31 protein-coding genes and 3 pseudogenes (1 of these 34 running past the window's edge) are annotated in these 57,671 nt (G+C 44.8%); 26 read left to right on the forward strand and 8 right to left on the reverse strand.

Annotation, left to right across the window (positions count from 1 at the left end; translation table 11 throughout):
* The first annotated feature begins 17 nt into the window (after positions 1 to 17).
* The 9 genes and pseudogenes from ABIA61_RS20320 to ABIA61_RS20365 form a co-directional block, all read left to right on the forward strand.
* On the forward strand, positions 18 to 5,252 hold the full coding sequence (locus ABIA61_RS20320; RefSeq protein WP_404581179.1) for an amino acid adenylation domain-containing protein: 5,235 nt from the start codon (positions 18 to 20) through the stop codon (positions 5,250 to 5,252).
* 11 nt (positions 5,253 to 5,263) lie between these two features.
* Positions 5,264 to 13,795 (forward strand): annotated as a pseudogene (locus ABIA61_RS20330) (amino acid adenylation domain-containing protein); the annotation flags it as partial.
* Between the two features lie 92 nt (positions 13,796 to 13,887).
* Positions 13,888 to 23,445, forward strand: a complete 9,558-nt coding sequence (locus ABIA61_RS20335; protein ID WP_404581180.1) for an amino acid adenylation domain-containing protein — start codon at positions 13,888 to 13,890, stop codon at positions 23,443 to 23,445.
* Positions 23,446 to 23,546: 101 nt separating this feature from the next.
* On the forward strand, positions 23,547 to 24,281 hold the full coding sequence (locus ABIA61_RS20340; RefSeq protein ID WP_283653423.1) for a response regulator transcription factor: 735 nt from the start codon (positions 23,547 to 23,549) through the stop codon (positions 24,279 to 24,281).
* Positions 24,278 to 25,354 carry a sensor histidine kinase gene (locus tag ABIA61_RS20345; RefSeq protein ID WP_283653422.1) on the forward strand — a complete coding sequence of 359 codons (1,077 nt, stop codon included), beginning with the start codon at positions 24,278 to 24,280 and terminating at the stop codon, positions 25,352 to 25,354. Before ABIA61_RS20340 ends, ABIA61_RS20345 begins: the two co-directional genes overlap by 4 nt.
* Positions 25,355 to 25,493: 139 nt before the next feature.
* Positions 25,494 to 26,270, forward strand: a complete 777-nt coding sequence (locus ABIA61_RS20350; protein WP_137060489.1) for an ABC transporter ATP-binding protein — start codon at positions 25,494 to 25,496, stop codon at positions 26,268 to 26,270.
* Positions 26,245 to 27,600: an FtsX-like permease family protein gene (locus ABIA61_RS20355; protein ID WP_283653421.1), complete on the forward strand. Its 1,356-nt coding sequence runs from the start codon at positions 26,245 to 26,247 to the stop codon at positions 27,598 to 27,600. Before ABIA61_RS20350 ends, ABIA61_RS20355 begins: the two co-directional genes overlap by 26 nt.
* Positions 27,601 to 27,658: 58 nt before the next feature.
* Positions 27,659 to 29,122 carry a serine hydrolase domain-containing protein gene (locus ABIA61_RS20360; protein ID WP_404581181.1) on the forward strand — a complete coding sequence of 488 codons (1,464 nt, stop codon included), beginning with the start codon at positions 27,659 to 27,661 and terminating at the stop codon, positions 29,120 to 29,122.
* 439 nt (positions 29,123 to 29,561) lie between these two features.
* Positions 29,562 to 29,873 (forward strand): annotated as a pseudogene (locus ABIA61_RS20365) (SDR family oxidoreductase); the annotation flags it as partial.
* Positions 29,874 to 29,930: 57 nt separating this feature from the next.
* Here the strand turns inward: ABIA61_RS20365 and ABIA61_RS20370 are convergent.
* Positions 29,931 to 30,314 (reverse strand): winged helix-turn-helix transcriptional regulator, encoded by a 384-nt coding sequence (locus tag ABIA61_RS20370; protein WP_283656332.1) that lies wholly within the window; start codon positions 30,312 to 30,314, stop codon positions 29,931 to 29,933.
* 149 nt (positions 30,315 to 30,463) lie between these two features.
* Here ABIA61_RS20370 and ABIA61_RS20375 point away from each other — a divergent pair.
* Positions 30,464 to 31,335: pseudogene (locus ABIA61_RS20375) on the forward strand (SDR family oxidoreductase).
* Positions 31,336 to 31,622: 287 nt separating this feature from the next.
* Here the strand turns inward: ABIA61_RS20375 and ABIA61_RS20380 are convergent.
* The gene (locus tag ABIA61_RS20380; RefSeq protein ID WP_283653417.1) at positions 31,623 to 32,975 is read right to left on the reverse strand and encodes an alkaline phosphatase; all 1,353 of its coding nucleotides are present in this window, start codon (positions 32,973 to 32,975) and stop codon (positions 31,623 to 31,625) included.
* Positions 32,976 to 33,490: 515 nt separating this feature from the next.
* Here ABIA61_RS20380 and ABIA61_RS20385 point away from each other — a divergent pair.
* From ABIA61_RS20385 to ABIA61_RS20440, 12 genes are all read left to right on the forward strand, one after another.
* Positions 33,491 to 33,886 carry a hypothetical protein gene (locus tag ABIA61_RS20385; protein ID WP_404581182.1) on the forward strand — a complete coding sequence of 132 codons (396 nt, stop codon included), beginning with the start codon at positions 33,491 to 33,493 and terminating at the stop codon, positions 33,884 to 33,886.
* A 269-nt stretch (positions 33,887 to 34,155) separates the two neighbouring features.
* Positions 34,156 to 34,881: a FadR/GntR family transcriptional regulator gene (locus ABIA61_RS20390; protein WP_283653415.1), complete on the forward strand. Its 726-nt coding sequence runs from the start codon at positions 34,156 to 34,158 to the stop codon at positions 34,879 to 34,881.
* A gap of 48 nt (positions 34,882 to 34,929) precedes the next feature.
* Complete coding sequence (locus ABIA61_RS20395) at positions 34,930 to 36,126, forward strand: M20 metallopeptidase family protein (RefSeq protein ID WP_404581183.1); 1,197 nt, start codon at positions 34,930 to 34,932, stop codon at positions 36,124 to 36,126.
* Between the two features lie 57 nt (positions 36,127 to 36,183).
* Entirely contained in the window at positions 36,184 to 37,737 is a 1,554-nt protein-coding gene (locus ABIA61_RS20400) for an ABC transporter substrate-binding protein (protein WP_404581184.1), read from the forward strand.
* Positions 37,738 to 37,822: 85 nt separating this feature from the next.
* Positions 37,823 to 38,740, forward strand: coding sequence for an ABC transporter permease (locus ABIA61_RS20405; RefSeq protein WP_044644592.1), 918 nt, complete (start codon positions 37,823 to 37,825; stop codon positions 38,738 to 38,740).
* 17 nt (positions 38,741 to 38,757) lie between these two features.
* A complete protein-coding gene (locus tag ABIA61_RS20410; RefSeq protein ID WP_283653413.1) occupies positions 38,758 to 39,690 on the forward strand; it encodes an ABC transporter permease in 933 nt (310 codons plus the stop codon).
* Between the two features lie 23 nt (positions 39,691 to 39,713).
* Positions 39,714 to 40,691 carry an ABC transporter ATP-binding protein gene (locus ABIA61_RS20415; RefSeq protein ID WP_044644590.1) on the forward strand — a complete coding sequence of 326 codons (978 nt, stop codon included), beginning with the start codon at positions 39,714 to 39,716 and terminating at the stop codon, positions 40,689 to 40,691.
* A complete protein-coding gene (locus tag ABIA61_RS20420) occupies positions 40,688 to 41,692 on the forward strand; it encodes an ABC transporter ATP-binding protein (protein ID WP_283653412.1) in 1,005 nt (334 codons plus the stop codon). The genes ABIA61_RS20415 and ABIA61_RS20420 overlap by 4 nt, the downstream gene beginning before the upstream one ends.
* A gap of 45 nt (positions 41,693 to 41,737) precedes the next feature.
* Entirely contained in the window at positions 41,738 to 43,762 is a 2,025-nt protein-coding gene (locus ABIA61_RS20425; RefSeq protein ID WP_404581185.1) for a S9 family peptidase, read from the forward strand.
* Positions 43,755 to 44,219, forward strand: coding sequence for a hypothetical protein (locus ABIA61_RS20430; protein WP_283653410.1), 465 nt, complete (start codon positions 43,755 to 43,757; stop codon positions 44,217 to 44,219). Before ABIA61_RS20425 ends, ABIA61_RS20430 begins: the two co-directional genes overlap by 8 nt.
* 207 nt (positions 44,220 to 44,426) lie before the next feature.
* Positions 44,427 to 44,849 (forward strand): MarR family winged helix-turn-helix transcriptional regulator, encoded by a 423-nt coding sequence (locus ABIA61_RS20435; protein WP_044644586.1) that lies wholly within the window; start codon positions 44,427 to 44,429, stop codon positions 44,847 to 44,849.
* The gene (locus ABIA61_RS20440; RefSeq protein ID WP_283653409.1) at positions 44,842 to 45,879 is read left to right on the forward strand and encodes a threonine aldolase family protein; all 1,038 of its coding nucleotides are present in this window, start codon (positions 44,842 to 44,844) and stop codon (positions 45,877 to 45,879) included. The genes ABIA61_RS20435 and ABIA61_RS20440 overlap by 8 nt, the downstream gene beginning before the upstream one ends.
* Positions 45,880 to 46,107: 228 nt before the next feature.
* Here ABIA61_RS20440 and ABIA61_RS20445 read toward each other — a convergent pair whose 3' ends face one another.
* Positions 46,108 to 46,947 carry a helix-turn-helix domain-containing protein gene (locus ABIA61_RS20445; RefSeq protein WP_404520736.1) on the reverse strand — a complete coding sequence of 280 codons (840 nt, stop codon included), beginning with the start codon at positions 46,945 to 46,947 and terminating at the stop codon, positions 46,108 to 46,110.
* A gap of 231 nt (positions 46,948 to 47,178) precedes the next feature.
* On the opposite strand from ABIA61_RS20445, the gene ABIA61_RS20450 reads away from it, so the two are divergent.
* Positions 47,179 to 50,544: a pectinesterase family protein gene (locus ABIA61_RS20450; protein WP_404581186.1), complete on the forward strand. Its 3,366-nt coding sequence runs from the start codon at positions 47,179 to 47,181 to the stop codon at positions 50,542 to 50,544.
* 275 nt (positions 50,545 to 50,819) lie between these two features.
* On the forward strand, positions 50,820 to 52,037 hold the full coding sequence (locus ABIA61_RS20455) for a macrolide family glycosyltransferase (RefSeq protein ID WP_404581187.1): 1,218 nt from the start codon (positions 50,820 to 50,822) through the stop codon (positions 52,035 to 52,037).
* Positions 52,038 to 52,213: 176 nt separating this feature from the next.
* On the opposite strand, the gene ABIA61_RS20460 is transcribed toward ABIA61_RS20455, so the two are convergent.
* The gene (locus tag ABIA61_RS20460) at positions 52,214 to 53,440 is read right to left on the reverse strand and encodes a sugar efflux transporter (RefSeq protein ID WP_404520807.1); all 1,227 of its coding nucleotides are present in this window, start codon (positions 53,438 to 53,440) and stop codon (positions 52,214 to 52,216) included.
* Positions 53,441 to 53,457: 17 nt separating this feature from the next.
* Positions 53,458 to 54,012, reverse strand: coding sequence for a helix-turn-helix domain-containing protein (locus tag ABIA61_RS20465; RefSeq protein ID WP_404581188.1), 555 nt, complete (start codon positions 54,010 to 54,012; stop codon positions 53,458 to 53,460).
* Positions 54,013 to 54,124: 112 nt separating this feature from the next.
* On the opposite strand from ABIA61_RS20465, the gene ABIA61_RS20470 reads away from it, so the two are divergent.
* Positions 54,125 to 54,709 (forward strand): LysE family transporter, encoded by a 585-nt coding sequence (locus ABIA61_RS20470; RefSeq protein WP_283653403.1) that lies wholly within the window; start codon positions 54,125 to 54,127, stop codon positions 54,707 to 54,709.
* 108 nt (positions 54,710 to 54,817) lie between these two features.
* Here ABIA61_RS20470 and ABIA61_RS20475 read toward each other — a convergent pair whose 3' ends face one another.
* A complete protein-coding gene (locus tag ABIA61_RS20475) occupies positions 54,818 to 55,204 on the reverse strand; it encodes a winged helix-turn-helix transcriptional regulator (protein WP_283653402.1) in 387 nt (128 codons plus the stop codon).
* A 164-nt stretch (positions 55,205 to 55,368) separates the two neighbouring features.
* Between ABIA61_RS20475 and ABIA61_RS20480 the strand changes: the two genes are divergently transcribed.
* Positions 55,369 to 55,929 (forward strand): NAD(P)H oxidoreductase, encoded by a 561-nt coding sequence (locus ABIA61_RS20480; protein WP_044644578.1) that lies wholly within the window; start codon positions 55,369 to 55,371, stop codon positions 55,927 to 55,929.
* Between the two features lie 89 nt (positions 55,930 to 56,018).
* On the opposite strand, the gene ABIA61_RS20485 is transcribed toward ABIA61_RS20480, so the two are convergent.
* Together ABIA61_RS20485 and ABIA61_RS20490 are read right to left on the reverse strand one after the other, a co-directional pair.
* Positions 56,019 to 57,269 carry an ABC transporter permease gene (locus ABIA61_RS20485; protein ID WP_283653401.1) on the reverse strand — a complete coding sequence of 417 codons (1,251 nt, stop codon included), beginning with the start codon at positions 57,267 to 57,269 and terminating at the stop codon, positions 56,019 to 56,021.
* On the reverse strand, positions 57,253 to 57,671 hold the end of the coding sequence (locus ABIA61_RS20490; RefSeq protein WP_404581189.1) for an HlyD family secretion protein. 901 nt of this gene lie beyond the right edge of the window; 419 of the gene's 1,320 nt are visible here — the last part of the coding sequence; its start codon lies off the right edge, out of view; the stop codon is at positions 57,253 to 57,255. The genes ABIA61_RS20485 and ABIA61_RS20490 overlap by 17 nt, the downstream gene beginning before the upstream one ends.

Here is a 57,671-nt window from a genome sequence, read left to right on the forward strand (position 1 = left end):
ACAGTGAAGAAGTGACGGTGCAGTGGACAGCGGGAGAGACGGAGCAGTTGCTCAAGCAAAGTCACCGGGCATATACGACAGAGATGAATGATCTGCTGCTGACCGCACTGGGACGGGCCATACAGGCATGGACGGGCATCACGGAAGTAGCGATCAGCCTGGAGGGGCATGGAAGAGAGGCAATCGTGCCGGAACTGGATGTGACACGGACGGTAGGATGGTTCACCAGTCGCTATCCGGTACGGCTGTCCTTTCCGGCAGGGCAGGCATTATCCGTGCAAATCAAGACGGTGAAGGAGGAGCTGCGGCGGGTTCCCAACAAAGGTATAGGGTATGGGCTGCTGCGCTACACCTCGGATCAGACCGAGGATGGACCGGCTGGTCAAACACCGGAAATCAGCTTTAACTATCTGGGGCAATATGATTTGAAACCGGATGGTCATATGCGACCATCACCGTATCATGGCGGCCTAACTGTAAGCGAGCGTCATGTTCGTACGTACCTTCTTGAGATACACGGAATGGTTTATGAGGGGAAATTGTCGCTGACTATTTCCTATAGCCACACCCAGTACAAGAAGGAGTCCATAGAACAGCTTGGCAACTGCCTGAGAACGAGTCTGCAGGAAATTATACTTCATTGTATTTCTAAAGAAGGAACAGAACTCACACCTAGTGATGTATCGTTTTCTGAAATGGAAATCTCCGAGTTGGACCGTTTGATCCAATCTACACAACAGCTGGGTGAATTGGAGAGCTTATATCCGATGACACCGATGCAAAAAGGCATGTTGTTTCACAGTTTGCTCGATTCCCAATCGGAGGCCTATTTTGAACAGATGATCATTCATTTGGAGGGTCATCTGGATATGGATATTCTTGCTCAAAGTCTCAACAGATTAGGACAGCGACATGCTGTGTTCAGAACCAGCTTTTATAGTGGCTGGAACAAGGAAGCTCTGCAAGTGGTATTTCAAAAAAGCCGAATTGATCTGGTTTATCAGGACATCAATTGCATTGATAAATCAGAACGAAACGATAGGGTGTTCAATTTGGCGGCTGAAGACCGAAGAAGAGGCTTTGATCTAGAGCAAGACCCGCTAACGAGGTTTACGGTTTTGCAATCAGGTCCTGATGAATACGATTTGATCTGGAGTTTTCATCATATGTTAATGGATGGCTGGTGCATTCCGATGGTTACACAAGAACTGTTTGAGCTTTATGATGCCATCAGCCAGCGTCGTCCTCCCCGGCTGAAAGAAGTTTTTCCGTACAGCAGCTATGTGAACTGGCTTGGAGCGCAGAATCAGAAGGAGGCATCCGATTACTGGAAACATTACTTGGCAGGTTATGAAGGGCATACCAGCCTATCATCCGTTTTACCAGCGTCTCCTGTTGGAGCGCCATATCAAGCGAAGCTGGCTTGGAGCTTGGGAGAAGACCTGACAACTAAATTAAAAAACACAGCCATCCGTCAGCATGTTACTGTCAATACCTTGATGCAAACGGTGTGGGGCCTGCTGCTGCAGCGATATAATAACACCACTGATGTCGTGTTCGGCAGTGTTGTATCTGGTAGACCGCCTCATTTGCCCGGAATTCAGGACATGATCGGTTTGTTTATCAATACCGTGCCTGTTCGTATTCAGTGCAGTCCAGATCAGACTTTTTCTGAAATCATCCGTATCGTACAACAACAAGCTGTTGCTTCACACAGCTATGAGACGTTCCCGCTATATGAAATTCAGGCACAAACAGAGCAAAAACAAAAGTTAATCAGCCATATTATGGTTTTTGAAAATTACCCGATTGAACAGGCTCTGATACAAGGCAGTGATCCGGAAGCAACATCATTGCAGATTTTGGACGTCAAGACATCTGAGCAAACCAATTATGATTTCATGATAAGTGTCGTTCCTGGTGAAAATATGCAAATCGAATTTCAATACAACACAGAGACATACAGCCATGCACATGTGGCAAGGATGAAGGGACATCTAGAGCGTATAATTACCCAAGTTACCAATTTACCAGACCTTGTAATCCGCAAGCTGGATATACTGACACGCGAGGAATCCCAAAATATTCTTGAACACTTTAACAATACAGCGGCAGTTATCCCGGAACATATTCTTATTCATCAATTTTTTGAAGCACAAGCAGCCCGAACACCAGAGCGCATCGCACTGGTATATGGTGAGGTACAAATGACTTACGCAGAATTAAACGCGCAAGCCAACAGGTTGGCTCGCACATTAAGAAAAGCAGGCGTTCGTGAGGATCACCCTGTAGCTATGCTATTTGAGCGTTCACCCCAGGTCATTCTCAGTATGCTGGCCATTTGGAAAGCGGGCGGGGCATATGTACCCATTGATCCAGAATATCCGGCGAGCAGAATCGAGTACATGCTAGAGGATTCGGGGGCAGCGGTTTTGCTGACGGACTATCATACGCAGCACCATATAAACTTTGCTGGAGAGAGCATAATAGTTGATCACACGCCATGCGGTGATGAGGATTCCCACAATTTGGTATGCAATTGTTCCATTTCTAATTTGGCTTATATCATTTATACATCGGGGTCAACCGGCCAGCCTAAAGGCGTGGCGGTAGAGCATCGTTCCGTCTTGAATTTTCTTCATACATTAGAACAACGGGGTCCACTTGAACCGGAAGATGTACTTTTGCAAAAAACTTCTGTCTCTTTCGACGCATCTGTGTGGGAATTGTGCTGGTGGATGCTAAAGGGCGCTTGTCTCAGTATACTGGAGCCCGGAGAAGAGAAAGACCCGGCAGCTATCACAGCCGCCGTCCAACGATACGGGGTGTCACATCTCGAATTCGCACCCTCCATGCTTCAAGCTTTTGTAGATTATGTTCGCGAGTACAGCGCAGCAGATCAGCTTGCAACATTAAAATATATATCGGTTGGGGGCGAAATGCTGTCGTCGTCATTAGCCCGGCAATTTTATGATGTGCTGACAATCCCGAATGGATCGCAGTTGTATAACACCTATGGGCCTACTGAAGCAACCGTTGAAGTTGCCAGTTACTTGTGTCATGATCAGCACTTTGAAAATAGCATCCCTATCGGTACGCCCAATCTCAATACTCGTCTATACATTTTAAATGAATTTTTACAGCCGCAGCCTATTGGAATCGCAGGCGAACTTTACATTGCGGGAGCTGGTGTGGCAAGAGGATACGTGAATCAACCGGAAGCAACCGCTTCCCGTTTTGTGCCGGACCCGTTCCAGACCGAACCGAACGCGAAAATGTATCGCACCGGAGACTTGGCGGTCTTTGGGCCAGAAGGATATGTGTACTGTCTTGGCCGTCTGGACGATCAGGTTAAGATCCGGGGATTCCGTATTGAAATGGGTGAGATCGAAAACATACTGCTTAAGCTGGAATCTGTTCAGGAAGCGATCGTGCTGGCAAGAGATGATGGCGACGGGGACAAGGTTTTATGCGCTTATATTACAGCAGGGAAACACCTCTCCACCAAAGATGTACGTACAGCAGTTGCACGTTATCTGCCTGCATACATGGTTCCTTCCTATGTAATACAACTAGATCGTATGCCGTGGACAACCAGCGGGAAAATCAATCGCCAGGCATTGCCTGTACCAGCCGCAGATCAGCAGTCAGCTGAAGTCTACATTCCGCCACGCACACATACGGAACAGCTGCTTGCAGCGATATGGGCTGACATATTGAAAAGAGAACGAGTGAGCATCACGGATCATTTCTTTGATATCGGCGGTCATTCACTTAAAGCAACTCAACTTGTAGCCAAAATTCATAAGGAACTGAATGCGAAAGTTACACTCAAGGATATTTTCACATACCCGACAATTGAAGACATGGCGGGGTATGTAGACCGGATGGAGAACCGTACATCGTATACTCCTATACCGAAAGCCCCGGAGAGTGTGTATTACCCTGTTTCTTCCGCACAGAAGCGGCTGTTTATAGCAAGCCAGTCTACAGGTGGAGAAATGGCCTACAATATGCCTGCTGTGCTGATTGTGGAAGGGGCTTTGGATGTAGATCGACTGGAATATTCGTTGAGGCAATTGATTCAACGGCACGAGCCTTTGCGAACGGGCTTTGAGGCAATTGAAGGGGAACCTGTGCAATATGTGCATGCAGAAGCAGTGTTTGACCTTGAGCAAATAACTGCTGGCGAAACAGCGGTTGACGTCATAATAAGTAACTTTATCCGGCCCTTTGAGCTTCATCGGCCTCCTTTAATGCGTGCCGGGATTGTCCCGCTTGGCAACAGTCGGCATTTGCTGTTGTTTGACATGCATCATCTGATTTCGGACGGCATTTCTATAAATATTTTCATGAAAGAATTCATTGAATTATATGAGGGTAAATCGATGCCTCCTCTTACTATTCAATACAAGGATTATGCCGTTTGGCAGCAACAGCAGCTTGAAAATGAAGAGATGAACAAGCATGCAAAATACTGGCTTAATATGTTTAATGGTGATTTACCTAAGCTTGAATTACCAACAGATTATGAACGGTTACCTGTGCAAAGTCATGAAGGCGAAGAGTTTCAATTTGAGGCGGATATTACGGTTAGCCAAGGCATTATGAACCTGGAGAAACATACAGGTGCAACCCTCCACATGATATTATTGGCAGCTTATACGGTATTGCTTGCGAAATACAGTGGGCAGGAGGATGTGATTGTGGGTACACCGATGGCGGGCAGGACGCATGTAGATACGGAGCCGTTAATTGGTATGTTCGTAAATACACTCGCTATTCGGAATTATCCCTCAGCAGAGAAATCATTCCTCACGCTTCTCCAAGAGGTCAAGGATACGATGACAAGTGCCTTCGAGCATCAAAGCTATCCATTTGAGGAATTAGTGGACAAGCTCCATTTAAAAAGGGACATTAGCCGGACTCCATTATTTGATACGATGCTTGTACTTCAAAATACAGAGGAGACGACCTTGGCAATAGAGTCACTGACATTTACGCCATACACTAATGCCTATAATACCGCAAAATTTGATCTAACCTTATATGCGACGGCTGATGAACAGGGCTTACGATTCAGTTTTGAATATGGTACTCGTCTCTTCAAGGCCAAAACGATGGAGCGCATGTCCAATGATCTGCTTCTTATACTGATTGCCATATCTACTGACCCGAGAAGGAAATTAATGGACATTTCATTGAGTGAAATGGATGAAAATGAGCTTGGACTGATTGAAATCTCGATTTAAGACATCTTTACCAAAACGGTATGGGTAGACTGATTTCACTGTACTTCCAACAATTTTCCAAGGAGAGGGCCGCAATGAACGGATTTGAAAAAGAAGGCATATTTTGGAGCGGACGTTTTGATTCTGGCAGTCGGATGACAACATTTCCCTACAGTCACCCGGAAAACGGAGGGCAGCCAGCATGGGCAACAATTCAGACTGATTTGCCTTCCGAAATATCCAGCCGTGTATTGTCTATGGCTAAGGATTCGGATATGGCAGTGTATCTGATTGTTTTAACTGGCTTGAGCGGGCTGCTGTTCAAATACACTAATGAAAAGGACCTCATTTTAGGAATTCCGACTACACAGGCTCATCAGCAAATGTATCCATATATTGAGGAAATGCTGCCTTTAAAAGTAGAAATAAGCGATTCTTCTACTTTCCGATCGCTGTTAAGGGAGGTTAACCTGTCGGTTAATGAGTCCATTAAGCATCAGAATTTCCCTTTTCACAAAATGACGGAGCATCTGCATCTACCGACTGCTGAGAACGGTATGCCTAGTGTGCATACCGTTGTGTCACTTCGTGAATTACATGCTTCCGAGTTCCGTGATATGGCAATAACCGATAGTATCTTCACGTTCAGCCAGAACATGGGGACGCTAGAGATGTCCCTCCAATACAATAGCAGGCTGTATGACGAATCTTATATGCGCAAAGTGATGGAGCACTTTATCGGCATATTTACATTGATGATGGATCAGCCTGGACTGGAATTAGGCCAAATGGACATACTGTCTGCCGCAGAGCAGCAAGAACTTTTGACCTATTTAAACGATACCACACAAGCAGATTACCCACGTGAAGAGACCATTCACGGCTTGTTTGAGAAACAAGCCTGTCTCAGACCAGATCATCCTGCTGTTGTATATCAAGATCAATGCTTAACCTACAGACAACTAAATGAGCAGGCTAATCGGCTGGCAAGAACATTAAGAGCGGAGGGAGTAGTTACCGATCACTTAGTTGGTATACTGGTTGATCGTTCTCCGGCCATGATCGTTGCAATCTTGGCCGTCTTGAAAGCTGGAGGCGCCTATGTTCCTATAGACCCTGAATACCCGCAGGAACGGATTGAGTATATGATGAATGATTCCTGCGTTCAGGTTATTTTGACACAAAGCCATCTTCAAGCGAAGGTTGGTACTTCTGCCAATGTAAAGGTTCTGCTGCTGGACGATGCACATTCGTATGCTGAGATTCACTCTAATCCTCAATATCCCGTGCATTCGCAAGCACTTGCTTATGTAATCTACACATCTGGAACTACGGGCCAACCTAAAGGGACTCTAATTGAACACAAAAATGTTGTACGGCTGTTGTTTAACAGTCAAAACCGGTTTGACTTTGGAGCGGAAGACACCTGGACGATGTTTCATTCCTATTGTTTTGACTTCTCTGTTTGGGAGATGTACGGGGCACTGCTGAACGGGGGTAAATTGGTCATCGTACCGACTTTAACGGCTAAAAATCCGCAGGAGCTCAGAAAACTGATTCTGTCTGAAAGGGTTACAGTTCTGAATCAGACGCCCACTTATTTTGCACAGCTCATTCAGGAGGAGTTCTTGTACAGTCCGACTATGCTGCATTTACGGAAAATCATTTTTGGCGGGGAAGCACTCCGTCCTGCGATACTCAAGGAATGGCGAGAAAGATATCCAGCGATACAATTAATCAATATGTACGGCATTACAGAGACGACCGTGCATGTCACGTACAAGGAAATTGGAGAGCAAGAGATAGAGTCTGGTAAAAGCAATATCGGACAACCCCTCCCGACACTGCAAGCTTACGTATTAAATAACCGGAAGCAGCTAATGCCTGTAGGCGTGCCCGGCGAATTGTATGTAGCTGGCGACGGATTAGCCAGGGGTTATTTACAAAAACCAGAGCTAACAGCAGGAAAATTTGTGGAGCATCCATTCGTGTCCGGTGCAAAAATGTATAAAACCGGAGACTTGGCCCGTCTGCTTCCAGACGGCGATCTGGAATATTTGGGACGCGCAGATCATCAGGTGAAGATCAGAGGATACCGCATTGAGCTGGGTGAAGTGGAATTACAGCTTATGAAAATCCCTTCAGTCCAGGAAACAATAGTTATTGCCAGAGAAAATGGAGCAGGGCAACAGCAGCTTTGCGCTTATGTGGTGGCAGAACAACGTGTGACGGCAGCCGGCTTGAGAGAGCAGCTTGCCCTGCATTTGCCCACATATATGATACCATCCCATTTTATTCAGTTAGAACGAATGCCGCTCACACCAAATGGGAAAATTGACCGCAAAGCTCTGCCTTCTCCCGAGACTATGGTGCATACCGATAAAGCTTATGTACCACCGAGTACGCCAGCGGAAGCTGCTTTGGCTGTCATTTGGGAAAATGTTCTTGGTGCCTCGAGAGTGGGCATTACCGATAATTTTTTTGATCTGGGAGGAGACTCCATTAAATCCATTCAGGTATCTTCCAGATTGTATCAAGCAGGATACAAGGTTGGTATGAAGGAGCTGTTCAAGTATCCGACTATTGCGGAATTAAGTCCTTACATCCAGTTAATAAGCCGGACGGTTGATCAAGGGGAAGTACAGGGGAAGATGAAATTATCCCCGATTCAACACTGGTTCTTTGAACAGATGACTACGGATGTTCATCACTTTAATCAGTCTGTCATGCTCTACCGTGCGGAATCGTTTGAGGAAACTGCGCTACGTAAAGTCATGTCGCAGCTGGTATGTCATCATGATGCGCTGCGCACGGTATTCCGGGAGAGCGGGCAAGGCTATAAAGCTTGGAATCGGGGAAGCAATGAGGGAGAAACGTTTTGCCTTTATACCTACGATTTCACCCGCGAAAAGAACCCTGCTCGTTCAATAGAGCAAAAGGTGTGGCAGATACAGGAGAGCATGGATTTGTGCAACGGTCCTCTTATAAAACTTGCTCTTTTCCGATGCGCAGAAGGCGATCACTTGTTCATCACCATTCATCATTTAGTGGTGGACGGGGTTTCATGGCGTATTTTGCTGGAAGACATAGGAACAGGATATGACCAGGCGCTTAAAGGGGAGAGTATCCAATTCCCATATAAGACAAGCTCGTACCGGGAGTGGACGGAGTGGCTTAGCGTGCATGCCAATGATTCGCATTTACAGGAAGAACGCGAGTATTGGGAACGCATGGAAGCCTTGTCTGTATCTTCTTTACCTAAGGACAGACAGGCGGATAATGGACGAATGGCTGACAACGCGGTGGTAACTGTACAGTGGACCGAAGAAGAGACACAGATGCTATTAAAGAAAACGCATCAAGCATACAATACTGAAATTAATGATCTGTTATTAACTGCACTCGGATTAGCGGTCCAGCGTTGGACCGGCTTTGAGCAGGTTATAGTTAATTTGGAGGGCCATGGACGTGAAGCCATTTCTCCGGATCTGGATATGACGCGGACGGTTGGCTGGTTCACGAGCCAATATCCGGTTCTGCTGGATATCAGCCGGAACCATACACTATCGGACCATATTAAACATGTGAAAGAAGGGCTTCGCCAGATTCCACGTAAAGGGATTGGCTATGGTCTGTTCAAATATTTGTACGCCCGACAGACGGAACGCAATGTCCTGTGCAAACCGGAAATCAGCTTTAACTATCTTGGTCAATTTGATCAGGATTTGAATAAGCAATCGCTTCGTCCATCATCTTATAGCGTCGGTCCGTTGGAAAGTGAAAATCATCCGCGACATTATGCTTTGGATTTAAACAGCATTATTTCCGGCGGTGCCTTAACCCTGTCCATAGGATACAGTGATCACCAGTATGACGAACAGACTGTGCGCCTGTTTGGTGAATATGTGCGGACGGAGCTTTGTAGAGTCATACAACACTGTGCGGCCCATACACGTACAGAGATAACACCAAGTGATGTCTCATTCCGTGGATTGACGATTCCTGTGCTTGATGAACTGGTGAAGTATACAGCGGATACTGGAGAGATCGAAAATGTATGCTCGTTAACTCCCATGCAAAAAGGCATGTTATACCACAGCCAGCTTCATACGCAGTCCGGGGCTTATTTTGAACAAGCAAATTTTAATATCCAGGGGAATTTGGATATCTCTTTAATGAAGCAAAGTTTACAGCAGCTTACGCAACGACATGCTATTTTCCGTACTAACTTTTACAGTGGCTGGAGCGATATGCCTTTTCAAGTTATTTATCGGCAAAGGAACTTTGAGTTTCATGAACAAGACATCCGGGGGATGAACAAAGAGCATCGTGAAGGCTATATAGATGCTTACACAAGGGATGATGCGTCTAGGGGCTTTGATTTGTCACAGCATGCACTTGTTAGGATGTCGGTCTTGCGTACTGATAACGCTGCTTATCGTTTTATTTGGAGTTTTCATCATATCCTCATGGACGGATGGTGTGTACCGCTGGTCCTCCGCGAACTGCTGGAAATCTACACTGCGGCACAGGAAGGACGGGAACCCCGTTTGCCTGAGGCAGTGCCCTACACGACGTATATTGAATGGCTGGAACAGCAAGATGAGGAGGCAGCAAAAACTTACTGGAAAACTTACTTGCATCAATATGAAGGGGAGACACTTCTTCCAGGAAGCAAGCTGACAGCAACCGAAGCGTTTGAAGCGAATGCCTATGATCCGCAGCAATGGACCCTCTCAGTCGATTCACAATTAACTGCCCGTTTAAGGCAGATTGCCGCTGAGCATAAGGTAACTTTAAACACACTGCTTCAAACGGCGTGGGGAATACTGCTTCAAAAGTGGAATCGTCATCAGGATGCGGTATTTGGAAGCGTTGTGTCCGGCAGACCCGCTGAAATCCCGGGAGTTGAACATATAGTTGGCTTGTTCATTAATACGGTCCCTGTGCGTGTTCGCTGTGAACCTACAGATACTTTCGATCAAGTAATGGCTCGGACTCAGCAGATGGCTATAGCCTCTCATGCTTACGACACATATCCATTGTATGAAATACAGGCCCAGTCCGGCGTATCTCGTAGTGTAATTACACACCTGCTGGTGTTTGAAAACTATCCAGTAGAGCAGGAGATGGAAGAAGTAAATGCTGGTCATCATAATTCCGGTACATTGACGGTAACAGATGCTTCACTTGATGAATATACAGGCTATGATTTTAATCTCATAATCGTTCCCGGAGAAACGCTTACCTTCCGTTTTCAGTATAACGAGCTGGCTTATGCGGAAGAAGATGTGCAACGATTGGGTGGTCATCTGCTGCAATTATTATTTCAGGTCGCACAGTGCCCGACTTTTCTTGTACAAGCATTGACCTGTATTACAGAAGATGAGCAGACACAGATATTAGATGAGTTCAATCATACGGATAGAGCATATCCGTCCAATCTGACCCTTCATCAATGGTTTGAAGAACAGGTGGTGCAGACACCGGACCAGGTTGCTGCGATAGCGGGGGATCGGCAATTCACGTACCGGGAACTTAACGGACAGGCCAATCGGTTGGCAAGGACGTTGAGATTAAACGGAACTGGACCCAACCAAATCGTCGGGCTGATGACGGATAGATCGCTGGAAATGATGGTTGGGCTGCTTGCCATACTTAAAGCTGGCGGGGCCTACATGCCGATTGACCCGCTGCTGCCTGAGGAACGCATAGCCTACATGCTGCACGATGCAGACGTAACTGTAATGCTGTTGCAGGCTCATCTTCAGCCACAAACTTCCTTTACAGGCTGCTGTCTTGTTTTGGAAGATCCGGGCTGTTACCAGGAGGATGACAGCAATTTGACTCCTGTTGCCGGTCCTGAAGATTTGGCGTATGTCATCTATACTTCAGGTACGACCGGTCATCCAAAAGGGGTTATGATTGAGCATCGTTCTGTCATAAACCGGATCCATTGGATGCAATTCAGTTATCCTCTGAACGATAAGGACGTTATTTTGCAGAAGACTACCTTTAGCTTCGATGTGTCTGTATGGGAGTTGTTCTGGTGGGGAACTCAAGGGGCAAGTGTTGTTTTTCTGGAGCCGGGAGCGGAAAAGGACCCATTTACGATCGCTCAGGTCATAGATCGCTATCAGATTTCGGTGCTACATTTTGTTCCTTCCATGCTGTCCGTTTTTCTGGATGGTGTGGCAAGTAGTATCCAGGACATATCGTTACACAGCTTGCGCTGGATATTTGCCAGTGGAGAGGCGCTGAAACCACAGCATGTTAGCCGCTTCAATTCACTGCTGCGAGAACCTAACGGGACACGGCTGGTGAATTTGTACGGTCCGACGGAAGCAGCCATTGATGTATCTTACTATGATTGTCCGGAAGGCGTGGCTCCAGGGAAAATACCTATAGGAAAACCGATTCATAACATCAAGCTGTATGTCGTAGATGCGGATCATCATTTGCAGCCAATAGGAGTTCCAGGAGAGCTATGCATCAGCGGAATCGGATTGGCTCGTGGCTACATCAACCGTCCTGAGCTGACGGCAGACAAATTTGTTGCTTGCCCGTATGCTTCCGGAGAGCGCATGTACAAAACCGGTGATTTGGCTCGCTGGTTGCCCGATGGAAATCTGGAGTATTTAGGGCGTATCGATCATCAAGTGAAAATCCGGGGTTACCGGATTGAACCTGGTGAAATCGAAGCGATGTGGCTAAAAGTACCGCATGTACATGAAGCTGTCGTCATGGCGAGGAAGGACCATACAGGTGAACCTTTCCTGTGCGGATACTTTACAGCAGCTGTTCCCATATCCGCTTCCGAGATTATGGAAACCCTGTCCCAACAGCTTCCAGCTTACATGATACCTTCTTTTGTCATGCAGCTTGACCATCTGCCTGTCACATCCAATGGAAAGCTGGATCGCAAGGCTCTCCCGGAGCCTGATAAAGTGGACTTTATGCAGGATCGGTATACTGCCCCACAAACAACACTGGAAATACAGCTATGTGGAATATGGGAGGAAGTTCTTGGTTTGTCACCGATTGGGTTGGAGGGCCATTTTTTTGAGCTTGGAGGCCATTCTCTGAAAGCAACTACACTGGTTTCCAAAATTCAAAAGAGCATGAATATACCGTTAAAAATCAGGGATGTATTCCAGCATCCGATTCTGGGACAAATGGCGCAATACATCTCGGCTCTGGAGCAGCAAATCTATATCCCGATTCCGGTGGCGGCAAGCAAAGAGCACTATCCGCTTTCTCCAGCGCAAACACGGCTATACTTGGCAGCCCAATCCCAAAGCGGCGGAACTGGATATAACATGCCAAGTGGTATGGTCATTGAGGGAGAGCTGGATATCGCTCGTCTGGAAGAAGCATTTCGACTGCTTATAGCAAGACATGAGTCGCTCCGCACGGGATTTGAGTTCATTCAGGGGCTGCCAAGACAGCGGGTGCACGCTGAGGTTCCTTTTTCCATCGACATTGTCGGGGAGGAAAAAAAGGTGGATTATGTTCGTCATTTCGTTCGGCCGTTTGAGCTGAGGCAAGCACCGCTGCTTCGAGCATCTATCATCGTGCTTGAACGGGAACGCCATATTTTGTTATTTGACATGCATCATTTGATATCTGATGGAGTATCCATGAACCTTCTCGTGCGTGAGCTGGTCAGCCTGTATGAAGGGGAGATGTTGCCGCCGCTTCGTATTCAATACAAAGATTATGCGGTGTGGGAAACGGAACATTTCCGCCGGGATCAACTCGCGAAAAAAGAAGCTTATTGGCTGAACAGGTTTAGCGAAATTCCACCGCAACTGGAACTTCCTACGGATTTTAACCGTCCGACTGTATGGAATCCAGAGGGAGCAGTCGTGTCCTTCGAGCTGGATGAAGCTTTAACAAGGTCGATAAGCAAAATGGAAGAGGACGAAAAAGTAACCCTGTATATGATCTTGCTGTCTGCTTATACGATACTTCTGTCCAAATACAGCGGTCAGGAAGATATTATTGTAGGAACTCCTGTTGCGGGTAGAACCCACGTGGATATGGAGCCGCTCATTGGCATGTTTGTAAATACTTTGGCAATCCGCACAGATCCTCAAGGTGAACTGACATTCACCAATTATTTGGGCCATGTTAAAGAAACTATGCTGTCAGCCTATGAAAACCAGGAGTACCCTTTTGAGCAGCTGATTCACCGTCTGGGCATTTCGGCACCAGCCAATCGACATCCTTTGTTTAATACGTTTTTTGTCCTGCAAAACATGAATGCTGAAGCAATTCACAGCAGTTCTCTAAGAATGGAGCCGTATGATCTAGGTGACACCACCGTGGCTAAATTTGATTTGACGCTGTACATGCATGAGGATGGAAACAGGATTTACGGAAACTTTGAATATAGCACCAGCCTTTTCAAAAAACAGATGATTGACAAGCTTGTCGCTGATTATACACATATTCTTTCAGTGGTTGCCCAACACGTCTCCATTAAAATCAATGAAATTCAATTGCAACAAGCAGAGGCCCAACCTATCGTAGACATGGACGCGATAGAGCTTAACTTTTGACGATGACAGCGGAAAGAGTGCGCTTTTGCGTGCTTTTTCCGTTCATTCTGTGCCAATTGAAGATTTGTGCTACCTGCTCGCAGCTTGATGTCATGTACACACAATGGGAGGTATATAAATTGTCTATTTTCAAGGAACATGAACTGTATTGGGAACAAATGCTCAGTCCCGAGGATCGGATGAACATGTTACCATATTCCAGTCTGAATTCAAAAGAAGCTGACGCTGGCTCTATTCCCCGTTTGCATCACATGTCTTTTTTGTTATCCGCGCAAGTTTCTGAGCGTATCCTGTCTATGTCCAAGGGTACTCCTATGGCTATTTATTTAATTTTGCTGGCTGGCGTGGAGTGCCTGATATATAAATATACCGGGGAAGAGCAGATCATTGTAGGCATGCCGGCTTTACAGCAACAAGCTACTACAGAGCTTCCAATGAACGAATGCCTTCCTGTCAAAACGAGGCTGAGCCGATCCAGTACGTTTAGATCCGCTTTTTCCGGGCTTAAAAAGACGGTAACAGAAGCGCTTGAGCATCAAAATCTTCCATTTCGAAAAATGGTGAAAAATCTGAGCCTCACATATACACCGGATCATACTCCTGTTTTTCATACCGTTGTTTCCTTACGCCATCTTCATGTGGAGTCATGTGACGAACGGATTTCTTCTGATGCATGGTTTCAGTTTGAGCATGTAGAGAATAGCATTCAATTAACATTGTCCTGTAACGCGGATTTGTACGATCCCGCGTATATGAATCAGCTCGTACAGCATTTGGAGCACATACTGTCTCTTATTTTATTTGAGCCGGATTTGCACTACGGCAGTGCGGGATTGTTGTCCTCCAGTGAAGCGGAACAATGGTTAGCATTATTTAATAACACTGCTATCGAATATCCTGAGGGAAAAACGATACACCAACTGTTCCGAGAACAAGCAGAGCGCACACCGTACCATCTAGCCATTGTCATGGAAAGTGTACAGATTACATATCGTGAGTTACATGAACGCTCTAACCGTCTGGCGCGCACTCTAAAGTCCAGAGGAGTTGGAAAAGAACAATTCATCGCTCTGATTACAGACCGTTCTATTGAGATGGTTGTAGGTATTTTAGGTATCCTGAAGGCAGGAGGCGCGTATGTTCCTATTGATCCTGCATACCCGGAGCAGCGCGTGAAGTATATGTTGACTGATTCGGCAGCAGACATGGTTTTAATTCAAAAGCATGTTTCCGTCCCGTCAGACTACAGCGGAGAAGTTGTTTATCTCGATGAATTAGCTGCATATGATGAAAATACTGCTGATCTGGATGATACAGGTAATACGCATTTGGCCTATTTAATTTATACCTCAGGCACAACTGGCACTCCTAAGGGAGTGATGATTGAGCACCATAGCATCACCAATACCCTGCAATGGAAAGCACAGTCGTATGCATTCACGGAAGAACATCGTGTTTTGATGATGAGCAACTTTGTGTTTGACTCCTTTATTACACATCTGTTCGGTCCGCTTATTTCAGGGTCTACCATCTATTTGCTTGATGGACAGCAGAGTGCAGATGCTTTTGCAATTAAGGAGGCGGTTGGACGCTGGAAAATCACTCATTTGCAGAGCACTCCGCAATTTTTGTACCGTATTTTGGACATGATGGATGTCCGGGACGTATCTTCATTAAAAAATGTAGTAGTCGGTGGTGAAAATATCACCCCAGCGCTTATCCGTCATTTAACTGGACTTAACGAGCAGATCGAGATTTGCAATGAGTACGGGCCAACTGAAAATAGCGTCATCACTACTATGCGGAGAATGGGTGCTACAGACCAAGTCATTTCCATCGGGAAACCTATTGCCAATACTACAGTTTATATTTTAAATAGGGAGAATCAGCTTCAACCTGTCTATGCTCCAGGCGAACTGTGTATTAAAGGGCCGGGTCTTTCAAGAGGTTACCTCCATTTACCGAAGGAAACAGCGGAGAGATTTACGGAGGACCCTTTTGTTCCTGACGGCCGTATATACAGAACAGGTGATTTGGCACGCTGGCTACCTGACGGCAGCATTGAGTACCTTGGACGAATAGACGACCAGGTCAAAATCCGCGGTTATCGGGTCGAACCAGGCGAGATCGAAGAAGCTCTATTAAGCATGCCCTTTATTCGGGAAGCCGTGGTAGTTACACACGTAAATGGGGAAGGTATTCCTCATTTGTGTGCTTATGTTGCAGGCAGTGGAGAATTCCGTACGTCAGATATCCGGAGCGCCCTGTCGGAGAAAATCCCGGAATATATGATTCCTGCTTTTATTGTGAAGCTGGAGCAGATGCCTCTGACACCTAACGGAAAAGTGGATCGTAAAGCGCTCCCTGCTCCCGAAGAACAAATTCAGCGTGGAAACGAGGACTATATGGCTCCTCGGACCGCTGTAGAGGAGACGCTTGTTACGATTTGGCAAGCCGTGCTTGGCGTATCTCCCGTCGGCATCCAGCATCATTTTTTGGATCTCGGCGGTGATTCTATTAAAGCGATACAAGTATCCTCCCGGTTATACCAGGCTGGCTACAAAGTAGATGTAAAGGATTTATTCAAATATACAACCATTGAATTGTTAAGCCCACATGTCCAAAAGGTTAGCCAGACAGCAGACCAAGGAGAAATCAGCGGACCTGTCATGTCTACACCTATTCAGAGATGGTTTCTGGAGCGCCAGACCGAAGACTCTCATCATTTCAATCAATCCTTTATGCTGTATAGAAAAGATGCTTTTCAGGAAGAAGCACTGCATGCAACGTTAAAAGAATTAGTAATACACCACGATGCACTGCGGATTGTTTTTCATGAAGCCGACCCCGGCTATGAGGCCTGGAACCGTGCGGTTGGAGATGGAGAGCTTTACGGTCTGGACGTATTTGACTTTCGTGAACATACCGATGCAGGTGAGGCTGTTGAGCGAGCGTCCAGCCGGATTCAGTCCAGTTTTCAGTTAAATAAGGGGCCTCTTGTCAAAGCGGGATTGTTCCGCTGTATGGATGGCGATCATTTACTAATCACCATTCATCATCTAGTCGTGGATGGCGTCTCTTGGCGTATTTTGCTGGAAGATTTACAGAAGGCTTACGAGCAGGCCGTGAAAGGAGAACGTATTCAGCTTCCACTCAAAACCGACTCTTTCCAGCTATGGTCAAAGCAACTGCAAGAGTATGCGAACAGTCCCGAAATAGAGAAAGAACGTAATTACTGGAGGGACATCAGTACAATTCCGGTATTACCGCTGCCAACAGATTTGGATAGGGGAGTTTCCAGAGTGATGGACAGTGAGGCGGTTGCTGTGCGTTGGACTGCAACCGAAACCGGACAATTGCTAAAATACGCTCATAAAGCGTACTCGACGGAAATAAACGATTTGCTGCTGACAGCACTCGGGATAGCGATTAATAAGTGGAAAGGATTGGGGAAGGTTGCTGTTCATTTGGAAGGGCATGGCCGTGAGTCGATGATTCCCGGTCTGGATATTACACGCACGGTAGGGTGGTTTACGAGTCAATACCCTGTGGTGCTTCAAATAGATGCAGGCGATGAACTATCCAGACAAATCAAACAGACCAAAGAAATGCTGCGGCAAATGACGAACAAGGGCATGGGTTATGGCTTGCTCCGTTATTTAGCTGCTTCGAATACACATGACATTTGCGAAATCCGACCCGATATCAGCTTCAACTATCTTGGACAGTTTGACCAAGACATGGAGAACAGCAGCATCCAACTGTCGCCTTATTCCAGTGGACCGGATATGAGCTCCCTTCAGGAAAGACCTTACACCCTGGACATCAATGGAATGATTACAGGAGGAGTATTGTCGATGGGGATTGGGTTCAGTAGAAAAGACTACAGGAAAGAAACAATGGAGCAGCTCGCTGAATTGATGCATGACAGCTTGCTGGACATTATTACCCATTGCACACAGAAAGCGACATCTCCTGAGCTTACGCCAAGCGATATTATGTTGACCGGGATCACAATGGCTGAGCTGGAGCAACTGACCCGAGATACGGCAGAAACAGGTACAATTGAAAATATATATCCGTTGACCGCTATGCAAAAGGGGATGCTTTTTCACAGCTTGGCTGCTCCTGATTCGGGCTCATATTTTGAGCAAATTACGTTTGATATGCAGGGTGAGCTAGATGTGCGTGTTTTCAGGGAAAGTCTTCGTCAAATCATAGACAGGTACGACATCCTGAGGACCAACTTTTATTTTGGCTGGAGGGATACCCCGCTGCAAGTGGTGTACCGTGAGAAAGAACCGGCCCTTCATGTTGCAGATATTCGGTATATGACGAACGAGGATGCCAAACAGTGGACGGAAATGTATGCAGCCAATGATAAAAAGCGCGGTATGGATCTTGCATCCGATGCACTCATGCGGATTTCCGTATTTCAAAAAGATGACACCATTTACCACGTTGTCTGGAGCTTCCACCATGTACTTATGGACGGATGGTGCGCACCGATTTTGTTTAACGAATTGCTTGAAATATATTATGCCAAGCTTCATCATACTCAACTTGAATTGCCTCCAACAGCTCCTTACAGTGAATATATTACTTGGCTGGAAAGACAAGATCGTGCCAAGGCTTCCCTGTACTGGAAGCAATATTTGGAATATTATGAAGGACAGGCCATACTTCCAGGGGCAGATACAAGTATACATCAAGAATACGAGCTTGCCGAAACCGCAATCGAATTGAGCACAGCACTGACTAACAGTCTGAAACAGCTGGCTAAAGAAAATCATGTAACCCTGAATACACTTCTGCAAACGGTCTGGGGGATTGTGCTGCACAAATATAATGGGGCCCGAGATACTGTATTTGGTAGCGTTGTTTCGGGCAGACCAGCTGAAATCCCCGGCATTGAACGAATGATCGGCTTGTTTATTAATACGATTCCGGTTCGTATTCGCTGGGAGGAAGGAGAGGTTTTCACTCAGCTGCTGCAACGCAATCAGCAGCAGGCTGTGGCATCAGGAGCCTTTGATACGTATCCGCTTTATGAAATTCAATCCCAGCTGGTGCAGAAACAACTTATTACTCATATTATGATCTTTGAAAATTATCCTGTAGAACAACAACTTGAAGACAGCGGCTTGCCAAGCGCGGGTCGTCTTGACATTCTTCACGCTGAAGTTCAGGAGCAAACGAACTATAATTTTAATATCATTGTAGTTCCGGGTGAGAAAATCAGCATCCGCTTCAACTATAATGCGCGTGTCTTTCTTGCGGAAAATGTGAAGCGCATAGGTGAGCATGTGCATCATCTCTTGCAACAGATTGTGGGCAAGCCGGATAGCAAGCTGGCAGAATTGCAGCTTTTGACCGTGGAGGAGACAAGGCAGACACTGGAACAGTGCTATCAGGCAGCCGGGCCTGAATGTACCGAGAAAACGATTCATCAGCTATTTGAGGAACAAGCAGAGCGTTACCCTGATCATATTGCACTAGTGCATGGCGATGTTCAGTTAACGTACCGTGAGCTGAATGAACAGGCAGACAGACTTGCCCAAAAGCTCATTGCTTACGGAGTCGAGCCTGAGCGAATCGTCTGTCTGATGGCTGATCGCAGCCCTGACATGATCATCGGCATGATAGCAATTCTCAAGGCGGGTGGAGCCTACATGCCAGTAGATCCGACGTATCCGCAGGAGCGAATCCGTTATATGTTAGAGGACTCAGGCGTCGATATTTTGCTGCTGCAAAGCCATTTGCAGGAAAAGGTAGCCGCGTTCTTTAGCGGTACGTTCATCGTTTTTAATGATGAAACCTGCCCTCTAAATGATCAGAAGGAGAAATTATCCAGGCAAACAAAACCACGGCTGGCCCATTCGGACTCGCTGGCCTGCGTCATTTATACTTCAGGCACAACAGGCAAGCCCAAAGGAATATTGACAACTCATCGTAACATTATCCGAGTGGTGTATGAGAGTAATTATATTACAATTGAACCAGAAGATCGGATATTACAGTTGTCCAACTATGCATTTGACGGCTCCACCTTTGACATTTATTCAGCTTTGCTTAATGGAGCTGGCTTGGTGCTGATTTCAAAAGAAGCATTGCTGGATATGGATAAGCTGACGAAACATATGGCTGCGCATAATGTCAGCGTTATGTTTGTTACAACCGCTTTATTTAACGTTATGTTTGATGCATATCCGGACCGCTTAGTTTCACTCCGTAAAATTCTTTTCGGGGGAGAGCGTGTGTCTGTAGATCATGTTAGGAAAGCATTGAGTTACCTTGGACCAGACAGGCTTATCCATGTCTATGGGCCGACAGAAAGTACAGTCTTTGCAACCGCCTATCACGTCAATGATATCACAGAACACAAAGCAATCATTCCTATTGGATATCCGGTAAGTCATACGAGCACTTACATTGTGAATGAAGCAGGACAGCTTCAGCCACCGGGTGTACCAGGCGAATTATGGGTGGGTGGAAGCGGACTTGCCCGCGGGTACCTCAACCGGCCGGAACTGACTTCCGAAAAATTTATTCCCAATCCTTTCTCCCATGGAGAGAGAGTCTATCGAACCGGAGATTGGGTAAAATGGCTCCCGGACGGTGCGATTGAATATCTGGGCAGAATAGATCATCAAGTTAAAATAAGAGGTCACCGCGTGGAGCTTGGAGAGATTGAAACTCGACTCTTAAGTATTGAGCAGATTCAGGAAACCATTGTCATTGCCAGAGAACAGGAAGGCGGGACCAAGCAGCTGTGTGCTTACTACACAGGTAGTTCTACCCTGACACCGGAACGTGTAAGAACGATATTGAAACAGGACATGCCTGCGTATATGATTCCGGCCTTTATCATTAAGCTTCCAGCCATGCCACTGACTTTGAATGGAAAAATTGACCGTAATGCACTCCCTGCTCCTGAAAATAGTGTGAAAACACCTGGAAATGGATATGCAGCACCACGAACGGAAATAGAGAGCTTGTTGGTTGAAATCTGGCAGCAGATTCTGGGAGTGCCACAGGTAGGTATCCATGATGATTTTTTTGATCTGGGAGGGGATTCGATTCAATCGATTCAGGTATCTTCCAGACTGTCTCAGGCCGGATTCCAGCTGGAAATGAGACATTGGTATACGAGTCAGACGATTGCAGAGTTAAGCGTACATGTGGAGCAAGTGAATGATAAGGTAGATCAAGGTCCAGTGAGCGGCACGGTTCGATTAACCCCCATTCAGCGGTGGTTTCTGGAGAGCCCGGATAGTGTAAATCCTCATCATTTTAATCAATCCATGCTCTTTGCCGGGGTTGATCGTCTGGATCTGGAAGCCATTCATCGGGTCATGCGGCGTATAGCGGAACATCATGATGGACTGCGGACCGTATTCCGCCGGAGCGGTGAACAATACATTCCTTATATTCGGCAAGTCGATGAAGGAGAGCTCTATACGCTGGAAGTCAGGGATTGTATCCAGTTAACCAATCCAGCTACTGCTATTGAGGAAGCGTCCAACCGGGTACAAAGCAGCATTCAATTGGACATTGGCCCATTAGTTAAGCTGGTTCTGTTCCGTTGTAATCCTAGCGACCATTTGCTGATTGTAGTCCACCATCTTGTTATGGACATGGTATCCTGGAGGATTTTACTGGAGGACATTACATCAGGGTATGAGCAAGCGGTCAACGGGCAAGTCATAACTTTCCCTCCCAAAACTGGATCCTTCCAAAACTGGGCGGAGGCGCTCCATGCTTATGCATACCAGCCGCAGTTGCAGCACGAGCGTGCGTATTGGCAGGAGGTTGCGTCCCAGGGAAGTCAGCCGATTCCTAAGGATTACACGGAGCAGACTTCCCTTGTCAAAGACACAGTGACCATCACTATAGAGTGGTCGAACGAAGAAACGCGGCAACTGCTTACACAGGTTCATCAAGCATATGATACAGACATTCAAGATTTGCTGCTCGCTGCATGGAGCCAGGCACTGTACCAATGGAAAAATCTTTATCAGACGATAATACATTTGGAAGGTCATGGCAGGGAGGCAATCATTCCCGGAATTGATATCACACGCACAGTTGGCTGGTTTACGAGCCAATATCCGGTCAGACTCGTGGCAGATGCGAACGATGATATCTCACAGCATATATTGAAAACAAAGGATCATTTACGCCAGATTCCGAATAAGGGTATCGGCTTTGGAATACTGCGCTATATATCCGATTGGGCGCAAGAGTTCAAAGACGCCATACAGCCGGAAGTCAGTTTTAATTATCTTGGACAGTTTGACCAGGAGCTGCAGTACAGTGCGATTGGTATTTCACCATATTCCAAAGGAAATGATGTAAGTGAGATGCAACAAAGACGCTATGTACTGGATATTGTCGGCAGTATCACCTCCGGCAAGCTCACACTGGCTATCAGTTATAGCACAAAACAGTTCCAGAATGTATCCATTCAACGGCTTGGAGACCTTATGAAGGACAATCTGCGAACGATCATTAAGCACTGTGTTCGTCAAGGTGATAACCTTCGTATACCTTCTTCTGAGGATATAAAGTATACAGGCTATATGGAAAAACCAAACGAATTTGCTGACAGATTGCTTCATTCTCCTTGGATGGATGGTGTGACAGGAGCTGTTTTGGTTTTGGTTCAAGATAACAAAATTGTTGTGAATCAGGGGTGCGGTTATACCGATCTGACACGTTCTACTAAGGTAGATCCGGCTACTACGCTGATGAGGGTCGGCTCCATCAATAAAATATTTACATCGGTTGTTATCCGGCAATTGGCAGAGCAGGGGAAATTAGATATAAATGCAAAGGTCCGTTCTCTCATCGAGGACATTGACATTCCTGGACCGTTTAACGAGTCGTTAACTTTGAAGCATCTACTGAATTATGAATCCGGTTTGGATCATCCGGATTCGGGGATGGATGACCTGATCAGGGGTGAAGTCCCTTTGACTATGACATTGAAGCAGTTTATCCATAAGTATATGCCTGCCGTTGTTCATATTCCTGGGGAACAATATCAATATAGCAACTTTGCTTACATTATTCTGGGGTACATCATTGAACAAATTACAGGCATGTCATGCGGGCAATATGCCCATAGCCACATCCTTCAGCCGCTCGGGATGAACAGCAGTAGTTTCACATTGCCAGCAGAATGGTCAAATAGATTAGCGAAAGGTTACCATCCTGACCAGCAGCTTGTTCCGGCTTACCTGTATAGCCCAATAGACACGGCCACAGGAAGTATGGTGTCCACTGGGGACGATATGGCCCGTTTCATGCTTGCGATGCTGGGGGAGGGGGCTTATGGTGGTAGTCGTATCTTAAGCCGAGAGTCGGCTCAAGCTTTAATGTCCGTAAAACCGGACATTGAAGCAGGCAAGCCTTACGGACGAAACGGATTCGAGATGAACATCCATCCAGAATACGGAAGCGAACGTATTTTGGTTAAGAGCGGCAACTTTCCCGGCTTTAGTGCGTTGATGTGGCTGCTTCCGGACCAGAAGACCGGAGCCTTCCTGATGTGCAATCAAAGTATAGTAAATAAATTTGAACTGTTCGAAGCATTTGCAAATTATTTTTGTTCGTCTGCTAGTAATAGAAAGAAATTATATGTGTAGTGATAAATAACGGGATTTAATGGGTATAACATTCATTTTAGCCGCCATCCTATGGCGGCCTTTTTGTACGAAAGAGAAAGCATTGAAAAGGAGGAAAAGCTTTGTACCGAATTTTTATCGTAGAGGATGACGACAAAATCAGTCGTATTTTACAGAAGAATATGGAAAAGTATGGATTTGAGTCTGTTTGTGCAGAGCATTTCCGGGAGCTCTTGCCGGAGTTGGAGGCTTTTGCTCCACATCTTGTATTACTGGATATTAACCTGCCCTATTACGATGGTTATTACTGGTGTCGTCAAATTCGTTCCCGTTCCAGTATTCCTATTATATTCATATCGGCGAGAGCTGGAGAAATGGATCAGGTTATGGCCATCGAACATGGTGGTGACGATTATATTACTAAGCCAATCCACCTGGACCTGTTGATGGCAAAGGTGAAAAGTGTATTTCGGCGGGTCTATGGGGAATATGCGATTGGCGGCCAAGTACATCTTGCACAGCAAGGGGCACCGCAACCTGACTGGAATGTGAACGGTCTTCAGCTTTACAGCAGCCGTAATGAGCTGGTATGGGGGGAGAGACGGATGCAACTGACCAAAAATGAACAATTGCTTTCGGAATGTTTTCTCCAACATTCGGGTCAGGTTGTTACCCGTGAGCAATTGCTTGAAGCGTTATGGGATGATGTACAGTTTGTTGACGACAACACTTTGACGGTAAATGTGACACGATTACGGAAAAAGCTAGAGGAGTTGGGCCTGCCCAAAGCCATTGAAACGGTTCGCGGACAAGGGTACAAGCTGGATGTAGCTGCTGAAATGCGGGAGGAATTATGAGGAAAGGGCCTAAAATTAATTTTATTCGGGACCGTTTCATATATATCGGTCTGTATTTGATTGTTATTGCATTGGGAGTAGGCTTTATGCTACTGGAAAAGGCACATCAGCCTGGGCGTGATGACATGGGTTCAATTCCTTATTTTATTATTTTATCTTCATTTTTGCTGATCAGCTGCTTAATATTTGATTACATACGCCAACGTCGTTACTATGCGCAGCTGCGAGGTGCTCTTGAACGCTCTGATGAATTGCAGGCGACAATCATCGTTCAATCCTCGATTACCAGTGAACAACGGATGATTACATTCCTGCTGGAACAACAATACAACGCTTATATGAACGAGCTTCACAATTACCGTCGTCAGCAAGAGATGCACAATCATTTTGTCATGCAATGGGTGCATCAGATGAAAACACCATTATCCGTAATCGACTTGCTAGCTCAAGAGATGATACGGCAAAAATACTCGAAACCAGTGGACATGAAGCAGCTCTCGCTGAGTGTCCAAGAGGAAACCGAGCGTATGACCAGCGGACTGGAAATGATGCTGTATACAGCCCGCCTGAACAAGTTTGAAATCGATTTGCATCTTCGTACCACGGCTCTCCACGAGTTAATCCGCTCGGTGATAAACGCACACAAGCGTCTTTGTATAAGGAATTCCATTTTTCCCAGTATTGATGGTGAAATGTGGATTGAGACGGATGAGAAGTGGATGACTTTCGTGCTAAACCAGTTTGTCAGCAACGCGATTAAGTACAGTAAAAGTAAATCAGGGAACAAGACGCTCAAGTTTTGGCTTAAAGATAATGGAATGGGGGGAGGAATCCTTAGGGTCACAGATGAAGGGATTGGTATAGCAGACTACGATCTTCCCAGAATTTTTGACGCTTTTTTCACCGGCGAGAACGGACGGATGGCGGGTGAGTCAACGGGCATGGGCTTGTATTTGGCTAAAGAGGTATGTACCCGGCTTGGACATGGTTTGTCAGTTACGTCTGTGTTAGGCAAAGGGACAACGTTCACGATCACTTTTGAGAACAGTGGAATTCATATGATTCACAATTAGATTACTGAGCAAAGTGACAATAATGTAAGGTAGCTTTATGCAAATTGTAAGAGAAATCGATGGGGCCACACGTGAGTGTACAGCTATACTAAAGCTACAAATGACATTTAATATTTTTTTAAAGCGGGAGGATAACTGAATGAGTGTACTACGTGCTGAAGGGCTTGGGAAAACCTATAGTTCTAAAGGAAATATAGCTTATAAAGCACTGGAAGATATTAATTTGCATATTGAATCCGGAGAATTCGTCGGCGTTATGGGACCCTCAGGCAGCGGAAAGACAACTCTGCTCAATCTACTGGCTACGATAGACAGTCCTACGTCAGGACAAATTGAAATTGGAGGTATTAATCCGAATCGACTGAGTGACCGGAAATTGGCTTTATTCCGTCGCCGCAAGCTCGGTTTTGTCTTTCAGGATTTTAACCTTTTGGATACTTTGTCTTTAAAGGAAAATATTATTTTGCCCTTGGTGCTGGACGGCACTTCTACGCAACTTATTGAACAGCGTCTCAAGCCACTCGCGGAATGGCTGCAAATCGACAGTATTTTGTCCAAACGTACACATGAAGTGTCTGGTGGTCAAAAGCAAAGAGCAGCCATTGCACGGGCCTTCATTCATGAGCCCTCACTGGTGTTGGCTGATGAATTGACAGGTAATCTGGATTCTAAAGCAGCCAAAGACGTCATGGATGCTCTCAAAGATATGAACGAGCGATTGCACGCTACAGTACTTATGGTTACACATGATCCTTTTTCTGCAAGCTATTGCCAGCGAATTGTCTTTATTAAAGACGGAAGGCTGTTTTCCGAAATACGCCGCGGTGCGAACCGTCAGGCTTTCTTTCAACAAATTTTGGATGCGCTCAGCGTCTTGGGAGGGAATTTTGATGACGTTCCGTTCGCTCGCATTTAGTGGCATTCGGGGAAACTGGCGCTCTTACAGTGCATTTTTTATGAGCAGTGTATTTTCTGTTATGATTTTTTACATTTACGCTTCATTTCTTGCTCATCCCGACGTCGTCAACGGTCATATTATTGCAGCAGATAAGGTAAGGCAGGGCATGATTTTTTGTGAGTATATTATCGTTGGTTTTTCCTTCCTGTTTGTGTTGTATGCCAACTCAGCCTATCTGAAAACAAGAAAGCAGGAGTTTGGTCTTTATTCGCTGTTCGGAATGACACGTATGCAACTTCGCAAAATGGTCATTTATGAAAATATGATGATTTCCGTTTTGGCCATCGGGTGCGGAATCGTACTTGGTATGCTGTTCAGCAAACTATTTTTTATGGCTCTCGCTGCGTTGCTCGATATGAAGGAGCCGATTAAGTTCGCTGTACCTTTGGAGGCGGTGTGGTTCACAGTTGGGGGATTTCTAATTTTATTCACTATAACATCTTTGAGCACAGTGTTCAGAATAGGAAGAACCGAGATTGTTGATTTATTCAAAGCCTCACGCCGCTCTACGGGCGAACTGATCTATTCTCCGTGGCTGGTGGCGCTCTCAATTGTTTGCCTGGCAACTGGATATGGTATCGCTATGACGTTCAACGGATCCAATTTTTATTTGTTGGATGCTCAAGCATTCATCTTGATGACACTGCTAATTTTGATTCCTGTCACATTAGGAACGTATTTATTTTTTTCCCAGTTTAGTGTTTTGCTGCTTAGCTTTATTCGAAAACGCCATCAGATTTATTATCATCGAACGAATATGGTCATTGTTGCACAGCTTGGTTACAAGATCAAAGACAATGCACGGATGCTGTTTATGGTGTCAATTCTCAGTGCAGTCATTTTAACGGCTTCCGGTGCTTTCTACATTCTGGTCAAATCCGTTCAATATGAATATTTAAAGGAAATCGCTTCACTGACTATGTTTATCGGTATGTTTATCAGTCTACTGTTTTTTATCGCCTCAGGAAGTATGATTTACTTCAAGCTTTTCACAGAACTTCAGGAAGATCAGGCTCAATTCAGAGCATTGTTGCGTATCGGAATGACAGAGCAGGAAATTCGTAAAATCGTGGTGACACAATTAGCGATTATCTTTTTTGTCCCTTGTATTGTGGGTATTTTTCATGCTCTGTTCGCTATGAAAGCTTTAGAAAACATTTTGACATACTCCAATTGGAGTTATTCCTTTGTTGTTATTGGTGTATACCTTATTATGCAAACCATCTATTTTCTGCTTACCTGCCACGATTACATGAAAAGTATGATGCAAGGAGCTACATTGCAGTAGCATGATCATAAAATTAAACAGTAAGGACGTTACCATGAAAACTTTGGTGCTTTTACACTTGTGGAAAGCTGTAATTATAATTCCATTTACGATTGTCTGCTTGCTTATTCCGCTTTCGGTACATGCTCAACCTGCAGAGGACAGTGTGGATACCGCTCAGATTGATCAATTTGTGAATTCGGCGATGAATGAATTAAATATTCCAGGGGCTTCACTCGCAATCGTCAAAGAGGGTCGCATTGTTTATATGGAAGGATATGGGGTATCAGGGCCGGATAGCTCTCCGGTGACGCCGCAGACACCTTTCGTCCTCGGTTCAACGAGCAAATCCATTACAGCCATGGCTGTAATACAGCTAGTAGAAAAGGGTAAAATTCGACTTGATGACCCAGTTCAATATTATTTGCCATGGTTTCGCGTAGCAGATCTAGAAGCTTCCAGAAAGATTACAATCCGGGAACTGCTAAATCAAACCAGTGGATTGTCTACTTATGCAGGGGAGAGTACATTAACAACGGGCGATGAATCCATCGAGCAGCATATCCGGAGTCTAAAGCATGTCCAGTTGACCGCGCCGGTGGGTTCTGTATTTCAATACTCGAATTTGAACTATAACATTTTGAGCGGTGTCATTCAGGCTGCTTCCGGTCAATCGTATACGGAATATGTACAACAACACATTTTCAAGCCGCTCCATATGAAACATAGCTATACTTCGCCTGACGAAGCCCAAAAAGACGGACTGGCAACCGGGTATCAGCCTGTATTTGGTTTTATGCTCCCGACAAAGCAGCTTAATCATGAAGGTACTGTAGCCTCAGGGTATTTAATCTCTAGTGCCGAAGATATGGCACATTATTTGACGGCACAGATGAATGAAGGGCAGAATGGGAATCCCCCCGTTTTGTCGGTAAAAGGCATTAGAACTTTACACAAACCCGTTGCTTATATGGGTGGAGGAAGCTATTATGCTATGGGCTGGGTCGTGGATAAGAATGGTATTTCTCATAATGGCGCTACCGAAAATACGTACTCAAAAATGATAATTAATGAAAACTATGGAGTCATCCTGCTTGTCAATTCACTGGATTATTTGGACTTACAATCGTATGACAAGATCATGACCGGCATCAACGCCATATTGAATGGAGGAGAAACACCTCAAATTGGGATGTCAGACTTAGAGAGAACTATTTTTTTGCTTGTAAATTGGGTATGTCTTACAATTCTCGCCATTCTTGCTCAGTCTGTATTCGGTTTGTTTAATTGGAAAACCCGTTCCCGAACGACTTTAGGGCGTTTGCTTCACATTGTAAGTATCCTTTTCTTCCATGTGCTGATTCCATTTCTGTTATTAATGACACTCCCCAAATTGCTGGTTCCTTGGCCTGTTATTAAACTGTTCTTACCTGGTCTGGGACATGTCATTTACTTTATTCTTATTTTATTGTTAGGTGTCGGTGTTGTAAAAACGGCACTTGTGATGCGAACTATTCTAAAGAAAAAACATCATTTAGTATAATGGAAGCCCTCAATGAAGAATCCAGCATGAGCTCAATCTTACCAGCTTGGAGAGAAGGTTGACATCACAATTGAAATGTGGCCGACGGCTTGGCATACAAAACTGCCCAGCAAACGTTATTTGTAGGCGTAGGGCACAACAGTTATATTGAAATACATTATTAAAAATGATTTAAATTAGGTCATCAGGCTAATTGATGGCCTTTTTACATAAGTTACTGACCAAAACTTAGATAAAAAAGAAATGGATTCACACCGTCTGGAAACACTTCTTCCTGAATTTTCGTCTGAAGTTAAAACCGGAGATATTATAGTAGTCGGAAAAAATTTTTGGATACGGTTCTTCAAGGGGAATGGCCGTAACAGCGATTAGCGTGCATGAAGTGGAATGTATCATTACAAAGCGAGGGTATCCCTAAGGAGACTCAGGGGCCGCATACGGTCTTTCTAAACTGGGGGTTCTACTCATGGTTGAAGATCAAGCATGGGAGTGGGAACAAAAAGGCGCACGTATTGTTTCTCTCTCGCCAGGCATAATTAATACCCCTATGGGGCGACAAGAAGCCGATCAGCAGGAGATGATGAAGCTGATGATCGCTAATAATCCGATTGGCAGAGAAGGCGAAGTAGATGAGATCGCCTCAGCTGTTAATTTCTTGTGCAGCAGTGAAAGCTCATACATTACTGGTACTGATCTATTGGTATATAGTGGTTCAAATGCAAGTATTTCTCGACTCAAGAAAATAAACTAACAGTAATAAGTAGCATTACTTAGTGGATACTTAACAGGGCTTTACATCACACTACAACTAATCATTTTGTGAGAAATAGTTGTGTTCCTCTATTTTTTTCTTCATAAATTCTTTTCCCCACTCTTTCATAGTATCCAGTACCGTAATAAATCTTATTCCCTGCTCTGTTAGCGAGTACTCTACTTTAGGAGGAACCTCTTTATACACTTCGCGGTGTACCATACCATCCTCCTCCAGTTCTCTCAATTGTCTTGTTAATATTCCTTTTGATATCCCCGTTAACAACTTTTGAAGCTCGCTAAATCTTCTTGTTCGCTGGCTTAGGTGCCATAAAATAATAATTTTCCATCTTCCGGCGATTACGTTTTGTGTAAGTGTCAAATGACACAGTACTTCTTGATCTTCAGGAGGCGGTTCTCCTTGGAAATTAAAACGAGCTATCGTAATTTCCCCTCTCATTTCATAACGGTATTATTTTTGTGACTAAGTCATTAAATTGTGCCTACTTCTATTATGCTGACTATGATTATATTATATACCCAAGCAACACGAATGATAATTAACAAGACAAATTACACGGAGGAAAATCCATGAAAATTCTAGTTACAGGTGCAACGGGAAATTTAGGATCTAAAGTTGTGGAATCCTTAATAGAAACTGTACCAGCAAACAATATAGTGGTTAGTATTCGAAATGCAGAAAAGGCAGAATGGTTCCAATCTCGTGGAATTGAGGTTCGATACGGGGATTTTGATAAGTCCGAGACATTAAAATCTGCATTTGCAGGATTGATCGCCTCCTCATTATTTCTACCTTTGGTGATCACGAAACAATCATGAGACAACATACCAATGCTATAGAGGGGGCTCAACGTGCTCAAGTTAAATTTATCGTCTATACCAGTGTAAGCAAAGCAAGTGAAAGTGACTTTTTCTTAGCCATACCACACTACGCTAGAGAAGAAGTTATATTGAAAACAGGTATCCCCTACTCATTTTTGCGAAATAATTGGTATTTTGAAAATGAAGTTGGAAGTATTCAAGGTGCTATGGCAGGAGCACCTTGGGTCACATCTGCTGGAAAAGGGAAAGTGGGCTGGGTACTTCGAAAAGATTTAGGAGAGGCGGCAGCAAAAGTATTGGTTGGTGAAGGGCATGAAAATACCGTTTACGAGCTGTCAGGTAGATTAATGACTCAAGAGGAATTTGCTACCGTTCTCAGTGATGTATTAGGTAAAGATATACCTGTACAACAAGTAGATGACGCTACTTTTGCAGAAATGATGAAAGGAGCTGGAGTACCCGAAGCCTATATTCCGATGCTTGTAAACACCCAAAAGGGCTTTCGTAATGGTGCATTAGAAGTTGAGAGCAACGACTTAGAAAAACTTCTCGGTCGTCCAGTTACTCCCGCTAAAGAAGCTCTAACTCAAATCATCGATGAAATTCGTAAGTCAGTATAATTTTCATTAATTTTCTTATGTGAATAGGCTTATGGAGGAGTTAGGAATTGCAGATCGACATCGGTTGAAACAATGTATGTGGAAATATAAGGGGCTCGGTGAGTTCGGACTTCTGGATCAGCGAGGACGACGAAAGGACTCTACCCTTATGATATCGGAAATGTGGACGAGGCACAAAGGAGAATTCAAGCCTATATTCAAAATCTATAACCAACATCGACCGCAACGAAGATTAAATAAGCTGCCTCCGGTTGAGTACCGGAAGCAGCTTATTTTCTTTTGTTATTTTATTTGTTTTTTTTCAGAATATCAAAAATGATCTTTGCATTATCTGTATTGTCGATAAGTCCCGCAAACAATTCTTTCCCTGGCCCGTAAGCATAGACTGGCACATCTTCTCCAGTATGACCACCTGTTGTCCAGCCAGCAAATGAACGAGTGTTGAAGATGGCTTCAATGGCATTATCGATTTTAACTTCGTCCTTTGTAGCAGAAGCAGTTTTGACCGATTGAACTTCACTTTCTGTAAGATCTAAGGAGATATATTTCTTAAGTGTATCTTCAACGCTTGCGCCAGCAACAATTTCTTTAGCCATAAAATCTGGTGTGCGCGTTGCTGCTTTAATTGGTGCTGCATTAAAGTTATATTCTCCATTTGCACCGACCGAAAATCCGCCGGTAGAATGATCAGCAGTTGCAACTACTAATGTATTGCCGTCTTTCTTGGCAAAGTCGATCGCTGCTTTAAATGCTTTTTCAAAATCCGCCATTTCACTCATGGAAGCAACCACGTCGTTGTCATGACCTGCCCAGTCAATTTGGCTTCCTTCAACCATCAGGAAGAAACCATTATCATTTTTATTTAATCGGCTGATTGCAGCATTAGTCATATCTTCTAAAGAAGGTGTTTCTTTGGCACGATCGATTGCTTTATCTAGTCCACCTTGGGCAAATAGACCGAGAATTTGATCGTTTTTATTGTTCAGCAATCCTTCCCGGTCAGTGACATAACCGTAACCGGCTTTCTTGAACTCTTCAGTTAAGTTTCGGTCTTTACGTACAAAATTGCTTAGCCCACCACCAAGCAGGACATCCACCTTGTGCTTTCCATTAATTTTTTCATCAAAGTAATCATCAGCAATAGCGTTCATATTTTTACGGCTAACATCATGTGCGCCAAATGCTGCAGGAGTAGCATGAGTGATCTCAGATGTTGCAACCAAGCCGGTAGATTTCCCGTTTTCCTTGGCTTGCTCTAATACCGTTTTGACATCAGTTTTATCGTTATCTACGGCAATGGCAGCATTGTATGTTTTAACACCAGCAGACATTGCTGTGGCAGCTGAAGCGGAGTCTGTTATATTTTGAGCCTCATCTTCCGGATACGTCGTTTGAGCACCTACAAGATACTGATCAAACTCTGTTTTTTCCATGAGAGGGGTTGCCGGGTTATCTTTCATATACCGATAGGCAGAAATATATGATGGACCCATGCCATCACCAATTAAAAAAATTACATTTTTAATTTTTTGTGTGTCTGAAGCTGCTTGTGTAGAAGCTCCTCCTGACACAATGCCAGTAATTGTGATTGATGACACCATAACGATAGGTAATATTTTTTTGAAAAAATGGCCTAACATAAAGTACCCCCTATTATTTATTCGTAGATTACCGATGATAATCGGCTAACACATAGATAATATTAGTATTCGTATATGAAGGGAAAGATAGTTTTATGTAATCAAAATGTAAAGAGGAAGAAAAAGAAAGGAGAGCCATATCATTTTTTTTGGAAAAGCACCACTGGTTGAGTAGGGGATGACGTGTTCAAAGTATTTTATAAAAAAGAGGCTTGACTTTTGTTTGATTTTAGGCAGGTACTTGACAGGCATGTGGTATATTGAAAAAAAAGTTCAAACATCTACTAATGCTGGAGGTATATAGTGTATCAATACAAGGATCAGGAATATGAAGGTGTTCATTTTGATGGACACTAAGCTTTGAAGTGAATGGAGGTTTTTGTATGGTACCGTCTAGAGAACTTCTTTTTTATCCAATGTATGGCGTCTGCTCTATGGAGACTGGGGAGGAGAAAAGTGACTTACAAGATCTATTGAGTTGTTATAGCTTGTATTTTCCAAAACAAGAACTACACATGTTAATTCCCAAACAGAGAGCACAACAAAAGGGCATTCGTCCGTTGTCCAATGTAGATTCCATACTGAGTTCAAGGGCTCTATTTTTTGGAGAATATGCTCGATTGCCCTTTAACACGTCTGAACGTCGTATCGTTCTGCAAGCCAGGATCGTGTCGGGGTGTCTTCATGACCATTTTGGCATAATCAGGGATATGATTTGTGCCAAAGGCTACAATCTCAAACTGAATTCTCATGACAGGTCTATTCTAAGCTTGGCACGAGAGATGCTGGAAAGCGAGCTAATGTATGTTTTGAATATTTCAGCAGACGATGCCAGCACGTATTTAAGAGAGGATATTGAAAAGCGTCAGCGTGACTTCAATACTCAGAGGTATAGCTCGGTTGACAACTAGAACCTTTAGATTTTGATTATAGATAACCGGCCAAAGATTGGGAGTAGAATTTTCGGCCTTTGTCATCCCGCAAAAATGTGAAATATTAAAGAAGCAGCTCTATAAAGGGGCGCTTCTTTATATTTATTACAAAATCATTCATTAATATTAGAAAAAAAGTATTGCATATAGGTTTACTAGGCATTATGATAACAACAGATTTATATTTTTTCGTTCTTTAAAAAGGTATAAGGTTTAGACCTTAAAGATTTATGGATCGGAGTGTTCGTATGATAATCCAATCTCCTCTGCGCTTTGAGAAAGTATCAGCTAAAAAAGTGAGTGATTTTATTAGAGAGCAGTTGGAAGAGGCTATTATTCTAAAAGAGTTGCTTAGCGAGGAGCAGCTACCAACAGAGCGGGAACTCGCAGAGATATTTAATGCCAGCAGAATTACAGTCCGTGAGGCGCTATCCCAATTGGAGTCGAAGGGACTCATTGAGAAGAGAGTAGGTGCCAAGGGAGGGACCTTTGTTCTTCCCGTGACAGCAAACTCTCATAAACGTACCCGAGCAGAAATCGCAAAAGATTGGGAGCATATGTTGAAGGTCTTTGAATATCGGATGATTGTGGAACCTGAGGGTGCTTTTTTAGCGGCTGCGCGGATCACCACAGATGAACTGGACTTGCTTCAGCGTTATCTGGATCAGAGCATTGAAGCGGACTGTACTCGCGAATGGTTTCGGGCCTTGGATGTAAAGTTTCATTTAGCCATTGCCAAGGCATCGGGCAACCCATTTTGTGAAGCCGCTGTGAGGCAGATTCGGACCAAAATTAACCCATCGCTAGATCTCATGCCCTATGACGATCAGATTCGGACGGTGAACTACGACGTCCATACGGAAATTCTGAGTGCACTTCGGGCACGGGATGCTGAGAAGTCGCGGGAAGTGATGAGGCACCATATCGGACATTCCGCAGACGCCATTTATGCAAGACTGGTTGCAAAAGGCTAGTCGGTACTATACAGAAAAAATAAGATGATTCGAGCGGGGATGATAAAAATGAATATAAATGAACTTTTAGCATTATCCAGACCGCTTCAAGATCAGCTGATTGCTTGGCGCAGAGACTTTCATCGCCATCCTGAAACCGGTTATGAAGAGGTTCGTACATCGGGAATTGTGGCTGAACACTTACGTGAACTTGGGCTGGAAGTGATAACAAATGTAGGTAAAACCGGGGTTGTAGGTCTGTTACGAGGAAAAAGCCAGGGTCCTACAATCGGTCTAAGGGCAGATATGGATGCTTTACCGATTCAGGATGAAAAAACGGTTCCCTATCGGTCACAGATTCCGGGAAAGGCACATTTATGTGGGCATGATGCCCATACCGCAATACTGATGGGAGCCGCGCAGTTACTTACGAAGCTGGAACGGCCTGAAAGAGGAAATATCAAATTTGTCTTTCAACCAGCAGAAGAAGGTTTAGCCGGGGCCAAGGCTATGATTGATGATGGTGTGTTGGAAAATCCAAAAGTAGATGCGATGGCAGGACTACATATGTTCCCGGGTCTAAAGACAGGAACGCTTGGGGTCAGCAAAGGGGTAGCTTTTGCCTCCGCAGATAGCTTAACGATTAAGATTATAGGCAAAGGCGGTCATGCTGCCCGTCCGCATGAGGGGATAGACGCGATTGCCGTGTCCGCGCAGGTTATTTCTGCCCTGCAAAATATACCAAGCCGTCTGGTTGATCCGCTTGAGACCATTGTCATTACGATCGGAAAAATTAGTGGTGGCTACATGGGGGCAGCCATTGCACCGGAAGTCGAGATGATCGGCACCGTGCGAACTTTGTCGGCAGAGTTGCGCAGCCGGATGCCTGAACTGATCGAACAGGTAGTCCGTGGAGCATGTGAATCGTTCGGAGCCGGATATGAGTTGAATTATCGGCTTGGCTACCCGGTTGTTCAGAACGACCCGGATATGGTTGATTTAATGACCGAAACCAGTGAGCAACTGTTTGGCTCCAAGGAGTGGAACTACATCAAACCGTCAACAGGCGGGGAAGATTTCGCTTTTTATTGTGAGCAGGTACCCGGTGTTTTCTTCCGGTTGGGCTCGGGGAGAGGAGATGAAGATACAAGCTATCCATTGCATCATTCCAAGTTTGATTTGGATGAATCGGTACTGCCTTATGGAGTAGCCATGATGTCGGCCATAGCGCTGAATTTTTTGAAACAAAATAAAAATCGGGTTTGAGACGCTCAGAAGCAGCTGTGTGGCAATATACAACCTCAATGGACTGGAGTGGACAAGATGAATAGACATAAGTGGTTTACAAGCGGGATTACGTTACTGATTGCAGCAATTATCCTGGCAGGCTGCGGTGCCCCATCCACAGGCGGTAGTAAAGACAGTGCAGCATCGACATCGACTGACAGTAAAGTGCTGACGATAGCGAATGCTACGGATATTGAGAGCTTTGATCCTCATAACAATAACAACACGGCAAGTGAAGCTGTTCTGGTTAACGTATTTGACTACTTGTTGAAAAATGATAGTCAGCAGAAGAAAGTACCTGGACTCGCAACTTCTTGGGAAAAGGTAAATGATACGACTTGGCGTTTTCACTTGCGCGAAGGGGTTACCTTCCATAACGGTGATCCATTCACGGCGGAAGATGTGAAGTATACGATAGAAAGAGTTGCAAAGGATAACACGCTCAAACAAAATTCCTACTTTAAAAATATTAAAGAAGTGAAAGTGGTGGATGAACATACAGCAGATATCATAACCGACGGGCCAGATCCGCTGCTGCTCAATCGTTTATCCAAAATGGGAGCTGGGATCTTACCTTCCAAATATATTGAGAAAAATGGGATAGAGGCATTCCTTAAAAATCCAATCGGTACAGGCCCTTATAAGTTTAGTCAATGGATTAAGGATGATCGTGTAGTACTGGTTAAAAACGATAAGTATTATCAAGGTCAGCTGAAATGGGATCAAGTTGTTTTTCGCTCCATCCCGGAAGCCTCTACGCGTGTATCTGAGCTTCTCGCAGGCTCGATTGACATTGCTTCCGGAATCCCTTCCACCGATATAGAACGTATTCAAGGCGAAGACGGCAAAAAAATCGTTAAGGCACCGATTCAGCGAGTGCTGCAATTGATTTTACGTCAAAGCCAAGGCAGTGTTACGGCTAACCCGAAAGTGAGAGAGGCGATAGACCTCGCGATCGATAAAAAGGGAATCGTGGACAGCATCGCAGGCGGTGCGGGGATTGTTACTCGTACTTCCGTTACACCAGGTAATTTTGGTGCCGATCCTTCCTTGTATGAGAAATCATTATATGATCCGACTAAAGCCAAAGAACTGCTGAAGCAGGCCGGTTACACTGGTGAAGGTCCAGAATTAACCTTATCGGTATCCTCAATATACAAAGAGTATGCTGAGGTCGTAGCCGCCATGTTAAATAAAGAAGGCTTCAAAATTAAATTGGACGTACTGGAGCCAAGTGCTTTCAGTGAGCGTTATAGCTCCAAATCCTTCAAAGAAATGTTTATGATCGGCATTGGTAATTCCCTGTTTGATGCTTCCAATAACTATAATCGCTACTTGCTAGAAGAGTCTAAAGGCGAAACGGATTATAACAATCCGAAGGTAGAGAAGCTGTTGCAGCATGCCCTGACGAATCTGGATACAGCCTCGCGTGAAAAAGAGTATCAGCAAGTGCAGCAGATATTGGCTGAAGATCGTCCGGCCGTCTATCTTTTCCAAATGGAAGGGATTTATGGCACTGGTAACGGTGTGAATTTCCAACCGAGAAGTGATGAGATGTTCTATGCAGAAGATATTACACCTGCAAAATAAAACGAGAAGTGAACGGGCGGGGACCTCAATGAAGGTTCCTGCCCGTCCTTTTAAAAAAAAGCCTGCTGGTTATGGAGGTGACGGATTGAAAACTTATATCGCCAAATCGCTGCTGCAGGTGATTCCTGTACTGCTGATTGTCTCTCTGATTGTATTCATCCTGGTGAGGGTAACCGGGGACCCTGTAGCCCTGATGCTGCCGGAGACCGCTACAGCTGAGGACCGTGCAGTACTGACACAAGCGCTTGGGCTGGATCAGCCATTATATGCACAATACATTAAATTTATTGGCAGTGCCTTACAAGGCGATTTTGGCACCTCGTTTCGCTATGGTGAATCGGCTTTGCCATTAGTGCTGGAACGGCTGCCTGCCAGTTTTGAATTAGCAGTAGCCGCCATGTTTTTTGCGGTTATCATCGCAGTGCCGTTGGGCGTCATCTCAGCAGTCAAACGTAATACCTTTACCGATTTAATCATTTCCAGTTTATCCGTAGTCGGAAAGGCCATGCCTAACTTTTGGATGGGGATTATGCTCATATTGTTATTCTCCGTCATGCTGGGGATGCTTCCGGTGTCCGGTCGGGGCGGGATGGAGCATTTGATACTTCCGGCATTTACACTGGGTGTCGGTCTTTCTGCACAGATGACTCGACTCATTCGCTCCAGTATGCTGGACATTTTGAATCAGGACTATATACGAACAGCCCGAAGTAAAGGGATTCTCGAAATCGTAGTGATCGGAAAACACGCTTTTCGCAATGGATTGATTCCGGTCGTCACGATTATGAGCTTGCAATTTACGAGCTTGATCGGCGGCACACTGATTACAGAGACGGTATTTGCATGGCCGGGTTTGGGGCAGTTACTTGTCGTCGCTGTGAATACCCACGACATGGCTATCGTTCAGGCCGCTGTATTTGTGATTGCCTTTATTGTGGTTATCAGCAATATTTTAACCGATGTCGTTTACCGACTGCTTGATCCAAGAATTAAATACAACTAGAGAGGGGAGGAGGAAGTGTGGCAGGTATTCATGATGTACAAGCCCTTGGTCCAGACCCAGACCTGGATGGCAAAAAGCAAGCACAACCGTCTAGTATCGGGCGTATATGGAAGCAACTGTTACGAAGTAAAACCGGAACGGTCGGTGCAATAATCATACTGCTCGTTTGCTTAACGGCACTATGTGCCCCTCTGCTGGCCAGTCACAATCCTGCGGATATTGACCCGCTGAATCGTCTGAAGCCGCCCATGTGGCTGGCAGGTGGGTTGCCGGAGCATTGGCTGGGTACAGATAACCTGGGACGGGATATGTGGAGCCGTATCGTATACGGGGCGAGAGTTTCGCTTATCGTCGGTGTCGGTGCAGTTCTGGTCTCAGGCACTATTGGCGCAATTCTCGGACTCCTCGCCGGTTTTTATGGTAAATGGGTGGATGCCATCATTATGAGAGTTGCCGATGCCTTTTTGGCCATTCCGGCTATTCTGCTGATGCTGGTCGTCTTGGCCGTGGTGGGTCCTGGAATGACTACGCTTATTTTTGTTATTGGCGTTACGAATTGGGTTTCCTATACAAGGGTGGTCCGGGGCGAGGTATTGAGTATCAAGGAACGGGACTTCGTTAAAGCAGCCAAGGCGATTGGCTCAAAAAATAGCAGGATTCTGTTGAAGCACATTTTACCCAATGTCTTGTCTTCGTTCATTGTAATTTCTGGTATGAGCGTGGCGACAACGATTATTATGGAAGCTTCTCTTAGTTTTCTCGGATTAGGGATCACACCGCCAGCAGTGTCCTGGGGTGGCATGCTGAGCGATGGGAGACAGTATGTAGCCACGAGCTGGTGGGTTGCAACGTTTCCCGGTCTGGCGATTACCATCACGGTCCTGGGCGTCATTTTCCTCGGTGACTGGCTTCGAGACGTGTTAGATCCCCATATGAAAGCGAAAGAATAACAGAAAGCGGGGGATCGGAAAAGATGACCACGAAATTGCTTGAAGTGAACCATTTGAAAACCTACTTTAAAACGGAGGATGGCATCGTTCCTTCGGTCAACGGTGTCAGCTTCACTGTGAATCCAGGCGAAACGGTGGCTATTGTTGGAGAGTCCGGTTCCGGTAAAAGTGTAACCTCCTTGTCTATTATGGGTTTAGTGGCTGCGCCGGGTAAAGTCGTGGGCGGGGAGATTCTGCTTGAAGGCCGAGACTTACTCAAACTGTCCAAGGGGGAAATGCGAAAATATCGGGGGAACGAGGTATCCATGATTTTTCAGGAGCCGATGAGTTCGCTGAATCCGGTATTTACGATTGGTAACCAAATCAGTGAGGTCATCCGGCAGCACCAGAAGCTGAGCAAATCGGAGGCACGGCAGAAAAGTATTGAGATGCTAGAACGGGTAGGCATACCTGGTGCATCGAAAGTGGTAAGTTACTTTCCGCATCAGCTGTCTGGAGGAATGCGTCAGCGGGTGATGATCGCCATGGCCTTGGCCTGTCAGCCTAAACTGCTGATCGCTGATGAACCGACGACGGCACTGGACGTTACGATTCAGGCTCAAATTTTGAATTTAATCCACAAGCTGAGCAAGGAAGAGAATACAGGCATCATTCTCATTACCCACGATTTAGGTGTCGTCGCGGAAATGGCGGACCGGGTGGTCGTGATGTATGCCGGGGAAGTGGTCGAGGAAGCGGACGTATTTGATTTGTTTGAAAAGCCGGGTCATCCTTATACGATTGGTTTGCTAGGATCACTCCCCAAGCTTACTGAACAGAGAGAATGGCTGGATTCCATTCCCGGTACCGTTCCTAATATGATGCAGATGCCGAGCGGCTGTCCATTTCATCCCCGCTGTCCTTATGCCCAGGAACAGTGCACCAAGATTCATCCTGAAATACAAGCAAAGGATCAAGGACACTATGTCAGATGTTTGCGGATGGAGGAGGTGTCAGTATGAATGAGACAGCACAGGGAATACCGCTTCTCGAAGTGAATGGGCTTAAAAAATATTATCCTATGAAAAAGGGCTGGTTTTCCCAAAAAAGCGGTTATGTACGGGCGGTTGATGGATTGAGCTTTAAGGTGATGCCTGGCGAAACCTTAGGTATTGTAGGTGAATCGGGTTGCGGCAAATCAACAACGGGACAAATGATTACACAACTGCTGGAACCCACGGAAGGCGAAATTCGTTTTCAAGGGCAAAGCCTGTCTGATTTAACGGACGAAGAAGTCCGCAAAGTCAGACGAGATTTACAGTTTGTATTTCAAGATCCGTACTCTTCTTTAAATCCGAGGATGAAGGTCTTTGATATCGTCGCCGAACCGCTTCAGATACACGGGATTGCTAAAGGGAAAGAGCTTAAAGCTGAAGTTTTTCGACTGTTGCAGACGGTAGGATTAGGTGCTCATTTAGCAGATCGGCATCCCCATGAATTCAGTGGTGGACAGCGGCAGCGGATCGGCATAGCGAGAGCGCTTGCCATGAAACCGAAGCTCATTGTTTGCGATGAACCTGTATCTGCGCTGGATGTGTCGATTCAGGCTCAGATTTTAAATTTGTTAAAAGAGCTTCAGCAGCAGTTCCAGCTTACCTACATTTTCATCGCTCACGGTCTGCCCTCCGTCAAGCATATTAGCGATCGCATCGCAGTGATGTACTTGGGAAAAATCGTGGAGCTTGCAGATCGTGATGAGTTGTTTGCACAGCCACAGCATCCGTATACAAAAGCGCTGCTTGAGGCAGTGCCCGTTCCAGATCCGAGGCTGCGTAAAGAACGGATAACACTGACGGGTGAGATCCCCAATCCCGCTAATCCGCCTTCAGGCTGTACTTTTCACACGCGTTGCCCATATGCACAAGAGGTATGCCGCCAACAGAGTCCACTGCTCGAAGAGCATGCTCCAGGGCATATTGCGGCCTGCCATTTTCCCCTGCATAAGCAGATGGCTTATGAATAGATAAACCTTTGGAAGTAGGATTTAACCGAAAAAGGAGGGCTACTCATGAATAAACGACAGATTGCACCGGAGGATTTATACGGATATCAGTGGGTCAGTGATCCGGCAATAAGCCCCGATGGAACGATTGCCTACGTCCACAAAAGCATAGATCGTTCAAAGAATGACTACCATACGCACATCTGTGTCGTATCGCTTTTTGGGGCTGACGATAAGCCGTTGACCGATGGCAATAAGGATTCAGCTCCTGCTTGGTCACCCGATGGATCACAGCTTGCTTTTTTACGTGTGGTGAATGGAAGCAAGCAGCTATGGATGGTTCCGGCTGATGGTGGAGAGGGACAGCGACTGACCGAGGTGAAGCGTGGAGTGGGTGCATTCGTCTGGTCGCCGGACGGGAAGTATATTGTATTTACAAGTATGGTTAGTATAAACGCCGAGCGAGAAGCCATGGCGCTTGAGGAATATAGCAAGCAGTCTGGTGAGCGGGGGCGTATCGTGGATCGCACCACTCCCAAAGCTGAGGGATCGGGCTGGTGGAACGGTCTATTTAGTCATTTATTTGTCCTGGAGCTTGAAAACGGCCGGGTAACCCGAATAACCTCGGGACCTTGCAATGCTTCTTACCCTGTATGGTCCATAGACAGCAAGCGGATTTCGTTTTTGTCCAAACGTGTAGAAGACGACAAGCTGGATGCAGACCTGTTTTCGTTTTCGGATGTGTATACGGTCGATTGCGACGGCAGTCATCTGGTGAAGGTTACGGATTCCAGCTTGGCGATCAGCCAATTTTCGTATGCACCGGACGGCAAAACATTGACTCTGATCGCCAGCGATCGTATTTATGGCAGTGGTAGCCAGAATCGACTGTATACCGTGCCTGTTACGGGGGGAGCCTCGGAACTATTGTTTCCTGAATTGGACATGCAAATCGGCAACTTCGCTTTAAGCGATATGAAATCCTTTGGTCCGTCTCTATCTCCATTATATGCTCCTGCGCGGTTGAGGACAGAAATGTATGTGCTCGGGACAGTGCAGGGTGCTGTTCATATATACCGCATCACAATGGACGGGAATGTTCAAGCGGTGACTGGCGGAAGTGATAGAGATATCTATCAGTACACGCTATCTGCTGATGGTCGCTATCTGGTTTTCGCTGCACTTGATGCGGACCGGCCTGGAGAGCTGTATCAAATGAATCTGGAGACAGGGGAAGAGAAGCGGCTCACACGCCATAACGACGATTACATGGCCTCCTTGCAGGTGAGTGTACCGGAGTCTTTTTGGTTCGAGGCTTCGGATGGATTCAAGGTACAAGGATGGATCTTCAAACCGACTGGACTGGGCCCTGGAGAACGGGTTCCTTTGATTTTACAAATTCATGGGGGACCCCATGCAATGTATACCGGCGCGTATAGCCATGAGATGCAGACACTCCTTGCACAGGGATATGCTGTGCTGATGACCAATCCACGCGGTAGCTTCGGTTATGGTCAGGATTTTGCACAAGCCTGTCGGGGAGACTTTGGAGGAGGAGATTATCAGGATGTACTGAACGCCTTGGACTTTGCGCTGAACCAGTTTGATTATATAGACGAAACCCGGCTCGGCGTGGCTGGCGGCAGCTATGGAGGCTTGATGACCAACTGGATCATTTCTCACACGAACCGATTCCGCGCCGCCGTTACGCAGCGATGCATCTCCAATTGGCTATCCTTCTATGGTTTGAGTGATATCGGTATTTCCTACACGGAGGGTATCGTTGGGACTAACCCGTGGGAAGATCCTGAGCTGCTCTGGTCCAAGTCCCCACTGGCACATGTAAATAACATCGAAACTCCGCTGCTGATTTTACACGGTGAGGAAGACCTGCGTTGCCCGGTTGGACAAGGGGATGAGTTATATACAGCCCTGAAGCGGCTGGGCAAAACAACACGCCTCATTCGCTATCCCGGGTCCAATCATTCTTTGCTGAAGAGTGGTAAACCATCTCTACGTGTAGATAACTTTGAGCAAGTGGTGTCCTGGTTTAATTCCTACTTGAGTAAAGGAGTTGACTCCGATGAGTAAAGTGCAATTGTCGATTCCGGTTGCCTTGCTGATCGAGAACTTGCGTACAAGTGGTGAACCGAAAGACGTCATCATTGAGTGTATCAAAAAACAGGAATTTTCTCCTTTGCTCGGCAAAGTTAAAGAAAAAACAATGGATTTCAAAGAACGTTGTCAAACGGCAGAAGACATAGGGGACGAGTGGGAAGAAGCGATCCGCAGCGGGTATGAATTTAAGTTTTTACACATCAATGGGCTGAAAAGGCTGCTTTATTTTCGTTTTGATCGAACCATAGATCAGGATTATAAGCAGGATGGAATCATGTTGAAGGGTCTGCACCTTGATCCTATCGAAATTGATACCTTGCAAGGGCTGATTGGCAGGCAGTGGCAGGTGATAAAGGAAGAAAATGAAGTAGGCAGTGTGCAGAAGCCCGTAAGTATTAAGCTTTTATATCGAAATGATGATAGCTTTTAAAGGGAAGATCAGTTACCATAGCTGCGCCCAACAGTCCTGATGAGCATTTTTGATCGGGACTGTTTTTTATTTTATGGGCTAATTAATAAACTGAATTGCATCATATTTCGTTGACAGAGTCCACAAAAATCATTAATATAATTGTTGCATAAGTCCACTAAATAGGGGGAGTTATAAATCAATATAGATGCTAAGGTCATCGCAGATATGAGACATTTCAATCGATTTTATACCAATATACTTGGATTATTAGATAGACATGTGCTGGATAGCGGGTATTCCTTTACCGAGGCACGGGTCATTGTAGAGATCGGTATGATCGAGCCATGTATAGCCAATACGTTAGTCGATTCTCTTAAAATTGATCGCAGTTATATGAGTAGAATCATTGCTAAACTTTGCAAAGAGGGCTTCCTTGTTAAGGAAAATTCTTCGGTGGATAATAGAACAAATCTGATTCGTTTGACGCCTAAAGGAAAAGCGTTTTATCACCAACTGGATGAAAGATCTGACGAACAAGTCATAAAATTAGTTCAAGGTCTATCAGAAGAAGAGATTAAAGAATTACATACTTCTATGGTGTTCATTCAGAACAAACTAGAGAAATTGGAGAGAATACAAAATGATTAGATTTGAATGCGACTATACCGAAGGTGCCCATGAGCGTATATTAAAGCGACTTTTGGAGACGAATGATGAACAAACCCCAGGCTATGGTGTGGACGAGCACTGTGAAAGAGCCAGAGCTTATATTAAAAAAGCATGTGACTCCGAAAATGCGGACGTACACTTTTTAGTTGGAGGTACACAGACCAATACAACGGTGATCTCTTCTATTTTGCGTCCGCATCAAGGTGTTATTGCTGCAAATTCTGGACATATTGCTGTACATGAGACTGGCGCGATTGAAGCTACTGGACATAAAGTACTTCCTTTGCCAAGTGATGATGGGAAAATCCGGGCCGAACAGGTAAAAGAGCTGTATGACGCTCACTGGAATGATGGCACTTTTGAGCATATGGTACAGCCTGGTATGGTTTATATTTCTCAGCCTACCGAGAATGGTACGCTTTATACTAAATCCGAGCTGGAAGCGTTAAGTCAAGTCTGCCGGGAATGTGGCTTACCCTTGTTTATCGATGGCGCTCGCTTAGGGTATGGTCTGGTTGCAGTGGACAACGATGTATCTTTAGCAGATATAGCGAAGCTATGTGATGTATTTTATGTCGGCGGTACAAAAATTGGAGCACTGATGGGAGAAGCAGTAGTCATTATCAATGATGCTTTGAAAAAAGATTTTCGATACATGATCAAGCAAAAAGGGGGGCTGCTGGCGAAGGGACGAATGTTGGGTATACAGTTTGAAACTTTATTTGAAGATGGTTTATACTATGAAATTTCCAAGCACGCTATAGATATGGCCATGTTGATTCAAACTTCGTTAACGAAACAAGGAGTTCAATTTCTATATCATTCTACAACGAATCAGCAGTTCCCGATTTTACCAGATCGTATCTTAAAAGCATTGAGCGAAAAATATACCTTTTCCTTTTGGGAAAAAGTTGATGCTACACATAGTGCCGTTCGATTTTGTACCAGTTGGGCTACGAAGAAAGACAATGTTGAAATGCTGATTCAGGATATCAAAGCATTGCAGTAAATTTAATGTGAAAATCAGTTCATAGAATCCTAAAGATGTAGAATGACTATGTAATAGGCCATACCTCGTTGCATGTATTGCAGCGAAGTATGGTTTTTTTGTTGTGTATTTTACTTAATCCAAAGCGGTTTGTCTTCAGTTCCATGAAAGAGCAAGCGGATATAAAAATGGAAAAACAAGACAAGAGCAGATGTATAAAATTTACCTCTGATTCTTTACACTGAATATCTAACGAATCTGCTTGCGGTACTGAAGAGGGGAGAGCCCGGTTATTTTTTTGAAGATTTTATTAAAATGGGAAGCATGGCCGAATCCCACATCCTCTGCAATATGCTGAATTTTGTCTTTGGTGGTTCGCAGTCTCGTTTGGGCTGCCCTGACCCTCACCACGCGGATGTATTCGCTGAAATGAAAGCCGGTCAATTTTGGAAAGATGCGGCTTAGGTAAGCTGGACTAATGAAGTAGTAGGCAGCCACCTGTTCAAGGGTTAATGGTTCAGGGTAATGGTCCTGAATAAAAGAGGAAATTTCCGTTATTTTCTGATGCATCGGATGAGAGGAAACAGGCTCACTTCGTTCAACCGCTTCCGATCGGTGCACCAGGATAAGCAATTCCAGCAGTAAATGCTGTACGCAACGGTCATGCAGGGGCTGCTGATTTCGACATTCGGTATTCATTTGCAGGAACAATCTTTCAACTTCGATCTGCTCTCTAACCGGTAGGCGCAGTAGTGCAGATTGCTGATACGGCGGCAGGTTAAGAATGTCACGATCCTGCTGTGGAAGGAACGTCGGTGAAAAATGAATCAAAATGCGCTCCGTTTCCTCCAATTGTGAACTGGCGGTAGAGTGCAAATCATGAGGGAGGATAAATATCAGATCACCCTTGCGGGCGATGTATACTTTACCGTTCATAAAGTAGATGCGTTCGCCTCTTAGTAAATAGTACAGCTCGTAGCTATCGTGGACATGAGGTTTTGGCATAACTGTGAATCCGGTACGGTAGATGTGATGAATGGAGAATTGCTGTTCCCCAATGACATATTTGTCGTCGTTCGTTTCCGTCATGTGCTTCTTCCTTTACAAGTTAAGATAAGTAAGCGCATTCATATATCAACAGTATATATGACACCTGCCAACGGTAAAAGCAGAAAAGATGGATGAACCAAGCAGTTGCGAGTAGAAATGTGAACAGTTTATTACAACAAGAAAGTCGGAGAATTCGTCTGTTCGCCAAGGAAAGGAGGTGAAAAACACTGCTGGCTGGTTTGAAAGAAAATTTGAGGGGAGGAAATAGATTTGAACAAGCAGCGTACATGGAAAAAGGTGTTATGTAATGTGGTTGTGGGTTCATTGTTGTTGACCTTATGTCCACCACTGATCCAAGCGGAAGCTGGTGTGGGGAGTCAGGCGGTGGTTGGGACAGAGATGGCAAAGGTGGCAAAAGTCGCGACGGATATTCCGGCGTTCCCCGGTGCTGAGGGTGGCGGTAAATATGTTACTGGCGGGCGTGGAGGGGAAATATACGAGGTTACCACGCTGGCGGACTACGGCAAAGATGAACAGACCATACCTGGTTCGCTTCGCGCAGCGGTCAGTTCCGGTAACCGGACGGTAGTTTTTCGGGTTGGTGGAACTATTCATCTCAAGGAGCCGCTCAAAATCAATGGGAGTAACCTGACGATTGCTGGTCAGACAGCTCCTGGCGACGGAATTACTGTAAGCGATTACACAACCGGAATTGATGCGGATAATGTGATTCTTCGTTACCTGCGTTTCCGATTAACTGACCGTTACCCCAGTGAGGATGACGCGTTAGGAGCCAGATACCATAAAAACATTATGATTGATCACTGTTCCTTTAGCTGGTCGGTGGATGAGGTGCTGAGCCTGTATGACAACGTAAATACGACCGTACAGTGGTCCATTGCCTCCGAGAGTATGCTTATGACTACACATCAAAAGGGACGCCATGGCTACGGCGGCATTTGGGGCGGACGCAACGCCACCTATCATCATAATTTGTTGGCTCACAATGCAAGCCGTAATCCGCGTTTTCCAACGGATAAAAGAGAAATTGACGCAGTGGAAATGACCAATAATGTAATTTATAACTGGGGATTTTTCTCTTCATACGGCGGTGGTGAAGGATCGTATAATGTGCTGAATAACTATTATAAATCTGGTCCCAGCACATATCGGGATGTTCGCAGTCAAATCTTTGTAGACGTGGGTAGTAAAAAATATAAAACACGCATGTTCATTGGCGGTAACTACATGTACGGCAACGAATCGGTTACCCAAGATAACTGGCAGCTTGGAACATCCATTGGGTCGATTATAGACCCTTCCACCCGGCTGGCGGAGCCGATTGAAGTCAGAGGGGAATACGACAACGGAATTTCCCCCGATGCGTATGGTCCCTACCAAGCGACAGATGCACAGACGGCATATGCAGAGGTGCTTGCAGGCTCGGGAGCCACGCTGCCAAGAAGAGATGCAGTGGACGCCCGTATTATGAATGACGTGAAGAATGGAACGGGTGCGTTTATCAACTCCCCGCGTGAAGCTGGATGGATTTATGATGATGATAACGTAACTATGACAGGGCTTTCCGACAGCGATCACGATGGAATGCCGGATGAGTGGGAACGTGCCAGCGGGCTGGACCCTTATAATGCCAACGACCGTAATGGTCAGACGCTTGCCGGCTCAGGGGCGTATGCTCATTTTGCCAAGGGCTACACCAATTTGGAGGTCTATTTAAATGATCTGATCGAGAAGCTGTCGGATGGAAACGAGGTAGATAATCCGGAGGCCGTCGTTCAGGTGTCTGACGAAAGCGGCCGTTCATTGAAGCATAACGATATTTTGGAGGCAGGCCGTAATGCCAGATTAACAGCAACGGCCAAGGACAAAGATGGTATTGCGCATGTTGCATTTATCATTGACGGTGTACTTGCTGGCAAGGTCAACACTGCGCCTTATCGTCTCGATTGGAACCAGGTAACGGACGGTACCCATTATATTGTTGCACGGGTGACCGGCCGCAAGGGGACTGCTGCATTTTCCAATCCTGTTGCCATTCATGTCAACACGACTGCATCATCGGGAAGCTGGCTGAGTGAAGACATTGGCTCTGAGGGCCTCAGCGGTTATATCAAAGGACATACTCAAGTATTAAAGGCTGACGAGAATGGAAGCAGCATACGGCTGAAGTCGGCGGGAGACATTGACGGCAAGGCTGACTTTTTCCATTATGCTTATCAGAAATGGGAGGGAGACGCTGAAATTACAGCCCGTGTGGAGAAGATTACCCCGGTGGATGATAATGCCGAAGCGGGTGTCATGATTCGTGAATCGCTGGAGCCTGGATCGAAAATGGCTTATATGGCTTTAGCATTTGTTAAATATGGTAAACAGGGTATTCTCATCAGTCGTGATCAAACGGATGGCAATACGAAACGTGCGTCCATGGAGACGTTTATAACAACGCCATATTCGGTTCGTCTTGTACGACAAGGACAAAAGATTACCGGCTGGGTATCCACAGATGGTCTGACGAACTGGGAGAAAGTTGGTGAAACCGTTATGAATTTGCCGGATAATCAACCGCTATTGTTCGGGCTAGCTACCGATGCATCCAAACAACAAAACGATGTATGGAATTACAATACGTCGGAATTCAGAAATGTTACGATCCGCAAGCTGGCAGAAACAGCGGTGGCTTCCGCTAAAACAGAACAAGAAGCTGCTGCCCGTGAGGTGAATAGCGTTGTTGTAGCGACCTATGGCCCTGCCAGCTTTACATCTCTACAGGCAGCTATTGATGCAGTCCCTGACAACAGTAACACCAGGACAGTTATTCGCCTCAAAAATGGTACCTATCGTGAAAAAATAAAAGTGAATTCCTCCAAAAAAAATCTGAGCATTATTGGAGAGGATAGGGAGAAAACGATTATCTCCTTTAACGATACGGCCAAAACTGTGGTGGACGGAAAAGAATTAGGAACAAGCAACAGCTATACGATGCGTGTGCAAAGTCCAGATTTTATACTGGAGAATGTGACGGTTGCGAATACAGAAGGGACCGGGCAGGTGCAGGCCGTGGCGTTATATGCGGAAGGTGATCGTGGACAGTATCGCAATGTCAAAATTACAGGACTACAGGATACATTGCTTGTGAATCGTGGCAGACAGTATTTTAAGGACAGCTATATCAGCGGCAGCGTCGATTTTATTTTTGGCAATTCACCTGCCGTATTTGAAAATTCGGTGATACACAGCTTGCGTGCCGGATATGTAACAGCAGCTTCAACTGAAGAGAATATGCCGGGCTTGGTATTTATTCAATGTCGTCTGACAGCCGAAAATGGGTTGACAGGCAAGGTAGATCTTGGACGGCCATGGCGCCCTTACGCCCATGTTGCTTATCTAAAATCTTACATGGATAACCATATCAAGCCGGGCGGCTGGAACAATTGGGGAAAGGTATCCAATGAGCAGACCGCAAGATTCGTAGAGTTTGATAATGATGGACCAGGTGCAGCGAGTGCCGGACGTGTACCTTGGGCTAAGCAGCTTACTGCTGACGAAGCCAGTCAGTACACCGTTAAAGCCGTTTTGGGCGGGGTAGATCATTGGAATCCACAGTTGAATAAATAAATCGGCTTCTTCCAAATGTGATGTTCAATAGATAAGCGGGGTGTGCGCTTCAAGCGTTCACCTCGCTTATTGGTGTGGTGTGCAAGTAATTTTGAATTCGGAAAATACATAACTTTAAAATTGAATACATTTGTTTTTATGGAAAATATTCTATATATTAAGTGTGAGATGTATTTTTTTAATAGAAAAAAACTACATCTTGTATGTTGTTCGTAGTTCATCATGAAAATACACCCATTTATTTCTAGTAAATTTATTATGTCGGAGGTGTAGGGATGGCACGTGTGTTGGTAGTGATCACGCCTGCTGAAGGCCATGTTAATCCGTCATTAGGATTAGTTAAGCAGCTGGTCGACAGTGGTGAGGAAGTGGATTATGTATGTACGGAGGAATTTCGTACGAGAATTCAGCCAACGGGAGCAAAACTGATAACCTATCCTTTTGTTGATGATGCTTTTTCCAAAGACGCTGATTTAAAGCCAGCGGAGTACAAACATCATTATCAATTTGTGTACATGATGGTTAAAGGTATGATTCAGCCGATCATTCCAGAGGTTTTGAGAGTTATAGAGAACAGGACCTATGATTATTTAATCTATGACTCTTTGATGGGCTGGGGAGGTAAGATTATAGCAGAGAAGCTGGAAATACCTGCAATATGCTCTATCGCTTCTTTTGCTTTCGTAGAACCTTTGGGGTCTGGCCAAGGCATGGATGAAAATGATCCAGAGGTAAAAAAGCTGTATACGGCCACGATGAAAGTAACGCATCAATTAGCTCATGAGCTTCAGGTTGCCATCCCGGCTATGGATGAGATCGCTCCACATGCCGGGCGCTTGAAAATTGTTTATACAAGCCGTTATTTTCAACCGCAAGCTGAAAAGTTGGATAACAGTTATATTTTTACAGGTCCTTCTATTGTACCACGTAAAGATGCGCCCTCTTTCCCATTCGAACAACTTCGTGCTCTGCATCCACAGACGGTTTACATCTCAATGGGAACCATTTTGAATAAAGACCTGGAGTTTTATAAGCTTTGCTTTGCAGCATTTCACGATTTACCTGTGCAGTTTGTACTTTCATCAGGCAAATATACAGATATGGAGCTATTGGCCGATTGTATCCCTGACAATTTTATTGTCAAGCCCTATATTCCACAACTGGAAATGCTGCAGCATGTAGACGCATTTATTACACATGCGGGGATGAACAGCACAAGCGAAGCCTTGTATTACAATGTGCCTCTGGTTATGGTTCCCATGACATCAGACCAGCCTATCGTGGCCAATCGGGTGCAAGAGCTGGGGGCGGGTATTGCTGTGAATAAAAATGAGCTTTCACCCGCGAGTTTAAAAGCTGCCTTATTAGAGGTTTTGAATCATTCAACCTATAAGCAGCAGGCCCATGTGATTGGTGAATCATTACGTCAGGCTGGCAGGTATAGACATGCGGCAGATACAATTAGGAGTCATTTCTCCACAATAGAAAAATAATATGACAGTAAAGAAATCATTTTTATTCAGGGGAGACTATAGCGAATCATCCATTAAGCTAGTGGGGCACAGATCGCTCCATAAAACAGCGGCAGTTTGGGCTTTATTTTTTCGTCCAAGGTTGCCGCTGCTTCTTTTTAATGAGGTCCAGTCTACTACTTTTCAATGAAACGGTTCTATAGACTGTGTTCCTTTTGTTTTAAAGCAACCGTTTTTGCAATATCTAATTTTTTTGATATCGCTAGAAGGCAGATGGAGCAGAGGATCAGGAACAAACATACCCAATAGGAGTTCCGATAGCCAATCCATTGAGCGGTTAATCCACCCGCTAAGCTGCCTACCAGTCTTCCAATGGTTGTCGCATTGGAGTACAGCGTCGATGCATAACCAGGAAGAGAAGGCAACAAATCCTGCATGTAACTGATGCCAATGGCCGATATCACTGCAACAAAGAAGGCCAGAAGAAGCTGCCCCACTAATAACTGCCACATTTCTGTAGACATAATGACGAGAATGTAATAGGCAACCCCTGTTAAAGAACCCAGAAATACAAGCAGGCGGTTGGAATATTTAGCGGCAAATACACCTAACATGATCATTAAAGGTATTTCCAATATTGCACAAATGCTGGATACTAAAGCAACGTCATTCGTGTCCCCTTTTAAGTTGTGAATGATAAACAATGAAATATTTAAACTGTTCATCCAGTGTGCCACATAGAGCAAAGTGAGAACTGAGAACGGTATCAGAATCTCAATATTTTTATGCAATGTAATGTTATGAAGTGAAAGTTGAGCCTTACTTTTGAGTTGAGCAGGGGGCTGCTTAATAAAACAGAATAGTAGAACTGCGATAAGTACAAAAATGGAGGTCGTACCCATAAAGATACCTTGAAAACCCGTATGTGCAATCAAGAAGGAGCCCAATAGAGGCCCAGTGATAAACCCAAGAGAAAACATAGAACGAAGTGTTGAATTGGCAAAGGCATGATCAGCTGATTTACTGCGATCTACCGCTTCACGTGCACTAGCAAATAACTGTGGCATTCCAGGTGCTCCCACTGCTGTGAAGACAGTCATATATACAAAAAGTACATAAAAATTTTGAATGACAAGATATCCTGCAAATGCTACGGCATTAAATAACATACAAATAACCAAAATTTGTTTACGATCCAATCCAGTATCAGAACGTTTGGCAATAAGAGAGCTTATCCATATACCACAAATCAAAGTCACAGCTGTAAAAACACCAAAGGTTCCAACAGATACGCCTAGTGTAGTTGTGAAATATACAGCCAAAAAAGGTGCACTTATCGATATCGCCATACCTTGCAATAACATACAGATCATGAATAGCGGGTAGTTACGGATAAAGAAAAGATTTTTAATACGCATTATCATACCCATTTTACACTCCTTTAAATTGGATAGTATATAACCATACTTAACCGAGTTAATGTTTCACCTGAATTATGATAGGTATGGGGTCTGTCCGCTTTGAATCGGATGGAATCCCCACTTTTTACTGTATATTCAAGGTCATTTACACGAATAGTTAATTCTCCATCAAAAACAGTCAAGAACTCCTCCGTTCCCTCTCCGTGAGAATCAGCACTTAGGAAGCCCTTTTGTTCTATCTCGATTGAATAAACTTCAAAGCGTCTATTATCTTCGAAGGGGAAGTGGGGATAGACTCGATATTTTCCGTTGTCTTCCGTTAATATTTGAATTTCACTTCCTAAAACCACTTTTGTATCTGACTGCGGATTATTTATTAATGAAGAAAAAGAAATTTTTAATCCATTCGCTATTTTCCAAATCGTTGTAATCGTAGGGCTGGATTCGCCTCTTTCAATTTGACCGATCATCGTTTTGCTTACTCCAGTGAGTTCTGCAACTCTTTCAAGACTTAATTTCTTATTTTCTCTAAAGGCTTTTAAGTTTTTGGCAATGATCAGATTGATGGTTTCCATAAATACCTCCTGCACCTGTGTACAATATAACGTCTGTATTGTACAATAAAACGTAAAACGTTATATTGTTCTTTTTGTACATTATAGCATACATCGAAGAGGGGGTTCCAAAGTGCCTTTATTATCATTTTTGCTATATGTTTTTGTTACCAGTTTTACGCCAGGCCCCAATAACATTATGGCCATGCTCTTTGCTAATAAATTCGGGCTTAAAAAGACAATTCGATTTTGTTCAGGAGTAGGTGCAGGTTTCTTTGTAATCATGTTATTGAGTAGTTATTTTAATCTTTTACTTGAAAATTTCATTCCCAAAATTCAATTTGTGATGACGATCCTGGGTGCAGCCTATATGCTATATCTGGCTGTAAAAATAATTATGAGTAAAGATAGTGGTAAAGATAATGATGAGGGCAAGAATAACAGTTTTCTAACAGGTATGCTTTTGCAATTTATCAATCCGAAAGGAATTTTATATGGTATCACTGCTATATCAACCTTCATCCTTCCATATCACCATTCAAATTTCAGCTTGATATTGTATTCGTTATTTCTAGCTTTTGTTGGTTTTATGAGTACATTCTGTTGGAGTGTGTTTGGCTCCGTTTTTCAAAAGTTCTTATCAAAATATAGAAGTCAGTTTAATATAATAATGGCTTTGTTATTAGTATATAGTGCAATTTCGATTCTTGTAGAATGACGACATGCAAGTAATACAAACAGCGCCTTTGAAGGACCCTTCATTGGGACTGTTTGTATTTTGGTGGATAGCAGATGAAGCGATGGCGAAAAGGCCGTTCAGTCTGCTTTACTTTTTTTCTACACAAGGCTCTTCCACAGAAAATTCCTCCAGCACCGTTGTTTTATCACCATAAACCCTGTCTAAGTGTTCTTCCCCCCATAAGCAAAAACGATCAAGCAGATCTTTAAAGTTCCTTCCGTATTCACTAAGCTCATACTCTACTTTGGGTGGAACCTGGTTATAGATAATTCGGTGGATGATCTCGTCCTTTTCCAGCTCTCTAAGCTGTTGGGTAAGCACTTTTTGGGTGATTTTTGGAATGAGTTGACGGAGTTCATATGTACGTTTTCTGCCGTTGGTTAAATGATACAGGATGGTGGCTTTCCATTTCCCGCCGATGACCTCGAAGGTCGCTTCAATACCGTGCATATATGTTTTGGTATTATCTTTCATTTGCTTTTCTCCTCTCGGATCTGTAGTGCAAAAAAAGCACTAAGGAACCTTAAAGTACCTACGGTACATTGAAGTGCGTACTTCACACTTTCATATATATCAACCATAATAGCATCTGTAGACAGGGTACACCAATCACGAGGAGAAAGAAGGTTACGGATAACATGAAAGTTCTATTGGTCGTTACGCATCCTAGAGAAGATTCACTTACCCTTGCAGCCATGAATCGTTTTGTAGAGGGATTGAAGGAGAATAAGCACGAGGTAGATATTTTGGACTTGTATCGGGATGGGTTTAATCCGGTATATAGCGCGGCAGATGAGCTGGATTGGAATACGCCTCATAAACAATATGCTCCTGAAACACGGAGAGAGATGGACAGAATTGCTGCTGCGGATGCTCTGGTCTTTGTATTTCCTCTATGGTGGTACAGTGTTCCTTCCATGCTAAAAGGGTACCTGGATAAAGTGTGGAACATAGGTTTACTTGAGGAGTTCAAGACAAAACAGGTCTTGTGGCTGTGCTTGGCGGGAGGAACGAAAGAACATTTGATCAAGTATGAATACCACGATATAGTTACTAATTATTTGAACAAAGTGATTGCTGTCTACGCGAGAGTAAGAGAGTCCAGGGTTGAGTTCTTCTACGATACCTTGTCCGAATCGAAAGAATACATTGAAGGTCTGCTGGAGCACGCCTATCAATTAGGTCGAGCATATAAGTAAACTTGAAAGAGCTATCCCAAAGCACCTTCAAAACCACTTTTATAGTGATTTCAAAGGTGCTTTTTATTTTAAGTATGAATTGGGGATAGCTACCCTTTTATTGGATCGTGTATAGGCGCTGGAGCTCCTCCTTGAACAGAGATCCCGCCGCCAGGCGTGCTAGTTGGACCAGCGGAATGAGCTGCCCCCATTCCAGGAGCATCGCCTGTAGCATTTTTGGCCAGCTTTTGCTTTTCCCACAGCGCTCTGGCTATGACCAGCATGGAGAGTACACCGACATATAGCAACAGTGATCCAAGTTCGGGAAGCATTTCTTGTAAAGGCGCACCACGAAGTCCCATCGTGCGCACAAATTTGTACAGCCATGCAAATGGGAAGAAATCACCGATTTGGATTGCTAAAGGCGGAAACAACGATCTTGAGAGAACGGCTCCCGAGAGAACAAAAGCAGGCATGAGTATAATAACCATTCTGCCGATGGCTACTCCCGGATGTGCAGCGCCCCAAGCAACCAGGATATTGATACAAACTGTACCGAATACATACAGAACAACCGGAATGATAAAGAGAACCGGATTGGCCTCGAATCGGCTGCCCCCAAACATTTTAAGTACTCCGAGAGAGAAGATTAAACCTGCCGTCGAAAACAGCGTGTAAGGAAGAATACGCAGTAATATGTTGAACGGATTTTGAAGTTCTGCAGCCAGCCTTCTGGAAACCCTTAGTCTGGCTATAAGAGGTAAGCTGTTAATATTAAGCATCATAAAAGAGAACATACAGGTAAATGCAAGCACTGTTGTATTCTGATAATCATTCGTTGGATTAAAGAGGGAGCGTACCTCAAGAGCGATGCCATTTAATGCTCCCTGGGTCTGTTCCGCGTTCATTCCGGTTTTCATGATAGCTGGAACGGACAGTCCCATATTCTCGGATACGCTAATTTCCTGCATGGCCGTGCGGATCAAAGTAATAGATTGGACATTAGTGTTATCCAGAATCAGCCCCACACGACTGGAAAGGGAGCGATTGTGATTGGCCTCCAAACCCTTCGGCAGAGAAATAACAGCCAAATATTTCTCGTGATAAAAATATTGTTCAGGGTTGTCAGTGTATGAAACAACCTCAGCCACGTTCATATTAGGGGAGGCATCTATTTTCTGGATGAACTCACGGCTATAGGCTGTGTTATCCTGATCCACCACGACTACGTTAGCTTCGTTAATTTGGCTGCTTGGGAGTAGCAGTGAATATCCCAGCACTGCAATCAGCGGGAAAATGATAGCTATGATCGGATACTTGGAATGAACCAGGTACGTCCATTCATCACGAAGAGATTTCATCAGTATTCACCTCAACTGTCATACCCGGTAGCAAAGTAGACTCTTTTGGTACATATACACGTACTTGGAATGTAGCGGTATCCGCCTCACCTTTTTCACGAGACATTTTTACATTAGCGAATTGTGGTGCAGATGTAACATAGCGTACAACACCTTGCAAATCCTTATTTAGAGCCGAGATGTGGGTTTTAACTTCTTTATTGGCTTTAAATTTCCCCACTTGATCTTCGTTCACGTAGAGATCGTAATATAACTCGTTGGTTTCTAAAGTAATAACGGGAGCCCCTTGTCCCACATTTTCGCCCACTTTGGTACTGATAGCAGTGATCTTGCCATCCTGCGGTGCTTTCAACACCAGACGTTCTTTTTTGAGTAATAGCGTTTTAAGCTGAACTTCCTGGG

Origin of the sequence: Paenibacillus sp. RC21 (assembly GCF_044907935.1) — a bacterium.
Lineage (GTDB): Bacteria > Bacillota > Bacilli > Paenibacillales > Paenibacillaceae > Paenibacillus > Paenibacillus terrae_A.

Excerpts from the sequence above, each read along its gene's own strand:
- ABIA61_RS20335 (WP_404581180.1), top strand. The coding sequence starts at position 13,888 with ATGTACACACAATGGGAGGTATATAAATTGTCTATTTTCAAGGAACAT.
- ABIA61_RS20345 (WP_283653422.1), top strand. The coding sequence starts at position 24,278 with ATGAGGAAAGGGCCTAAAATTAATTTTATTCGGGACCGTTTCATATAT.
- ABIA61_RS20350 (WP_137060489.1), top strand. The coding sequence starts at position 25,494 with ATGAGTGTACTACGTGCTGAAGGGCTTGGGAAAACCTATAGTTCTAAA.
- ABIA61_RS20355 (WP_283653421.1), top strand. The coding sequence starts at position 26,245 with ATGACGTTCCGTTCGCTCGCATTTAGTGGCATTCGGGGAAACTGGCGC.
- ABIA61_RS20380 (WP_283653417.1), bottom strand. The coding sequence starts at position 32,975 with ATGTTAGGCCATTTTTTCAAAAAAATATTACCTATCGTTATGGTGTCA.
- ABIA61_RS20385 (WP_404581182.1), top strand. The coding sequence starts at position 33,491 with ATGTTAATTCCCAAACAGAGAGCACAACAAAAGGGCATTCGTCCGTTG.
- ABIA61_RS20390 (WP_283653415.1), top strand. The coding sequence starts at position 34,156 with ATGATAATCCAATCTCCTCTGCGCTTTGAGAAAGTATCAGCTAAAAAA.
- ABIA61_RS20395 (WP_404581183.1), top strand. The coding sequence starts at position 34,930 with ATGAATATAAATGAACTTTTAGCATTATCCAGACCGCTTCAAGATCAG.
- ABIA61_RS20400 (WP_404581184.1), top strand. The coding sequence starts at position 36,184 with ATGAATAGACATAAGTGGTTTACAAGCGGGATTACGTTACTGATTGCA.
- ABIA61_RS20415 (WP_044644590.1), top strand. The coding sequence starts at position 39,714 with ATGACCACGAAATTGCTTGAAGTGAACCATTTGAAAACCTACTTTAAA.
- ABIA61_RS20420 (WP_283653412.1), top strand. The coding sequence starts at position 40,688 with ATGAATGAGACAGCACAGGGAATACCGCTTCTCGAAGTGAATGGGCTT.
- ABIA61_RS20425 (WP_404581185.1), top strand. The coding sequence starts at position 41,738 with ATGAATAAACGACAGATTGCACCGGAGGATTTATACGGATATCAGTGG.
- ABIA61_RS20430 (WP_283653410.1), top strand. The coding sequence starts at position 43,755 with ATGAGTAAAGTGCAATTGTCGATTCCGGTTGCCTTGCTGATCGAGAAC.
- ABIA61_RS20435 (WP_044644586.1), top strand. The coding sequence starts at position 44,427 with ATGAGACATTTCAATCGATTTTATACCAATATACTTGGATTATTAGAT.
- ABIA61_RS20440 (WP_283653409.1), top strand. The coding sequence starts at position 44,842 with ATGATTAGATTTGAATGCGACTATACCGAAGGTGCCCATGAGCGTATA.
- ABIA61_RS20445 (WP_404520736.1), bottom strand. The coding sequence starts at position 46,947 with ATGACGGAAACGAACGACGACAAATATGTCATTGGGGAACAGCAATTC.
- ABIA61_RS20455 (WP_404581187.1), top strand. The coding sequence starts at position 50,820 with ATGGCACGTGTGTTGGTAGTGATCACGCCTGCTGAAGGCCATGTTAAT.
- ABIA61_RS20460 (WP_404520807.1), bottom strand. The coding sequence starts at position 53,440 with ATGATAATGCGTATTAAAAATCTTTTCTTTATCCGTAACTACCCGCTA.
- ABIA61_RS20465 (WP_404581188.1), bottom strand. The coding sequence starts at position 54,012 with ATGGAAACCATCAATCTGATCATTGCCAAAAACTTAAAAGCCTTTAGA.
- ABIA61_RS20475 (WP_283653402.1), bottom strand. The coding sequence starts at position 55,204 with ATGAAAGATAATACCAAAACATATATGCACGGTATTGAAGCGACCTTC.
- ABIA61_RS20480 (WP_044644578.1), top strand. The coding sequence starts at position 55,369 with ATGAAAGTTCTATTGGTCGTTACGCATCCTAGAGAAGATTCACTTACC.
- ABIA61_RS20485 (WP_283653401.1), bottom strand. The coding sequence starts at position 57,269 with ATGAAATCTCTTCGTGATGAATGGACGTACCTGGTTCATTCCAAGTAT.